We start from the raw sequence: 57,671 nt of genomic DNA, 5'->3' as shown, positions 1-57,671 counted from the left end.
GATTGCCGCCATGGCGCGCGAACTGATTCCGCACAACGTGGTGATCAACAGCGTGTGCCCCGGGCTCTTCGAAACCGACGCGCTGATCACGAACCTGCACGGCCATGCGGCACGCGGCAATACAACCTATGAAGCTATCGTCGCGGACCGTTTGAGCCACTGCCCGGCAGGACGTTTCGCGGACCCGTCCGAATGCGGCGACCTGATCGCGTTCCTGTGCAGCGCCCAGAACGGCTTCATGACAGCGCAGAACATCGTCAATGACGGCGGTGTCTATCAAGGGCTTTTCTGATGATTTACGCTAACGGGGAAGAGCGTGGTGTGGTGATGTTGTCGGGTGCTTCCAGGGGCATCGGTGCTGCGATCGCGAAGCGTCTCTACGACGACGGCTACACGCTGTCGCTCGGCGTGCGCGATCCCGCGAGGATCGATCCGGTGCTCGCGGCAGATACGGCGCGCGTGCTGATCGGGCACTACGACGCGTTCGACGCCGCGTCGCCAGCCGCGTGGGTCGCGGCGACACTGGCGCGCTTCGGGCGCATTGACGCGTTGATCAACAACGCCGGTATCCTGCTCGAAATACTGCTTGAACAAGGCGATGAAAGCGCGCTCGACCAGATGTGGGAGGTCAACGTGAAGGGGCCGTTCCGTACGATTCGCGCCGCGATGCCCGCATTGAGAATGGGCGGCCGCGGCCGGGTGATCAACGTGGCCTCGACTGACGGCAAGCGGTATCGGCCGACGGATTCCATCGGTTACTCCATGACGAAGCATGCCGTGATGGCGCTCACGCACGCGGCGCGCTTCGACGGCTGGGAGAGTGGCGTGCGCGCGACCGCGCTGTGTCCGGGCGCGGTGGACACGGAACTGATCGCGCACTTTGCCAGCGCGAGTCCGGTCGCTGATCGGCTGCGTCCGGAAACTGTCGCTGATACGATCGCTTTCTTGCTGTCGCTACCGAACAATGCGACCGTGGCCGAACTTGTCTTGAACACCCGGCTGGAGCCGTCGCTTTGAGGCGGACCGTTTGTTTTACGCTTCCTGATGCACGCACTGATCGACCATGACCCACACCATTCCTATTCAGTTCGACGGCGAGACGCTGCACGCCAGGCCCGGTGAAACACTGGCGGCAACGCTCATTGCGCATGGTGTGCAGCAATTCCGAACTACCGTCTCGGGTCAGCCGCGCGGCGTGTTCTGCGGGATGGGTGTCTGCCAGGACTGCCTCGTCGAAATAGACGGCGTGGCGAATCGACGTGCATGCATGACGAAGATCGAGAAGCCGATCACCGTCCAACGCGGCGCGCATGCGCGTCCATTGCCGCCGGTGACGGCGTCGGGTTCAGGTTCAGGCAGTTACGTTGCCGCGCCCGAACCTGAAGTGCGCGAACCGGAGTTGCTCGTGATCGGCGCGGGGCCGGGTGGATTGTCCGCCGCGCTCTTTGCGCAGCGGGCCGGCGCGAAGGTCACCGTGCTCGACGAACGCAGTCAGGCCGGCGGCCAGTACTACAAGCAGTTGGGGGTGTCGGTCCCGGAGCAAGGGGTCGCGCCTCCTGATGCGCAGCATCGCCGAGGTGCCGCGCTGATCGAAGCCGCGCGCAAGGCGGGCGTGGAGATCATCCACGACGCGTTGGTCTGGGGCGCATTCGAGCCGAAGGAATTCATCGCGACGGTACGCGGACGGTCGATCCGCTTCCGGCCCGCGGCGTGCATAGTCGCGACAGGCGCGTATGAGCGCGGCTGGCAGGTGCCGGGCTGGACACTGCCTGGGGTGATGACGACGGGCGCCGCGCAAACGCTGTGGCGCACGTCCCGGCGCTTGCCGGCCAAGCGAGTCCTGATCGCGGGCAATGGACCACTCAACTTGCAGCTTGCGGCCGAACTGTTGAGCGGCGGCGCCAACGTCGCGGCTGTGGTCGAAGCGGCGCCGCGTCCCGGGCTGGCTGCATTAGGCTCGCTCGTCACGATGAGTCTCGCCGCTCCCGGGCTCGTTGCCGAGGGTATCGGCTATAGCCGGATGACAAAGCGCAATGGCGTGCGCATCATCAATGACACCGTGATCGAGGCCATAGAGAAAAACGGATCCGGGCTTTCGGTCACCCTTGCACATGTGTCGGGGGAGAAGCATGCGAAGCGTATTGACGTCGATGTCGTGTGCCTCGGCTACGGCTTTGAGCCGGCCAACGAACTGCTGCGTGCGCTAGGTTGCACACATGACTTCGATACCCATCGGCGGCAGCTTGCGACACGCCGCGATGACACCGGCCTGACCAGCGTCGCGGGCGTCTACGCGCTGGGCGATTGCACAGGGCTGGGCGGAGCGAAAGCGGCGCTCGCGGAAGGGTCGGTCGTGGGCGCGGCTGTTGCCGCGTCGCTGGGCCATACGCTTGGCGGATCACTGACCGGCGAGCGCGATCGCGCGGCCGCCGAACTGGCTAAACAGCGCCGCTTCCAGCAAGCGCTCTGGGCTGTCTATGCAAGTCCGCTGAATGCGCCGAAGGAACGCTGCGGCGACACCGTTATCTGCCGATGCGAGGAAGTCACGTTCGGCGAGCTGGATGCAGCGCTCGATGAGGGCCTGAGCACGGTCGGCGCGATCAAGCGGCGTACGCGGATCGGCATGGGACGCTGCCAGGGGCGCTACTGCGCGCCTGTTCTCGACGAGATCGTCTGCGAACGCTTCGGCCGTTCGCGCGACGAGATGTCCGGCTTCGCCCCGCGCGTCCCGGTCAAGCCGGTATCGATCGCGGAGCTGGCCGGCCACGGCAGCGATTCATGAGCGGTCCCACGAGGGGTACGCTACCGCGTCGGCAGACCGACGTCGCGATAATCGGGGCGGGAATTGTTGGATTGTGCCTGGCGGGTTTTCTGGCGCAGCAGGGACGGGACGTCATGCTCCTCGATGCCGGCGGCTCTGCGGCTTCGACAGCAAACGCGGGCAGTCTTCACGTGCAGATGCAGAGCCGTTTCATGCGGCTCTTTCCGGAGCGCGTGGCCAGTTTTGAACAGCAGTTGCCGCTCTATCCGAAAGCGGTCGAGTACTGGCGCGAATTCGAACGCGCCATTAACGCGGATTTCGAAATGAAGGTGTCGGGCGGATTGATGGTCGCCGAGACGCCCGAACAGTTCGATTTTCTCGTGGCTAAAAGCCGCCGTGAACGGGAACTGGGTCTTTCCGTCGAACTTCTCGAGCGCGCCGACCTGGAGCGCATTGCACCGTATCTTGGACCCGCTGCGTTCGGCGCTGAGTTGTGCGCGAATGAAGGCAAGCTGAATCCCCTCAAGTGCAACGCGCAGATCAGGGCGTGGGCCGTACGCATGGGCGTGACCATTGTCGATCAATGCAAGGTTGGTCAACTGCGTCCTGCCGATTCGGGCTTCGCGCTGACCACGTCGCTCGGCACGCTCGATGCTGGCCAAGTTGCAGTCGCGGCCGGCCCCGGCGCGCGCGCGCTGATGGACAGCGCAGGGACCTTCCTGCCGGTGGATCCCGAGCCGCTGCACATGAATATCACGGAGGCGGCGCCACCGCTGATCCTGCATCTCGTGCAGCATGCCGAGCGGTCCATCACACTCAAGCAGCTATCGACGGGGCAGGTCGTGATTGGCGGCGGATGGCCGGCGAAGCTCGCGGCAGGCGCTGATTATCCTGTTGTCGATCCCGCGAGCATGATCGGTAATGTATCGCTGGCGCAGTTCATGGTGCCGGCGCTCGCGTCGCTGCACATCATCCGGACATGGGCCGGCTTGAATTCGAAAGTCGATGGGCGCGGCGTGCTGGGAGAGATGCCTGGAATCCCCGGATTGCATGCCGCCATTCCCGGTGATGCCGGCTATACGCTCGGGCCGCTGACCGCGCGCCTGGTAGCAGACTTGATGACCGGCCGTGACCCCGGCATAGACATGCGACCGTATTCGCCCATGCGGTTTCAGGCGGAAGAACTGCGGGTGCTCACCGCGCAGTGAGCGCGGGCGATACCAGAAAATCGGCGTTGAAATCAACGCGCCACCGCACGACCCGGAGGTCGTGCGGCGCTCATTCATCAGAAGCGGTGACGCAGGCCAATCCGCACGCTGGTCTGCGTGCTGGTGGTTGACGGTGTGAACAGGAAGCCCTGGACTGCATCCACACCGGACGACGCCCGCAGGTAAGAGCTTTGCAGGTAGACGTCGGTGCGCTTCGTGAACGCGTAGTCAAACCCGAGGCTGGCTTCGTTGTAGTGATGTCCTTCGAAGGTCGAGTAGAAGTAACCCGCTGCCGCATTGAAGGACGGCGTGATCTGCCACGACGCGCCGGTATCGTAGGTGCGCAGGGCCGACGTGCGGCCAAAGCCCTTGAACCAGACATCCGAGTACGCCACCCCGTAGGTGACGTTCGACATGACGTAGCTTGCGCCAAGCGTCAGCACGCTCTGACTGTCGATCTGCAGGGGCGTGCTCGCGAACAGGTCGGTGACCTGCCCGGTTTGAGGGTTACGTGTCGCCGTGGTCTGGCCCAGGAAACTGGAGACGCCCATGGAGGCGTAGGGATCGATCGCGTTCGACCCATACGGGTTGTTCATGCGCAAATAGACCGCACCGGCCGAGAAGGCGCCGTGGTTGTACTGCCCGCCCGCGGACCATGCGCTTTGCTGGTGAAGGCTGCCAGCCACATTGCCGAACGAATACATCGCGCCACCCTGAAGCCCGTGGAAATCGGCGCTCTTGATCTTGACGACATTGTCCAGGCGCTCCCAGCCCATGCGGTCCAGATCGCCCTGATGCGTGGCATAACCGCTGGCCCACGCACTCATTGCATAGTTGGCGGTGTAGTCGTAGATCAAGTCGTACTGGCGGCCGATAGTGATGGCCGCATACTCGTTCTGCAGGCCTACCCATGACTGCCGGCCGAATTCGCGACCTCCTTGACGAAATTGGCCGTTCAACGCATCGAAGCCATTTTCAAGGGTGAAGATCGCCTTGAGCCCGCCGCCGAGATCCTCCGTTCCCTTCAGGCCCCAACGGTCCCCCGAGGCAATCGAGTCGTCCATCTTGATGTTATGCGCGCCGCCTTCATTGCTGACGTACGTGGGACCCACGTCGATCACGCCATACAACGTGACGCTGCTCTGTGCGTGAGCCAAACCCGTTGCTGCAACGCCCACAAGCGCTGCGATCCGCCTGATAGTTCTCATGCCACTCAACTCCCCTGAATTGATGCTTCTGAAAGTTTGCAGTACGAATCAGTTTCTTCGCAGCCGTTGCGAAGGTTGCGAAGATTTTCCTGAATCGTGCCGCCTGACCACGTGGTTTTCACGTCTCGCGGTCGCCACAGCGCACTACATCGGAACAACTTTTTGACGTAGACGCTTTGTGACAAAACGTGCGCCATGCTAACATTCAGACGCCATGTGAACAAAATTCAATATTGGAATTTTGTGAAATTTTCGCGAAATTGGCATAAAGCCATGAGATAGATGCGCCAATTCTTACCAATTCAAGGCGAGAATAGGGCGTGAGGCGATCAGGGACGCGGTTGGAGATAAAAAGACCCGCTTTGATCTCATGTGAAAAATATGTGCGCGTGGCGCTCAAGCGTTCAATGATTTAACGGAGAAATACGTGAGTAAAGTTTTTCGTGGCAGCTATGGTGTGACCGTGACGCCCTTTACCGCCGACGGCAAGTCGATCGATGAAGGCGCACTCAGGCATTTCCTCGACTGGCAAATAGAAGCGGGCTCTCCCGGCGTGATCATCCTGGGTACGACCGGCGAGTTCTTGACCATCAGCGACGAGGAGCGCATTCAATATGTAGAAGCTACGGTCAAGCACGTGGCCGGGCGGATGGACGTGCTGGTCGGCACCATGAACGCGTCGACGCCGAACGCGGTGCGTTATACCCGCGAAGCGGAAGCGCTGGGCGTAGACGGCTTCATGATCGCGCCGCCGTATTACTACACCCCCACCGACGACGAGATCTTCGAGTATTACCGGGCGATCTCCGAGGCGACGTCGCTGCCGATCATGCTTTACAACAACCCCGTGACGACCAACGTCGACATGTCGGCGAAACTGGTGGCGCGCCTGACGCGGGCACTTGATAACGTCCGCTACATCAAGGAAGCGAGCATGGATGTCGGCCGCGTCTACGACGTGATCGAGGCGACCGAGGGCGTGATGAACGTGTTTGCGGGCGAGCGGCCCGTGGAGAGTTTCCTGCTCGGCGCGGTCGGCTACGTGAACCCGTACGCGAACTACATCCCGGAGGCTTCCACGCGGCTCTGGAACGCCTTGGTCGAGGGCGAGCTGGAGGAAGCCAAGACTATCCAGAAGATGATTGCCAGCTTCGACCGGATCATCGCGGAAGGCCATCCAACCTACGGGCACCAGTGCTATTCGAAGGCGCTGGCGGCATCGCAAGGTTATCCGGTCGGCGACGTACGGCCACCGCTGACAAAGTTCACGGCGCTGGGCGGCGAGGGTATCGAACGGCGCGCGAAGATTGTCTCGATCATCGACGACCTCAATGCCTATGTCGCGCGATGCGCTGCGCAAAAAGCCTGAGCCGGCGATGCATGAGATCCGCTTGTTCACGCCGTTCAGTTCGCGGGGCATTACCTTCTCCAACCGCATTGTCGTTTCGCCGATGTGCCAGTACCGTGCGGTCGAAGGCGCAGTGAACGCGTGGCATCTCGCGCATCACGCGCGCTTTGCGCTCGGCGGCGTGGGCGGTGCGGTGATCGAGGCCACCGCCGTGGAGCGGGACGGCCGCATCAGCGAAGGTTGTCTCGGGCTGTGGGATGACAGCCAGATCGAAGGCTTCCGGCAACTGGCGGGGCTTTATCACGGGCAGGGCATCCCGGTCGGCGTGCAGATCGGGCATGCCGGGCGCAAGGGCAGTTCGGCCAGTCCGTGGGACGGGGCGGGACCGCTCGCGAGTGCATCGCCTGCGCGTGGTTGGCAAACGGTCGCGCCTTCGGCGATTGCCCATGCGCAGGACTGGCCGATTCCTGCCGCGCTCGACGAGGCAGGAGTCGCGCGTATCATCGGGTCGTTTGCGGCAAGTGCCCGACGCGCCGTTAGCGCGGGTCTGGATTTTGTCGAAGTGCACGGTGCGCATGGCTATCTGCTGCACGAGTTTTTATCGCCGATATCAAATAGCAGGACCGACCGGTACGGCGGCACTCTCGAGAACCGCGCGCGCTTCGCACTCGACGCCGCGCAAGCGGTCAGGCGAGCCGTGCCGGACACCATGCCGGTGTGGTATCGAGCGTCATGCGTGGACGAAAGCGCGGGCGGCGTGACGCTGGACGAGACTATCGAACTGGCGCGCCGGCTGAAGGACATTGGCATCGATCTGGTCGACTGTTCGTCGGGCGGTATCCGTGGCCCGGTTGCGAGGTCCATGCGCGCGGAAGCGCCCGGGCATCAGGTGCCCTACGCAGAGCGGATTCGTCGTGAAGCGGGCATCCCGACCATGGCGGTGGGACTAATCACGGAGCCGGGTCAGGCGGACGCGATCGTCAGCGAAGGCTCTGCTGATCTCGTCGCCATCGCGCGGGAACTGCTGGCCGATCCGAACTTCGTGTATCGCGCGGCGCGCTCGCTGGGTCACCCGGCGCCGCACGCCTTGCTGCCCGAGAACTTCGCCTTCTTCCTCGCGCGGCGTAACATGCAAGCTCCGAATGCCACCTCCACGTAACTTCGTTTTAACATCCCGCCTGGCTGACCCGATGAACGATGTGATTGTGATCGGCGGCGGTCTCGCCGGCTGCGCGACCGCCTATTATCTCGCCCGCGATGGCGTGGCCGTGACCGTGCTCGAACGCAGCGAGCTCAACACGCAGGCATCAGGCTCGAACGCCGGCAGTCTGCACGCGCAGATCCCCCATGATCCTTTCGTCAATCGTGGCCCGCAGTGGGCCCGGACGTTCGCACCGACCATCGGCTTGCTGCGTCATTCCATCGATGTATGGCGCGATTTGCCGGCAACGCTCGGCGCCGATCTCGAAGTGTCCCTGAAGGGCGGCCTGCTGGTTGCAACCGACGCCTCGCAGATGGTGTCGATTGCCGCCAAGGCGGAGGTGGAGCGCTCGCAAGGCCTGGATATCCAACTGCTCGATCGCGCAGACGTAAGATCGCTGGCGCCCTATCTCTCGGACGCAATCGTGGGCGGTGCATTCTGCCCGGACGAAGGCAAGGCTAGTCCGCTTGCCGCAACGCTAGCGTATGCACGGGCCGCGCGTGCGATAGGGGCGAGATTCGTGCGCCATGCCGAAGTGACTCGAATCGCGTCAATACGCGATGGCTTCGAGGTAACGGCCGGAACCGAGGTTTTGCGGGCCCGGCGCGTGGTGAATGCGGCCGGCGCCGATGCGGGCAAGATCGCCGCGTTGCTGGGTATCGTGATCGACGTGCAGGGGTTCGCGATCCAGGTCGCGGTAACTGAGCGCGTCGGGCCGTTGATTCCGCACCTGGTCTATTCCGCCGGCGACAAACTCACGCTCAAGCAAAACCAGGCGGGCTCGATCCTGATCGGCGGCGGCTGGCCTGCGCGCTGGCACAGCCGCGGTTATCCGACCACGGATCCCAACTCCCTCGAACGCAACATGGCCGTGGCATTGGCCGCGGTGCCGGCGCTCGGCGCGCTGCGCGTGATCCGGACCTGGGCGGCCGTGGTGAACGGCACGGACGACTGGAAGCCGATCCTGGGTGAAGTGCCGGGCATGCCGGGTTTCTTCATCAACTTTTTTCCGTGGATGGGCTTCACCGCCGGCCCCGCGGTGGCGCAGATCGTTGCAAGCCTTGTGCAGGGCAAGCCCGCCCCTTTCGATGTGGACCTCTCGCCGTTCCTGCTGGCGAGCGCCTGATCGTTTTTGCTTAGTGATGCCGCAGTATCTTCCCGACGAAGTCACGCGTGCGGGCTTCGCTGGCATTGCCGAAGATCTTGGCCGGCGTACCGATCTCCACTACCTGCCCCTTATCCATCATCACCACGCGCGTGGAGACTTCCCGCACGAACGACATTTCGTGTGACACGAGCAACATCGTGATGCCTTCGCCTGCCAGCGTGCGCACCGTGTCGAGCACTTCGTTCACGAGTTCAGGATCGAGCGCGGCGGTGATTTCATCGAGCAGCAGAAGCTCCGGCTTGAGCGCGAGCGCTCGTGCAATGGCAACACGCTGTTGCTGTCCGCCAGATAATTCATCGGGATAGCTCGCGTGTTTTTCAGCAAGGCCCACACGCCGAAGCAACTCCTTCGCTTCAGCTTCAACCTGCTCGCGCGGCCGCTTCTTGATCTTGAGCGGCGAGATGGTGACGTTGCGCAGCACGTCCATGTTTTGGAACAGGTTGTACTGCTGGAACACGATCGCCATCTTGTCGCGCGCGGCCCGCACGCTTTTACGCGATGAATAGTCGAGCGGTTCGTCGTCGAGCACGACTCGGCCGCCGGTCGGCGGCATCAGCCCGACCAACGTGCGCAGCAGGGTGCTTTTGCCCGAGCCCGACGGCCCGATCAGGCTGATGACTTCGCCCCGTTCAACCGAGAGTGTGATGTCGCGGAGAACCTGTTGCTGAGCGTACGCGCTTGAGAGTTTTTCGACTGCGAGGTGAGGCAAGGCGATTCTCCAGATAGGCACCCAGACGGCTTAGCGGGTAGGACAAAATGAAATAGGCGGTGAGGACGGCGCCATACACGAGAAAGGGTGAGAAGCCCCGGTTCATCAGGACCTTGCCTGTGAACGTCAGCTCTACCACACCCATTTGCGACGCCAGCGACGTGTCCTTGATGAACATCACCATGAACGCGAAGGCGGGCGGCAGGATCACTTTCCATGACTGCGGCAGCAACACCAGGAACAACGTGCGCATGAAGCCGAAGTTCATGACCTCGGCCGCTTCTACCTGCTGGCGCGGCACGGATTCAAGCCCGGCGCGAATGACCTCCGAGAGAAACGCAGTCGCCACGATGCAAATGGATACCGTCGCAATCGTGAAGAGCGAGATGTCCGAGCCGAAGCCCTGCAGCGCGAACATGACGATGAACAGGTTCACGAGAAAGGGAATGCGCCGGAACACTTCGACCAGCACCGTGAGCACGAAACGCAACGGTGCAAGCGCGCGTGCCTTGGTCCCGCGGATCACCGCAATGATGGCCCCGAGCACAATGCCGACGCCGCAGCCGAGCGCGGTCATCGCCAGTGTGCGGCCCATGGCTTCCAGCAGGAACTCGAATGTGAAGCGCGTGAAGAAGGTGGGAATTTGCGCAATGATCTGGCCGAGCATCAGAAGATCCTCGCTTTAACGCGAAAGGCATAGCGGCCGGTCAGCGCAAGGGCGATCGACGCAACGAAGGTCAGCGCCACGTACATGGCAGCCACGACCGAGAAGGTTTCGATAGTGCGCATGTTCGCGCTGGAGATGTTGATCGCACGTCCCGTGAGTTCCTCGACGCCGAAGATCGAACCGATCGAACTGCCGAGGACGAGCCAGACGAAGAAGTTGCAGAGCGGCGCATAGATGGTCTTGGCGACGTGCGGCAGGATCACGTAACGCACCATCTGCAGGCGCGACATGCCGAGCGTTTCGGCGGTTTCCAGTTCGGATATCCGCACGGAATTGATGCCGGATCGCAGGATATCCGTGAGATACGCGCCCGAGTTCAAGGTGAGGCCGATCAGCACGGCGGTCATCGGAGAGAGGGTGATGCCGGCGTCGGGCAGCGCGTAGAACAGGAAGAAGATCTGCACGAGCGCGGGCGTATTGGTCAGCACAACCACATACAGGCCCACCAGGCGGCGTACCAGCGCGCCGCCGTGCAGCTTGCCGAGTGCCCCGGCGAGTCCGATCGCGCTGCCGAGCCAGAACGAGACGAAGGCGATCTCGAGCGTCAGCACGGCGCCGGTTGCGAGATACGGCAACTGGCGCAGTACGTCGGCGTATTGAAGGGTGTAAGTCATGGCAATCCGGATCAAACGACGACGTGCCCGGCGGGGCACGCGCTGTCATGCACGATATGGCCGTGCGCGCACGGCCACGGCTCAGAAATACGGGTTGGGCACGATCGGTTTTTGCATCGGCGTGCCGTAGGCCTTTTGCCATGAATCGTTGACGAAACCGGTGGAGTGCAGGTCGTACAACACCACGTTCAGATAGTCTTTCAGCGTCGAATTACCCTTCGATACCCCAATGCTGTCGTAATTCACGAAGATCGGGTCGTTCAGCGTCCGCCACTTGATGTTCGGGTAATTCTTGGTGAAATTCTGGAAGAAGTCGATGTTCTCGACAATCGCATCGCCGCGTCCTTGCGCGACTGCGCGCACCGTGTCAGCAATGGACTCGACCAGCAGCATCTTGGCCTTCGGCAGCTTGTCCTTCACGTAATCGACCGACCAGTTGCCGCGCATGTCCACCAGCGTGACCGACGGCGAATTCAGGTCCGTCCATTTCGTAGCCTTGATCTTGTCGGTGGTCAGCACGGACATCGACTCGGTATGCAGAGGCACCGTGAAGTCGATCAGTTGCGCGCGCTCGGCGGACCGGGTCAGCGCTCCGAGCGAGATATCGATGCGGTCGGACACGAGGAACGGCACGCGCTGCGCGGCTTCGGTCGGCACGAACTCGGCCTTGATGTTGAGCGTGCTGGCAATCTTGTTGCCAATGTCGATATCGAAACCCGCAAGCTGATTCGTCGCGTTGTACGAACTCATGGGCGGAAAGTTCGGATTCACGCCGATGCGAATCGTCCCGCTCTTGATGACCTGATCGAGTGTACGGGCTTCGGATACCTGGGCTGTCATTGTCGAGACAACCGCCGCCAGCACGAGAAATACTGCTCTAAACATTGCGAACTCTCCAGAAAGGGCAAGGGAAACTCTGCGCGGCGGATGCCGGGTTGCCGGGTTAGCTGAATCGGTGATAGAGGACAGGCTCAGGTAACACCTAGGCAACGCATGAAAAAATTGTCGCTGCATCAAAATACGCTGTCAAAGAAAATGTGCGCAAGGCGCACTTATGTTCTCAAATTTGACGTTTTATTCAGCGCACATAGCTTGCGCCGTTGACGTCGAGCGTGGCGCCGCTCAGGTGGCGTGCCTTGCCGCTGGCCAGGAACGCGACCAGGTTGCCAATGTCCTCGGGCGGAACCCATTCGCCCATTGCGAGGGTGGCGGTGATCTTGTCCTCGCCGCCTTGAGTGGCCGCGAACGCTTCTGACATCTGCGTGCGGACCACGCCCGGCGCGACGACGTAAGCGAGCAGGCCATCGCGTGCATGTGCCCGCGCGACGGTTTGGGTCATCGAGCGCACGGCCGCCTTCGACGCCGCGTACGCGATGGTGTCGGGGTTGGTCACGCCGCGCTGCGCAGCCCAACTGGAGATGGTCACGAGCACGCCGCCCTGGCAGGCGAGGAAATGCCTGACCGCCCGGCGGATCAGGCGCGCGGGCGCCAGCACATTGACCGCCAGGGTCTCTTCCCAGACGGCGTCCCAGGTGGCGTCATCCGCTTCGAAACCGCCGTGCCACAGCATGATCGCGGCATTGTTGACATACACGTCAATCTGCCCTCGCCATGCTTGCGCGTCATCCCACAGGGCTTCAGTCGCGGCGAGATCACGCAGGTCGGCTTGCACGAAATGCTTGCGCGATGCCGGCACGTCGCCGAGGGCCTGTTCAGCACCCGCGCGATCATGGCCGTAGTGCGCTATGACGTGTGCGCCGGCAGCGCCGAGCGCGGTTGCGATTGCCGCGCCGATTCCTTTCGACGCTCCCGTGACGAGCACGGTCTTGTTTTCCAGACTGAACATCGGCGATGACCTTTAGCAAGAGAAGGGCCGGCGTGCCTGCATGCCGGGATTTCGTGCGGGGAATACTTGCGGGGGATTACTTGCGGGATTACTGCAAGCCGGCGTCGACGGGGAGCAGCACGCCCGTGATGCCGCTCGCCATATCCGATGCCAGGAACATCGCGGCCTTCGCAACCTCGGCCGCGGTGGCGAGGCGTCCCAATGAATTGCCGTGCGCGAGTTCCTGCAGCGCGGTATCGGCTTCTGTGCCGCCTGTGCCGGCGCGATGGCGGATGCGATCAAGCAGCGCGTCCGTCGCGATCGGGCCGGGAGCAAGCGCATTGACGCGCACGCCCTGCGGACCCAGATCGCGTGCCGCAGCGCGCACGATGCCCAGTACCGCGTGTTTCGACGCGGTGTAGAGCATCTGGCGGCCGTGCGCCGCGAACGAATTGATCGATGCCATCACGACAATCGATCCTTGCGTGACGCTCAGGACCTTGGCGGTCCTGGAAATCGTGATCGCCACGCCGCGGGCGTTAACGGCCATGACGCGGTCCCATTCATCGAAGTCGATGCTGTCCGTCGTACGCCAGCCGGGCACAAGTCCCGCATTGGCGACCACGACGTCGAGACGGCCGAATTGCTCGATCGTCGCCGTCACGCATGCGGCGACGCTGGCCTCGGAACTCACATCGCAATCGAGCGCCGTCATGCCGGGCGGCGGGGCCATCCGCGTGGACGACGGCAAATCCGCCACCACCCCTACCGCGCCGTGTTCGGCAAACATCGACGCGATGGCGTGACCGAGGCCGCGACCGCCTCCCGTAACCAATACGACCTTACCTTTCACTGACGACTGCATGAACGATGACTCCGATAGTGATGTATTCCGATGGCGAATCGATATTAGCGCACAAAAGTTCGCCATGTAAACATCGTGTCATTATAAATCGGCAGCGAAGGATGACTAATGGATGAAAAAAGGACGAAAAAAAACGGCCCGCGAGGCGGGCCGTTTTCATAAGACGGGGATAGATCAATAAGAATCAGGCCTGGAGTGCCCGGGTAATGTCCTTCGATGCTTCCAGCATGGCGGAAAGAATCCGTGTGCTGATGTCTTGTGGCGTGACGCGGTCAGCCGGGCAACATACGTTGAGGGCGGCCACGACCTTGCCGTCGCGGTCGCGAATGGGTACGGAAATGGAGCGCAGGCTGATCTCCAGTTCCTGGTCGACAATCGACCAGCCGCGCAAGCGGGTTTCCTCCACCAGTTCCCGCAACTTGACCTTCGACGTCACCGTGTTCGGCGTGAATTTCTGCAGCTTGGTGGTTTCCAGGTACTGTTGAAACTCGGCATCCGGTAAGGCGGCGAGCAACACCCGTCCCGTCGATACGCAGTGCGCCGGGGTCCGGCTGCCAATGGAAATCCCCACATTCACAATGCGATTCGACGCAGCTCGCGCGACATGGATGACCGAATCGCCGTCCAGCACCGCGGCAAAGCACGACTCCTGAACGTTGGCCGAGAGCGCATTCATGATCGGCTGGGCGATATCCCAGATGTTCATGGACGACAGCGCCGAAAAGCCGATTTCAAGGATCTTCGGCTTCAGGTTGAAGTACTTGCCATCGGTCTCGGCGTAGCCTTCGCGCACGAGTGTGAGCAGAAAACGCCGGACCGTCGCGCGTGTCATGCCGCTCGCTTCGGCCACTTCGCTCAGCGTGCGACGCGGCATATGCCGGTTGAATACCTTGATGACTTCCAGTCCGCGAGCGAACGAACCGACGTAGTCGCGGTCGCGAACTTCGTCGTCGTCATCCAGAGTCGTCTCGTATGCGGCCATATGCTTCCTCTTTAAATAAGCGCAGTGGGCGCATGGCGCACAAATTGTGCATTGAGTAAATCTTATCAGCAGACTTCGGCAATGCACACATATTTGAGTTCGGTAAATTCCTCGATGCCGTGCATGGACCCTTCGCGCCCGACGCCGGATGCCTTCACCCCGCCAAACGGCGCGCCCTCAAAGGATGTCGCACCTGTATTCACGCCCACGATGCCGCATTCCAGCGCCTCGCTGACTCGCCAGACGCGCGCGTTGTCGCGGGTGAAAAAGTAGGCGGCGAGGCCAAATTCCGTGTTGTTCGCTGCGGCTACGACTTCTTCTTCAGTGTGGAAGCGGAAAACGGGCGCAACGGGGCCGAACGTTTCCTCGATCGCGACTTTCATCGACTGGGTGACGCCTGTCAGCACGGTCGGCTCGAAAAATGACCGGCCCAGCGCGTGGCGCTTGCCGCCTGTCGCGACTTTTGCCCCCAGCGCGAGTGCGTCCGCAACATGTTCCTCGACCTTCGCCACTGCCTGTTCGTCGATCAGCGGGCCTTGCGTCACGCCTTGCTCGAAGCCATCGCCCACTGTCAGCGCGTTCACTGCGCGGGTGAGCGCCTCGACGTAGCGGTCATGAATGCCCGCCTGGACGTAGATTCGATTCGCGCACACGCAGGTCTGGCCCATGTTGCGGAACTTGGACGCGATCGTCCCGGCGACGGCGACATCGATATCGGCGTCATCGAATACGATCAGCGGCGCGTTACCGCCCAGTTCCATTGCGACTTTCTTGATCGTTCCGGATGCCTTCTGCATGAGCGACCGGCCGACTTCCGTTGAGCCGGTAAAAGTGAGCTTGCGCACGAGGGGGTGGATGGCGAGTTCATCGCCGACCTCCGATGCCGCTCCTGTCAGCACGCTGAATACGCCGGCGGGCAAGCCGGCGCGCTGCGCGAGTTCGGCCAGTGCGAGTGCGGAGAAGGGCGTCGCGCTGGCCGGCTTGAGCACCATCGTGCAGCCGGCGGCGAGCGCGGGCGCGGCTTTGCGCGGGATCATGGCCATCGGAAAATTCCATGGCGTGATTGCTGCGCATACGCCGATTGGCTGGCGAAGCACAAGCATGCGCCGGCCGGCTGAAGGCGCCTGAAGCACCTCGCCGTGCAGGCGCTTGGCGTCTTCCGCATACCACTCGAAGAACGCTGCGCCGTACAAAATTTCGCCGCGGGCCTCGGCCAGCGGTTTGCCTTGCTCCGCGGTCAGGATTCGGGCGAGATCGTCGGCGTTGGCGACGATCAGATCGAACCAGCGTTTGATTATTTGCGAACGTTCAACCGCAGGGCGTGCGCTCCACGATGGCAAAACGCTATGCGCTTTTTCAATGGCGGTAGCGGTCATCGCACGGGTGGCCTTGGGCACCTTACCTACCAGTGCGCCGGTTGCCGGGTTCGCTACCTCGATAAAACCCGCACCCGTATCGACTATCCACTCGCCGTTGAGAAACAGCGCTTGTTTGAGCAGGGTCGGATCTTTGAGTGTCAGCATCGTTGAAATTTCCTCGGTTGGGCGTTTGATCAATTTCGACTCGTTGATTTATGTTCTCATATCGCCCAAAATGACGCAATGCGCACAAATATGCGGTGGATAATTGTCGCCGACATAACGCGTTGCGCTTTTAGTCTGCTTTTTATCTGTTCCAACTTGGAGAATGTTCATGAGTTTTCCCGTGGCGGGCCCCGTGCCCGATCTCAACGATCTGGACCGGCAGTTCTTTTTTCATCCGTTCACGGCGCTGAGCGATCACGAACGCAACGGACCGCTCGTGATGGTGGGAGGCGAGGGCGTGTGGCTGGAAGACAACCGCGGGAAGCGCTACATCGACTCGATGGCGGGGCTGTGGTGCGTGAACGTGGGATATGGGCGCCGTGAGATTGCGGACGCGATGCACGCGCAGGCCATGAAGCTGGCCTACTACCACACGTTCGCATCGATGTCGACGGATGCGCCGATCCTGCTCGCGCAGAAGCTGATCGAGATGTCGCCGGTGCCGATGTCGAAGGTGTTCTTCGGCAACTCCGGGTCGGACGCGAACGATACGCAGGTGAAGCTCGTCTGGTATTACAACAACGCGCGCGGCCTGCCGCTCAAGAAGAAGATCATTGCGCGCAGGCGGGGGTATCACGGCGTGACCGTAGTCACCGCCGGCATGACCGGTTTGCCGGGCCTGCATAACGGCTTCGACCTGCCGTTGTCGTTCATCAAACACACCACGGCGCCGCACCGTTTGTGGGAAGCCGAACAGGGGCAGAGTGACGCGGAGTTCGTGGCGAAGCTCGCGAACGATCTGGAACAACTGATCCTGGCCGAGGGTCCGGAGACGGTCGGGGCCATGATCATGGAGCCGGTGATGGGCGCGGGCGGCGTGATCGTGCCGCCCGAGGGCTATTACCCGGCCATCCAGAGGATCCTCGATAAATACGACATCCTGTTGATCGCCGACGAGGTGATTTGCGGCTTCGGCCGGCTTGGCACGATGTTCGGCACCGAGGCCATGGGGATGAAACCGGACCTGATCACGGTTGCCAAGGGCGTGACCTCGGCGTATGTGCCGTTATCGGCGAGTCTGGTGTCGGAGAAGGTGTGGCGCACGATTGTGTCGGGCAGCGACAAGCTCGGTGTGTTCGGCCATGGCTTCACCTACAGCGGCCACCCGATCGCAGCCGCCGCGGCGCTCGCCAACCTGAAGATCATTGAAGACGACAAGCTGGTGGCGCAAGCCGGCGCGCGCGGCGAAGTCATGCACAAACACCTGCGTGCGGCCTTCGCCGATCATCCGGCAGTGGGCGACGTGCGCGGCTTTGGGTTGATTGGCGCAGTCGAGTTCGTGGCCGCACGCAATCCGGCAAAACGCTTCGATCCGGCGCTGAAAGTCGGCTTGCGTGTCGCGAAGGCGGCGCTGGCGAATGGCCTGATCACGCGCGGCCTGCCGGACGGCGACTCCATCGCGTTTTCGCCACCGTTCGTCATATCGGAAGACGAGATTGTCGAGATGGTGAAGCGTGCGCGGTTCGCAGTCGATCAGGTCTTCGGGGAACTGAAGGCGGAAGGGCACTGGAACGGCTGAAGCACGAACGGTCCGCCACGCAAGGCGGCGGACCGTTCGCTTCCTGGATTCGTCTTTATGCTTGTGCGCGTTTCTTCACGTGTGCGCGCCATGTCATGGCCCAGCGTGACGGATCTTCGAGCGCTGCTCCATCAATCCGCCCGGCCGGATGGTTATGCGGCGCGGTCCTGACGATCTCCGGGGTGGTGTATGCCTCGTGGCAGATCTGCGCCAGCACGGCAATCCAGGTATCGATGTCCTCCTTCGACCACATCTCACCCGCCTCCGGCGTAAAGGGCTGCGGCACGATCCACGGTTCGTGTGCGAGCCAGAATGCATCGACGCCGAAATCCACCATCCGGTTCTGCACATCGAACACCGTCACGCCGGTGTCTTTTTCGAGCGTCTCCAGGCTGAAGCGCGTCATCTCCATGCGCCACGCGCCAATGTGCGGATGCGAGCACGTCACGCCGCGGATCTTCATGAGTTCCTGTGTCATGTAGTTGTTCGCGAGCACGGACAGGTCGGCCGCCGCCGCGATGCCTTCCGCGCCCATCGCCCGCACCCAGGCATAGGCCTTGATGACCGTTTGCACATTGCCGAAAAACTCGCGTACCCGTCCGATGCTGCCATCCGCGCCCGGTTCGAGCTGATAGGCGCCGTTATGTTCAACGACAAGCGGTCCCGGCAGATAAGGCGCCAGCGCGGCGCTGCACCCGTACGCGCCGACGGCAGGGCCGCCACCGCCCTTCGGGCCTCCGAAGGTTTTGTGCAGCATGAACATGCAGGCATCGAAACCGAGTTCGCGCGCGCGGATCCGGCTCATCACGCCGTTGAAGTTGGCGTGATCGTAGAAACACAGTCCGCCTGCTTCGTGCACGATCCGGACCCACTCCTTGATGTGCGGGTTATAGATGCCCATGTCATCGGGATTGTTGACCATCAACGCGGCGGTGCGCTTCGACACGACCGACTTCAGCGCCTCCACCGACGGGTAGCCGTTTTCCTCCAGCGCCAGCGTGATCACCTTGAAGCCGGCGGTGGCTGCGGTCGCGGGATTGCACGGATGCGACTGGATGGTCGTGATGATTTCATCGCGCGTCTCAAGCTCGCCGCGTGCCGCGTGGTAGGCGCGTGTAATGCACGCGTGGGTGTAGGCCGCGTCCGCGCCGCCGGCTGCCTGGAAGACGAAGCGGTCCATGCCGGACAGTTCGCGCAGCGCGAGATCCAGCGCGTGAATGATTTGCAGCGCACCTTGCAGCGTCTCGGGATGCTGGCGCGGATGCAGTTCGGCGACTTCGTCGCGCGATGTGATGGCTTCGTTCAGGCGCGCGTTGTATTTCATCGTGCACGTGCCGAAGAGCGAAATGCCCATCATGCCCAGCGTCTGTTGCGACAGATGCAGATAGTGGCGCAGCACGTCGGGTTCCGACATCTCCGGGAGCGCCGGGCGCGTCGCGCGGCGCATCGATGCGGGGATCAGCTGTTGCGGATCGCCGACCCGCTCGGCAACTGCCGCATCGATGTCGGGAAAAACCACGCCGCGGCGTCCCTCGCGCGACATCTCCATGACGATCGGCTCGTCCCAGACAGCGGCGTGATAACGGCGCAATGGTGGCTTAGTCGTCATGGTTCAGTATCTCGCTGAGGGTGTCGATGAGGCGGTCGATATCACGCCGTTCGTGAAGCTCGGTGACGCAGTAAAGCGCGCTCTGGCCGAGCGCCGGAAGGTCCGCGGAGAGGTCGTGGCCGCCGAAGATGCCGCGCTCGCGTAGTGCGTGGTTGATCGACGCGACACTGCGTCCGGTCGCGGAAAAGTCGACCACGAACTCCTTGAAGAAGCTGCCGGACAGCGGCACGGCGACCCCTGGCAGGCTTTCCAGCCGTTGCGCCGCGTAGTGGGCTTGTGCAGTGATGAGCTTGCCGACATCGTCGAACCCACGCGGTCCCATCAGCGATAAATACACCGCGTTGGCGATCGCCCACAGGTAGACGGAGTTGCCGGTCCAGTCCTTGCCGTTTTCACGCGATCCATACGACGACTGTTCCGCCAGCGACAGCCCGAAGCCGATCTCGCCGGGACGGCTCGTTCCCGTCAGGCTCACGAGCAAGGTTGGATATTCACGCGCGTAGCGCTCTTCGTCGCGCGTCGCGATAAATCCGCCCAGCCCGCCGCCGCCATACAGGTGGACACCGAGCGGTTGCGTCGTGCCGACCACGATGTCGGCGCCATAAGACGGCGGCGGTGCGAGCACGCCGAGCGAGATCGGGTCCACCCCGACGATCATTTCCGCGCCCGCCGCATGCGCCAGTTCAGCCAGGCGCCGCGCATCCTCTTCGAGGACCCCGAGGTAGTTCGGCATTTCGATATAAACAGCGGCGAGATCGTCGCCGATGTCGCTGATTTTCGCGGCAGCGTCGGCCAGGTCGATGCGTCCGGTCGCGGGATCGAAACGCATCGGCACGATTGAAAGGTGCTGCGCCATTTCGGGCGGTTCGCAGTAGTTGCGGATCACCAGCAGCCGTTCGGGGTCAATCGCTTCCGGCACGAGTACCGTACGCCGTCCGTTCAGGCGCGAGGCCATGCGCAGCGCGTGCCCGGCTGCGCAGCCCCAGGTGTAGACGGGCAGGCCCACCAGATCGCAATCGACAAGCTCACCCAACTGGCTGCAGAACTCGAACCACGCCTGATAGCGTCCCTGGTCCGACGACGGCGTGCCCCAGACCGATGTCAGGAACTCGCTGCGGCGGACGATCTCGTCGCAAATTGCTGGCACGTGATGGCGCCAGCATCCGCCCCCCAGGAAGCTGAGATCGCTTTCGCAGTGACGGTTCCGGCTGAGCGTATCGATAAGATGGCGCCGCAGCGCCGGTTCCGAGGCGAGGGCAGGCGGCAAGTCGAGCGGGGTTTGAGTCCGGTGATCGGCGGGGATCTGCTCGAACAATTCCGCGATCGTTTTCGCGCCGATGGCGTCCAGCATTTCCTGCTGGATCGCGCTCACGGAATTCGCCATGAAGGGATGCGGCTGGTTTCGCATTCATTGCTCCGGTAACTGGCGCCTAGATTCTCTATTGCGCACAATTGTTTGTATGGCGCACAATATAGCCACATAAATTTTTTGCCGCAAGGCCCGACGCGCACGTGGCAATCTGTATTGGAATAGTGATCAATCCGCTCGCCGGCGTTGGGGGCGCGGTCGGACTCAAAGGCAGCGATGGTGCCGATACGGTCGAGGCGGCGCGCGCGCTGCATGCGTCGTTCGATGCCGGCACTCGGGCGTTGCCTGCGCTGTTGAAGCTCCGGGCGCTCGATGCATCGCGCGTGCGGGTTGTCACTGCAGCCGCGGATATGGGCGAGAACGCGTGCCGCCTGGCTGGGTTGAATGCGCAAGTCGTCGCGTGGCCAAAGGGCGAGCCGAGTTCATCGGTGGATACGCGCGCGGCATGCCGGGCGTTTATCGATGCGGGGGCGGACCTGATCCTGTTCGCGGGCGGCGACGGCACGGCGCGCGACGTGGCGGCGACTGCCGGCACGGACATCCCGCTGATCGGTGTGCCGTGCGGCGTGAAGATGTACTCGGGAGTGTTCGCGCTGAGTGCTGCGCGCGCCGGGGAACTGGCGGCGCACTGCGCACAGGGAGCGTTCGATACGCAGCGGGTCGAGTTGCTCGATATCGACGAAGCGATGCTGCGCGCCGACCACAGTTCGTCGCGGTTGCATGGCTATGCGCTGGCGCCGGTTGACCGCGTGCGCATGCAGGGCAGCAAGGCGCATATGCCCGTCAACGATCGCGCTGACATCGATGCCGCGTGCCGGCAACTGGCCTCTGAATTCGAGCGTGACACGCTTTATATCGTCGGTCCCGGCACCACGATGGCAACGCTCTGTGAGCACGCGGGCGTGCAGGGCACCTTGCTTGGCGTCGATGCGATCGTGAACGGCGGCATCGCTGCCGCGGATGCGTCCGAAGCAACGTTGTTGAGTCTGCTGGACAGATGGTCGTCGGCGGCCATCGTGGTCGGTGTGATCGGACGCCAGGGATGCCTGTTCGGACGTGGTAACCAGCCGATCAGCGCGCGCGTGCTGGCCCGCGTACCGCGGCAGCGTATCGAAGCAGTTGCGAGCGTTCACAAGTTGTTGTCGTTAGTCGATGGCCGCCTGTTCGTGGATACCGGCGACGCACACATGGATCGCGCGCTTGCAGGGCCGTTGCGGGTTCGCACCGGCGCGAACCGGAGCATGGTCATGCGCGTGGCGTATTGAAAGTTCTGACACGGAGGAAGGATGAGGACGGTAGCAATAGTCGGCGGGGGAAGTATTGGCGTGGCGTTTTGCATTGTGTTCGCGCGCTCGGGTTTCAATGTGCGTCTGTACGACCCGGCCGATGAACGGCGGCGCGCAGTGGAACCGGAAGTGCGGGCGCGCCTGGAAGACCTTGCTGAATTCGGCCTGCTGAATGATTCGGCGGAGTCGGTACTGGCCCGCATTGTCGTGCTCGACAACCTCGCCGATGCCGTCCGTGACGCCGTGCTCGTGCAGGAATGCGCGCCTGAACGGGTGGACCTCAAGCGCGAGCTGTTCATGCAGATCGATGAATATGCGCCTGCCGACGCGGTGCTGGCGAGTTCATCGTCTGCTTTGACGGTTTCCTCTTTTGCGGATGCGCTGCCCGGCCGCGCACGATGCCTCGTTGCGCACCCCGGTAATCCGCCGTATCTGATTTCCGTGATCGAGATTGTGGCCGCGCCGTTCACCTCCGACGCGGCCATAGCTCGCGCGAACATGCTTTACGAAGAGGCCGGAATGAGCGCGGTGCAAGTGTCGCGCGAGATAGAGGGCTTTATTTTTAACCGGCTGCAAGGCGCCATTTTGCGGGAGGCGTATTGCCTTGTGCGTGACGGCGTTGCGTCCGTGGCTGATATCGACCGTGTGGTGCGCGATGGGGTGGGCCTGCGCTGGTCCGTGACCGGGCCGTTCGAGACAGTCGATCTCAACACGCGTGGCGGGATTGAATCCCATGCGCGAAAGATGGGCCCTGCTTACGAACGAATGGGCGCCTCACGGGGTCAGCACGATCCGTGGACACCCGAACTGATAGCGCGTGTAGCCGGTGAGCGGCGCGCCGAATTGCCGCTTGATGACTGGGACGCACGCGTGCAATGGCGTGATCGACGACTAATGGCTTTGATCCGCGATCGCAGGCGAATGGACATTTGAGCACCGCCAGGGCCAAACGAATACGCTCGAGAACGGCCATGGCGGAACGAGGCGAAAGCCGCGGAATTCAGGCTGTCGGACGTTGCCCTGGATGCTTCGGTAGCTCGTCTGCCAAATGAATCCACGGCAACCTTCGCGCGGTGCGCACATGGTCCGTAGGGGGAACGGATTCCGGAACGTCGAGGCTGCAAGTGGTCACGTCGATCTCGTCTGGCAATTCGGAGTGGACGAATGTTAGGTGCGTGCCGCAATCAGAGCAGAAACTTCGGATACCCCAAGCGCTCGACGCAAAGCTTTTGGGCGAGCCTCGCGTGAGCTGAAATTCCCGCCTCTTCACGGAGAAGGACGCCACGAGCGGTGCTGCAGCCGCTTTTCGACAGTCGGCGCAGTGACAGATAGTCGAGTTGAATGGTCGACCAGTAACTTCATAGCGAATATTTCCGCAGAAACAACCGCCCGTGAGCACCTGCGCTTGCATCACCTTCTCCTTGCGTGTGTCGAGGCCAGATTCAGATGTCGGGGTCTGGGCTTGTTAGAAGTGTCTGGTTTTTAGCCTTGTTAATCTCTCTTAAAAGGGTCATTCCCCACCGCGGCTACCCGCCTTTCGGCAGTTCTCAAGACCGCCGCATTCAAGTCATCGAGTGTCAGTTCGCGTTGCTTCTTGGTCCCCGCTTTACGCTCCTTAGAACGCGGCGCTTCACCCTGGTTGGTGCGCGAAGGCGAGCCCGATGCGCGCCGGTCGTCGCGTTGCGCTTGAATCACCTGCGCTACCTGCAACGCATGACTCAGACGCTTGTTATCGATCTCAGCACCTTGATCGATCTCCGATAGACGGTCGTACTCGACATAGGGGAGAGCGGCTCCATTGACGCGTATCTCGATGCGCCCGTCGGGGTATTCAAACACGTCCAGATACTTGTGGATCAAGCGTCGATTCTCGGCCGTATCGGCCAGCATGTAAATCACCCGGTCGTACTGCACAGTCAACGAATTTGACACACGCCGAGGCACACGCGAGCTCAGAATCAAGTCGAGATCTTCGTCCTCGCGCAGCGGTCTATGTGCGTTGAACGCGCTCCTCGGTTCCTTGCCAAAGCGGCCATTGAAGTCGGCAATGAAGTGGGGCGCATAAGCATTCGCCGCCTCGCGTGTGTCGATGTGGCGCAGTCTCAACTCCTTCACGAGCCGATCCTGCAAGGTCAGGTTGGCGCGCTCCACGCGACTGTTGTTTTCTGCTCTCCGAGGGCGTGGTGGCAGCACTCCGTTAAGTCGCAGGCAACGTAGCGGAGAGCGTGAGAGAAGCGGACAACTGGATGTGCGTTGGCGTGGTCGGCTTTGTAAAAACCTAACAGGCACCAGGTCGCGATTGCTGACAGCGTATTCACTCGAGCACTTTGTCCCGCTGAACCCGCTGGCTAATTGCGTTGATAAAGAACCCATAGCGGCTTTGTGCACCTTCACTCACCATAGCCGTTAGGAACAGATGCCTTCTTAGGTACGTTTTGATCACCCACTCTTGCCCTTCGCAGTTCAACATGTGAGTTATGACGACGTCCTTCCTGAGAAGCTCGATTACCTGTTCCGAGTCTCTCGACTGAAGGTGTTCATGCAGGAATAGATAAGCGTATACCGGGAGCCAAGCGAAACTCTAGACCATTATTGTGGCTGAAGTGCTGTCCCCATTCGAGATTCAGTTGCACGGTCGTGGGTACCGGCACCTCTCCGATTAACTTTTCGACTGAAAACAATGGCTACGCCATGTCTGCCCTCCGGGCGAAATGTTTACTAGATGCAGAACGCCTGGTAACACCTTTACGAGTACCGGGTTCCTGCTCTTATTTGTCGCTTGTGTTTCCTGAAAACCACTCCGCCTCAGGCTGCTATCAAGGCTTGCATACCCTTCGCGCGTAGCGGTAGACGCGCATCCGCCGCAGTCGGAGAGATAAGAACTCGTTGCTGCCAACCTACGGTCATGTAGTGCAGAGCCGCTAGCTCGGCGAGTTGGCACGATCGTTTTCCATTTCCAGCTGCATTGATATCTGAGGCGCTGGCACTACGGAAACATCCCTCCAGGTTACCTTACCTCTTCGTTCATTTCGTATTCGTTCTGGTCTAGCCCAACTGTTATGGCTACCCACATACGTAGGCGACAGTGCTGCTACATTTATAGGTGACCGTTAGATTAGCGACCTGTTATTCTGCTTTTATTGAAGTCATTTTGAAAAGGTAGATCTACTGGCAGGCCGAAGTGATCTGTCGTTCAATGAGCCGGCAGAATAAAATTGATGTAACTGCGAACATAATTCTGGATTGCGTAATAAAAAAATGTATCGACTGTTGCTTTATCCCTTGCGGTTGCCTACCGTTCATTTACCCGGCAGAACTGTTGTCGAGAATTGAGAAAACATATCTAAAGGACACAAACATGGCCGTCGAAAATCTCAATCTTGAAAAGATTGATTTCAGGGAAATAGGCGAAGCAGAGTCACTGTCGGCAATGGGCGAGGAGGTGCGTTTTACGATTGCCGAGAGCAGGCGCGTTCTTCACGCTTTCGCATTGCACTTAATATCAAAGGGGAAAGACCAGAGCGAGACTGGTGTGCCTGACCTAGCCGAGCCAGAAGTGCTTCAAGGCACGCCAGCTCCGCCAATAATACCTGTCCCTATATTTCCAAGCGCCACCGATCCCGCAGCCGTTTATATTAAACCGCCACCACCGCGGTGCATACTCCGCGCGTGCTACGTTGAAAATGGGGTGCTCGTGTGCCCCTATCATTGTTCTCTGATTCCTTAATTGCCGATGCCTCGCGCTCAATCGCCGACGGCGTGGCCAAGAGGATATTGATCTGAGCGCGATGTGCCCGTTGTGGTGTGAACCGACTGCTAAAACATCGCGCCAGCACCTTACATATCGTCGGAGAGTTGCATGCTCATTCACTGAGCTCCACTGCTGCAGTTGTTGATCTGGTGCACGGCTAACTTGGGTTTTGTGGCGTCAAAAGCGTATACCGAGGAATTCGACCAAATCAACCGATCCACACCGCAAGCAGGCGTCACGGTCGTCCGGATCGACAGTCCTGATGTACGCGTCGCTAGCAAAGGCTATTCGACTATCACCTTCAGGCCTGGGCAGATCGCACAAATCAACGCGGGGGGATATTCCAAAATAATCGCGAAACCAACTCAAATAAATCTGACCTCTCCCACAGGAGGATCTATGATCCCGTCGACGACTTGCAGCGATTGGTCCAATTTTAAAATCAAGCTACGCGCAATTGCATCAATCGTTTCTGGTGCAATTTTTTTGCTGTTTTCGCTTCAGGCCGACGCGTCACCCTGGATAATAAGTGGGGTCGGAAATGCGGCGACTAACACCCCCTCTGCATATGTCACTATATCGGTAACTGACGGAAACGGTCTTCCAATCACTACTCTAGCAAAACAAAATTTCGAATTTCAGGCAACTATGTGCAACAACGGCTGTAGCGACACATTTGTGGGTACTGTGACCGTCAAAGAGTGGGATACGGAAAATAACAATATTGGAGTGTACGCCGCGATCTTAGGAGCCACTAATGTGATGGAAAACATTTTTGTTGTTGTTTCAACTCCAAACGCTACAGTTCCCGGAAAAATTTCGTTCGTTCGTCAAGGGCAGATATTTCTTACTATGCGACAACATTAACGTAAAAAATTGGGCTTTATAACAGCGCCAATTCAAAATGCATAAATCCCGACGGATGGCGAGATTATCGTTGTGGGTGAGTGCCCCTACCGCGACCCAAAAATTGACTGTCTCCTGCGGGTCGGGTACGGAAGCTCAGCCTGGGCCGAGGCCAGTGATGTCCCGGCGGACGTTGCGCCGGTTGTGTCGCGATAAGTACGGCGAGGCGAGAAAATTCCGAGATGAATAGGAATCCTTATACCACTAACGAATAGAACTGAGCAGCAACGGTTCGGGTAACGCCGCTGTCCATCATCTGGCCTTTCTTGATCATATGCATTGTCTCAATGCCTGACAGGATGATGCGGGCACAGCGGAAATCCTTGAAGCCCATCATCGACCTGATTCGGCGTTTGATCGCCCGATGATCCTGTTCGACGATGTTGTTCAAATACTTGACCTGCCGGACCTTGATGGGCGTTTCCCGTTCAGCGTTGATGGCCTGAAGGGCGGCCAGATTGGCGCCGCTTTTATCCATGGTCACGGTCTCAGACGCGCCGTTCCGATCGATGGCTTTCTCGAAGTAGCGGCGCGCTGCGGCCTGGTCGCGATGCCCCCGCAGCAGGAAATCAACCGTATGATCGGCCTTGTCCACGGCGCGATACAAGTACTTCCACTGGCCGCGTACCTTGACGTAAGTTTCGTCCATCCTCCAGCTCTTGCCGACCGGGCGTTTGTGCCTGCGAAAGGCTTTCTCGAACACCGGCACCAGTTTGATCACCCAGCGATGCACGCTCGAATGGTCAACCTCCAAACCCCGTTCGGCCATCATCTCCTCCAGCTGGCGCAGGCTTGGCGGGTAGGCCCGTACCATCGGACACACAGCAATATCATGTCCAGCGGATAGTGCAGGCGCTTGAGTACCTTCGCTACGCCTGCAGGCATGGTTCTTCTTACCGTCGCCTTCTTCATATCACGCTTCACTTCGGGAAAATGTCCGCCTGGATTTTACTCCTGCACCCTTAGCGCGACACAACCGGTCGGCTTCGCTGCAGAACAAGTGGCGCAGATGCTGCTACGCAGCAGCGGACGCGCTCTATGGAATCGCGCGGTCTCGCTGCCGACGAAGCACCACAGCAACCGGAAAAGCATCAGTGCCGGCAGCGTCTCACCAATCCGAGCATGGTAGTGGCCTCGGAAAATATCGATGGATAGTCGAACGTACTCATGCTTGGTTCCATAATTTCCATCGTCTTCGAATGCGCTACGAACGACTTGCCAAGATCCATGAAGCCTTTCTGACGTTCGCCGCTTGCCTCATCTGCTGGAGCGCACTCAAGCGATCTGTTCAGCCTTTTTGAAACCGCCTCTTAGTGTCGCCGTGAGCGTCTTGGACGCGGCGGCAATCGTCGCTTCACATATTTTAGCGTTCGCGCGACCTTCGAATGGCACCGGAGAAATCGATGAGACTCATCGCCAAAGTTGTGACGGCTGACGCGCTGGCCGGCCGTGAATCTTGCTAACGCATTTGCGGCCGACAGCGCGTCGGCTTGCGGCGCGATCTTCTTTCTCGCCGGGTCACGATGTCCGGCGGCAGCGGCGGCTACCGATGCGTCGGGTTCGTCAAAGTTTACTTCTCAATCGTTAAGTTCCACAACGAACAAACTGACCTGACCTGACCTGACCTGACCTGGCCGGGACGTTTAACGCCATGGCGCAGTGCGGATGTCATCTGCGCTTTTACTGCCTTGCGCCGGTGACTGGCGAAACTAATGAACGACCGCGTTGCAGGCAAGCACACTCACGCGCCCGCAGCGCCGTAGGCCCGTTTTGAAGATTGCAAAAAACATCCTGCGCAAAGCCCACGTTGGCGGGAGCGCCCCTCATCGCGTGCTCAGAAAATGAGATTTCTGGAACATTCATTTCATGTGATATGATTTGAATACGTTGAAAGAGGAGACAGACAGTGAAGCTGAAACTGGAAGACCATGACGATTTCCCGATCATGGAAATGTGCGTTGGGGACGCAGTAGACGACGCGGCCCGGAAATGGGGCGATCAGATCGGCTGGGTATTCGAGCACGAGCGAACATCGTATAAGCAGATGAAGAGACAGGTCGATCGCGTGGCGCGCGCCTTGCTAGCGAGCGGGATTCAGCATGGCGACGTGGTCGCGGCGTGGATGCCGAATCTCCCGCAGTTCGCTTTTCTCGAACTGGCGTGCGCGAAGATCGGCGCGATCATCGGCGCGATCAATACCCGCTCCAAGGTCTTCGAGGTCGAACACTTCCTGAATCATAGCGAGGCGAAGCTTCTCGTGATGGTGGACCGATTCCTGAAGCACGACTTTGTTGCGACGCTCGACGAGGCCTGTCCCGTGGGCACGAGGAACGCGGGCGGCGACATTGGAGAAGGAGGCTTCGCGCATCTGCGAAAGGTGGTGAGCGTGTCGGTCGAGCCGGATTCCCGGGCGCAGCCGTGGGACGCATTCATCGCGCTTGGGGAATCGGTGTCGCCGGACACGCTCAAAGCGGTTCAGCAACAGCAACATATCGACGATCCCATTCTTATTCAGTACACATCCGGCACGACATCGCTACCCAAAGGAGCGCTGTGCAACCATCGCTATGTACTGAACTTCGGCGGTGTCCTGATGCAGCGCCTTGGCATGGAAGCGGGCGACGCCTTCCTTAACACGCAGCCGTTCTATCACGTCGGCGGTTCGTGTGGCGCAATACCCGCGCCGCTTACGATCGGCTGCAAGGTGGTCAACGCGGAATACTACGAGGTCGAGCGCATCCTCTCGCTGATCGAGCGCGAACGGTGCGTGGCGCGCTCCGGCTACGGCGCCATGTACATCATGGAGATGAACCATGTCCGCTTTCGCGAATTCGATTTGTCGAGTCTGCAGGCGGGCTGGTGCGTCGGCACGGCCGAGCTGATGACACGCGTGCGCGACGAAATGAATATCCCTGGCCTGCTGCAGATCTACGGCGCGACTGAAGTCGGCGGCACGAGCGCGTGGGTCGACGACCCGTGGGACGCCCGCTCGCGCAGTTGCGGCTCGCCGATTCACGGCAGTGAATTGAAGATCGTCGATCCGAACACCGGTGCATCGCTTGCGGCAGGCGAGATCGGCGAGATTTGCATGCGCGGCTGGTGGAAGATGAACGGATATCTGAAGCAGCCCGCTGAAACAGCGAAGGCGATCGACGCGGACGGCTGGATGCATACCGGCGATCTGGGCCATCTCGACACCAACGGTTACCTGTACTTCTCGAGCCGGTTAAAGGACATGCTGAAGATCGGCGGCGAAAACGTCTCCGCCCAGGAAGTGGAAGCGGTTCTGCTCGGACACCCGCGTATTGCGCAGGCGGCGGTCATCGGCGCGCCCGACGAACGCCTCTCCGAGGTCGTCATGGCGATCATCGAGCCGCGACACAACGAACAAGTGACACAAGAAGAGGTCATTGCGTATTGCGCGCAACGAATGGCCAACTTCCGCGTGCCGCGCTACGTGCATTTCACGCAGACGTGGCCGCTCACTGACAGCGGGAAGATCCAGAAGCACAAGCTGCGCGAGCAGTATCTAGCCTGATCCTGCCGTTGATTGTCACACGCAGGCCACGGGCCCGCGCCGCGCGCGGCGCTTTACAGGAGACAGCCGGTGAAACACATTACCTATCCCCGATCCTCGCTTGACAGCGAACCCTATTGGGACGGATGCCGTCGCGGCGAACTGCGTTATCAGCATTGCGGCGCTTGCGGTGAAGTGGTGTTCCATCCGCGTGCGCTGTGCCCGTATTGTCTTGCGGATGCGCTTGCATGGCGGCTATCGACTGGACGCGCGCGCATCTATTCCTTCTCTATCCAGTACCTGCCGTTGCGGCCAGATGACGGCGACGCTGCTCCGCGCGGACTCGGAATTGCTGAAGTAGATGAGGGGTTTCATATGTTCGCGGAATTCCTGACGGACGACCTCGACTCGTTGGCAATCGACGATCGGCTGGAAGTCGTGTTCGAGCAGATCGACGAACAACTCGTCCTCCCCAAATTCAAGGTGCTGCCACGATGAACGCGAATAACTTGCGCGGGAAGGCCGCGATCGTCGGTTTTGGCGACAGCTACTGCAAACGGGGCGAGGCAAAAAGCGCCATGCGCCTCGCCCAGGAAGCCACTCGCCGCGCGCTGGACGACGCGGGTCTCGCCAAGGAGGAGATCGACGGGTTGCTGACGGGTCGGGCGCCCATGTCGGACCAGCGTCATCAATGGAATAACATCTTCGCGGCGTACAACAAGATCACGCCGCGCTATTCATCGGAGATAACGATTCACGCCGCCGGCATGAACTCGATGCTAAAACACGCCGCGCTGGCGGTCACGAGCGGCGTCGCGCGCTTCGTGCTGTGCGTGGGCGCCGATGCGGTCGCGAGCCTGCCCACCGCGCGGGCCCAGATTGGCGGCATGGATGCGGACCCCGAATTCGAGCAGCCGTACGAGCCGATCATCCCAACGATATACGCCCAAATGGCGCGGCGCCTGATGCATGAGTACGACCTTACGGAAGCCGATTTTTCGGCGGTCTCCGTGCAATGCCAGGAATGGGCCGTGCATCACCCCTATGCGGCAAAGGCACACAAAGGTCTTGTCACGATCGACGATGTCATGCGTTCGCCGATGATCGCGTCGCCGTTGCGGCTCTGGCATTGCGCGCCGTGGGGACCGCCAGGCACCGCGGGCGCGGTGATCGTAACGGACGCGCAGACAGCGCGTTCCATGAGCGAGCGGCCGCTTTATCTGCTGGGTGCGGGCGAATGCCAGACGCACGAATATCTGACTGACCGCATGGCGCTCAGGCACAGCCGCCTGCCGCTTGGCAACCTGCCTAACATCACATCGACGGGTTGCCGCGCCGCGGCCGAGACAGCCTATGAAATGGCGGGGCTGCATCCCAACAACATCGACATTGTGCAGACCGCCTCGCAGTTTGCCCACGTCGAGTTACAGGTCCTCGCGGAATTGGGTTTTACCGACTTGCGCGAAGCGGGCGAATTCGTGCGTTCCGGCGCAACGGGTCCAAGCGGGACACTGCCGACAAACACGAACGGTGGATGGTTGTCGTTCGGTCAGCCGGGTGTGTCCTGCGTGATGGACAGCATCAGCGAAACGATCCGCCAACTGCGCGGCGAGGCGCTCGGGCTGCAAGTGGAAGGCGCGGATATCGGGCTTGTGCACGGGAACGGCGGCATGCAGGCATGTCACAGCATTGCAATCCTGGGACGCGAACCATGACTTTGTTGAATCTGGCCGCGATGGGAAGCTATACGGTAGGCGGCCGGCCCGTGACGGTGGAAGGCGAAACCGCCCGCCGGGTGGCGCTGTCCGCAGGCCTGGAATTCGAGTATGACCCGAACGGGCGTTACTGGATCGAGCAAGCCTACGTGCAATTTTTCGTGCCCCAGCAACGGCTCACCGACTTGCCTCTTGTGCTGATTCATGGCGGCGGATTGACCGGCAGCACATGGGAAACGACGCCCGACGGACGGCCCGGCTGGCTTCACGAATTCCTTGCCGCGGGCGTTGCGGTTCACGTCGTGGACAATGTGGAGCGCGGGCGTGCCGGCTTTTGCGCACTTGAAGGCGAATGGGAAGGAATGCCCATCGTGCGCAGTGAACGGGAATCGTGGGCGCTTTATCGGATCGGAGACGCTTCGGATTACGAACTACGCATTCCGTACCCCGGACAATGTTTCCCGGTCACATGCCTCGACGATCTCACGCGCCGTACCGTACCGCGATGGCCCGGCACGGTCCACGCGCAACGGCGCGCGTTGCTGGCGCTGGTCGAGCGGATAGGTCCATGCATGCTGCTTGGACACAGCCAGGGCGGCGGTTTCGCGATGGAACTCGCATCGGCGCGGCCCGATCTCGTGCGCGCAACCATTGCGCTTGAGCCGCACGGTGATTTTTCTTCGATCGGTTCCGTGCCGCTCGATGGGCGGCCATTGCTTGGCGTCTCGGGGGATTTCCTGGAGCGCGACGCATTGTGGCGCGATCTCGACGCGAAGGCGCAGCACGCGCTCGACGCATGGCAACGGGCCGGCGGCAGCGCCCGGGAGTTGCGGCTTGGCGAGCGGGGCTTGGCTGGCCATTCGCACATGATGATGATGGACTCGGGTTCCGAGCGCATTGCCGCGCTGATCCTGGAATGGCTCGCCAACGTGGGTTGCATGCGCAAAGGAGGATGAGAACGTGGCGTTGACACCAGATGGGGCGGATGGATTCATCGAAGTGACTGATCGTGACCGCGCGCGGCATGTCATCCTCCAGCGCGAGACGCGCGCCAATGCGTTGTCGATCACGATGCTGAACGCGTTGACGCACGCTATAACGTCCGCGAGCGGTTCCAGCGAGATCGATGCGATCGTGCTGAGCGCGGCCGGCGCGGCGAACTTCTGCTCGGGCGCAGACATGGCGGAACTCAAAATGCGCGCCAGCGAGCAATACGCCGCCCTGCGCGATCTGATCGCCGCGCTCGACGAGCGTCGCCTGCCGCTCATATGCGTGTTGCACGGCAAGACGCTCGGTGCAGGGTGCCTCCTGCCTGCGCTCAGTGACGTGGTCATCGCCTCGTCCGGCGCCGTTCTCGGCTTTCCCGAGATGCGCTTCGGCATGTATCCAGCGCTGATTCATGCGGTACTCGCGCAGAAACTGCCACCGTCTCTGGTGTATGCAATATGTGTGGGGGCGCGAGTGCTGAGCGCGCGCGATGCGTGGTCGCTCGGGCTCGTTACCGAGTTGCTCGATGCGGATGTGTTCGAAGAAACGGCGCGCGAGCGAGCAGGCTTCTACGTGACGCGCAGCGCCGCGATCCTCCATGGCCGCGAGATGACCCAGGCTTCAGCCGGTGAGGCGCTGCCGGTGCGCGTGGCGCGCGCTGAAGGCATTATCGGGCGGAACCTGGCTGAACCTGAAGTCGCCGCCATGCTTGCGGGCTATCGGAAATGATCCGATGACACCGAATGGCGACGCAGGGCTCGCAGTATCGTCGCGGTTGATTGACGATGCCTGGATCGATTATCACGGCCACGTGCATCTGCCGTTCTATACGGTCCTTTTCATCGACGCCATTTCCGCGGCGATGAATCGTCTCGGCATCGGCGAAACCTATGCGGCGCTTGGAAAAGGAACGTTTTTTGGCGCGGAAAACCACATCCGCTATCTGCATGAACTGAAAGCGGGCCAGTGCGTGACTATCGAACCCTGCCTGCTCGATCACGATACGAAACGACTTCACTGGTGGGCGCGCATGTCAAACGCCGATCGGACAATCGCTGCGACGTTCGAGCTGTTGTCGCTACATGTGGACCAGCGCACGAGACGTGTAACGCCAATGCCCGACGCAGTGCACGAGATCGTGCGTGGGCTACATGGTCGCTCAAGGGGACCGCAGCCACCCGCGCTTGCATGGCGACTCGGCGCGCAGCGGAATCCGGAGCGATAACGCCGTTTAGTCGTCCTCGCTGGCGGCAATGTCGGCGGGAAATGTATCGAAGAAATGGTCGAGCTTGCCGATGAGCGCGAGCAACTGCGCGCTGCCTTCAGCATCGATTGCACCGGAGATCTCGCCTTCGAACTGATCGAGTATTTCGCGAATGCCTTGATACAGCGTCCAGCCGCCGTCCGTAAGCGTCAGCAAAATGAGACGCTTGTCCTGTTCGTTCACGGCGCGCGTGAGCCTTCCGCTCGCTGTCAAACGTTGCGTCGCCCGGCTTACCTTGGCGCGGTCCATGCCCGTGTGATCGGCGATCTGATACGTCGACATGGGGCCTTTCGACGCCAGGACGTTGATCACGCGTGTTTCCGCGATGCTCACGCCGAGCTTTTCGGCATATCGCCGTGAGGCGATCGCGGTAATACGCGTGGTGAGTCTCAACAGCCGATACGGCACGAACCGGTCAATATTGAATGGCTGCGCGGCCGTACGCGGTGATGAGGAGGACTTGCTGGAACGCGAGCGTGAGGTCATTGCGGCTCTGGAACGGGGTCGAGGGAAGGGCGGCGCACCGCGCGTGCCGTTTCTCATCGAAGAAACAGCACTTCGCGTCATTTTAAATGAAAGGACCACCCGACGAAACCGCTCGTCGCCTGCTCGATCAAAACACGGTTCGCATGCCAAACTGGAAGACGCGGGCGGTCGTGTCGGGCGCCGCCGGTCCGCCGTAGTACACCGCGCCGCCAAGCGAGTAGGTCGAACCGTTCTTGTTATTCACCTGGCTGTATCCACCATAGACGTTCGTGCGCTTGGAAAGCTGATAGCTCAATTCCGCCGCCTCGACATAGGCGTTCTGCGATGCGCGCAGGCCGTCGGACGTATTGATGATTTTCGATGCCTGCGCAACCAGCGTCAGCGACGGCGTCAACAGATACTTCAGGCCGAGATTGGCTATTGCATAGCGCAACGTATTGGCAATGGTCGCCGCTGTGGTTGTATCGGAGTAGATATCCTTTGTGTAGCCGAGGTAGACCTTCGCGGGACCGATCACGTAACTGCCGCCAACGCCCCATTCTTCGTAGAAGCCGGGGTCGGTGGCGTCCTTCATATGCAAGTAGCCCGTGTGGAGCGCCACGGGTCCATAGACATAGTTCAGCGCGCCGCTCAAGGTCGAGCCGCTGCTGATCGAGCCGGGTACGCCGCCCACGCCCGCCATCAACCCCACGGAAGCGCCACGAAAGGACGGCGACGCATAGACGACGGAATTGTTCGTTCGACTCGTGATGATATCGGTCATCAACGTACTTTGCACCGTGCCGTTCGGCAATGTCCGGTCGATGTTCCAGAAGCTGCCGCCAAGCGCGGCGTAAAACGCATCGTACTCGCTCACGGCGAGAAACTCCGGTGCATATTGCCGGCCAAGGGTGAGCGCACCTTGTGGACCCTGCAGGCCGACCCACGACTGCCGCCCGAACAGCGCGCCGCCCTGTTCGATCACACCAGTGTTCGGTGCAAAGCCGTCCTCAAGCTTGAAAATTGCCTTGTAGCCGTTGCCGAGATCTTCCACGCCGGAGAATCCAAAGCGTGAGCCCGCCATACCGCCATTCGTCATGCGCGTAAGCGTGCCCTTTCCCTGGTTGGATATATCCATCAGAATATCGACCATTCCGTACAAGGTAACGCTGCTTTGTGCGTGGGCATTGCAGGCGATGCCAAACAGCACGGCAGCCGCCGTCGTGGCGTGTCGTTTCATGTCGTTCTCCAGGCTTGGAGCGTCTCCCCTGATGGGGGAGACGATCGAATGGGTTTGTGGTGCGTTCCGTTTCCGGATCAGTGACCTGCGACAGCGCTGCTTCGTGCGCCCACGCCTATCTCGGTATGCAGGCGCAATTCCGAGTAGCGAGCCGCGGCGTCCCTGTCGGGACGCAACACCGTACCGAGCCAGCAGAGGACAAATCCAATAGGAATACTGATGATTGCCGGATACTTCAAGGGAATCCACGCCGCTTGGCCCATGACGGTAGGCGACAGGACAATGACGATAATCGACACTACGAGGCCTCCCGCCAACCCGGCCATCGCGCCTGCCCGCGAAAAGCGGCGCCAGAAGAGTGTGCAGACCAGCGCGGGCAGATTCGCGCTCGCCGCCACGAGAAACGCCAGTCCGAGCAGGAACGTGATGTTGAAGCCGGTGCCTATCGCAATGCTGAACAGCGTCGCAATGACGCCAACGACCACAGACGACACACGTGTCATGCGACGCTCGCGGCGCTCGATATCCGGCCGCCCGCGCCAGATGATGCCGGCGAAAAGATCGTGGGCTACCGTACCCGCCGCGGAGATCAGGAGTCCTGATACGACTGCAAGGATTGTCAGGAAACAGACGCCAGAGATGAACGCCATTGCCAGCGCGCCGCCGGTCGATCCGTCGCCGCCGGCGAGGACCTTGGCCAGAATGGGCGCGACGAGATTGCCGCCAACGGCAGCGGCGTCGACCGCGTCAGGTCCATGCAGCAGGGCGCGCGCGCCCAGGCCCAGCACGACAATCATGAGAAAGAAAACGCCCATGACCGCGACGGCCCAGCCGAGCGAGCGGCGCGCGGCATTGCCGTCCTTCACCGTGAAGAAGCGGATCAACACATGCGGGAGACCGCTGGTGCCGAGCATGTAGACGAGACCGAACGACAAGATATCGAATGGATGCGACGACGGCAGCAGCAACCCCGGTTGCAGGTAGGCAAGCCCTTTGGCGTGTCCTGCGGCTGCGCTCTGCATCAGTAGATCGAGGTGCCAGCCGGTCAGGCCAAGAATCGTGACCGACATTGCCGCGCCGACGACCAGCAGGATGATCGCCTTGACGATCATGACCCACGATGCACCCAGCATGCCGCCGAACCCGACATAGATGGTCATCAGCACCCCCGTGATCACCACGGCGAGCGCATAAGGAAAGCCGGTCAACGCTTGCAGCAAGATGCCCGCGCCAACCAACTGGGCGACGAGATAGAGCAGGCTGACGGCGAGGGACGTAAGCGCTGTGACGCCGCGCAACGTTGAGTCCTGGAATCGCTTCGACAGCACTTCGCTGAGCGTGAAGGCGCCTGCATTGCGCAATCGCTCGGCAATCAGCAGCAACGGCAAGAAGCCGAAAATGGCGGCCACCAGAATCAGCGTGCCATCAAAGCCATAGAGATAGATCAAGCCGGTCGTGCCGAGGAAGGTGCCCGCTGACATAAAGTCGCCTGCGATGGCAAGACCGTTCTGTGCTGCTGAAATGCTTCGTCCAGCCGCGAGAAAGTCGGCGGAACTGCTGGTGCGACGTGCCGCGCGCGCAATGATGAAAAACATGCCGACGACGAGGCAGGCAAAAACGGCGATGGTCAGGGTTCGATTGCCGTTCATCGGGAAAGCTCCGAACCGTCTGCCGTGTCGAGATGAGCAAGAAGCGCCGTGCGCACTTGTGCGTCGAGCGGCGCGAGCTTGCGGGTCGTATAGCTTAAATACAGCCACGTGATGGCCCACGCGACAATGAACATGAGGAACATGAGCAAGAAAGCCAGCGAACCACACCCTGTGATCGGCGTCTTTAGCCAGGCGGGCGCGAACGCGATGAGCGCGAAGAAGCCGACATAGACGGTCATGACAGTAATGATCGTGGCGGACCCTAGACGCCGGCGGGTGCTCGAGAGTTCGTTGAATCCAGGCAGCGACGCGGCGAATTCGTCCAGTGTCGTGGCCTTGATGGATGGTACGGATAGCGATGGGGCTGGCATTGTCTCCTCCGGTCGGCGCGACGAGGCACCGGTGTCTGCGGATAACCCGCGTTTTGTCTTTTCAACTGGGAATAATCATATCATGTGAAATGAAAAGATAAATAGGACTTACCCGAATAGAAGGGCGGAGCCAACTGACATAAAGCGGAGAGGGTCAAGTTTCGTTAGGCACTGATGCGACCGCTGTCGCGATGCATGTATGGAGCCTCATCTATTTAGAGACCTTAAGGGATCAAGTGCCCGAAAGTTGAGTCGCCGTTGAGGTGTCGGAGCCTACCGCGTTCGAGCACTTTGCAGGAACGCGGACTAATAGTTGGACTGCCTCGCAATGAGGGCAAACTTTATATGTAGCAATACGAAATTATCAATAAACATTCGCCAATCAGAGCCATTACGGATATTTGAGAGATGCTCACATGCCGTCAGGCTCGCACAATACGATGCGACCCCAGATCGTCGTGTCCCTTAATCCGGTACGCAGTCGCATAAGCGAATGAAGACCTTAGCTAAAAATATGGTCCCAGCGGACGAGCGCCTTGTGCGGCGCTGCATGCCAATGCAAAGCGCATAAGAAACGGGCGCCTAACCATGCTGGCCGTTGATGAACGGCCTTCACGAAAAGCCCGTACACGTCGCGTCGTTCCGCCGTACTGGACATTGTCAGGTTGTGTCGCGCTAAGGGTGCAGGAGTAAAATCCAGGCGGACATTTTCCCGAAGTGAAGCGTGATATGAAGAAGGCGACGGTAAGAAGAACCATGCCTGCGGGCGTAGCGAAGGTACTCAAGCGCCTGCACTATCCGCTGGACATGATATTGCTGTGTGTCCGATGGTACGTGGCCTACCCGCCAAGCCTGCGCCAGCTGGAGGAGATGATGGCCGAACGGGGTTTGGAGGTTGACCATTCGAGCGTGCATCGCTGGGTGATCAAACTGGTGCCGGTGTTCGAGAAAGCCTTTCGCAGGCACAAACGCCCGGTCGGCAAGAGCTGGAGGATGGACGAAACTTACGTCAAGGTACGCGGCCAGTGGAAGTACTTGTATCGCGCCGTGGACAAGGCCGGTCATACGGTTGATTTCCTGCTGCGGGCGCATCGCGACCAGGCTGCAGCGCGCCGCTACTTCGAGAAAGCCATCGATCGGAACGGCGCGTCTGAGACCGTGACCATGGATAAAAGCGGGGCCAATCTGGCCGCCCTTCAGGCCATCAACGCTGAACGGGAAACGCCCATCAAGGTCCGGCAGGTCAAGTATTTGAACAACATCGTCGGACAGGATCATCGGGCGATCAAACGCCGAATCAGGCCAATGATGGGCTTCAAGGATTTCCGGTGTGCCCGCATCATCCTGTCAGGCATTGAGACAATGCATACGATCAAGAAAGGCCAGATGATGGACAGCGGCATTACCCGAACCGTTGCTGCTCAGTTCTATTCGTTAGTGGTATAAGGACTCCTTTTCATCTCGGAATTTTCTCGCCTCGCCGTACTTATCGCGACACAACCCAGGTGCATGCCTTCGCCGTAATGTCGCTCGCGAAGTCGAGTGCCCAGCCGTTCTTCGTATCCCGCGCCTGCGACGGATGCAGTCCGGTTGCGCAGCGATCCGATCGGTCGACTTCATCCTGCACGAGCCGGATGAAGGCGGCGCGCTGCGCGGTGTCGTTTTCCTTGGCATTGAACGCGAGCAATACCTCGCTCGTGGCATGCGACTGGCTCTTCAGCTCGCGCCATGCCACGCCGCTGACAGCAATCGCGCTGAGCGACGCCGGCAAGATGGTCACTCCAAGCCCCGCGGCCACCAGACCAAGTATGGTCGCCGCTTCCTTGGCCTCCTGTGCGATCTGCGGAAAGAAGCCCGCCTGCGTGCAGCATTGATAGATCTGTTCGTAGTAGCCCGAATGAGCGCCGCTCGCGCGCAGCACGAACGGTTCCTTGGCCAGCATCTCGATGGGTATCGGCTGTTTTGATGCGGCGAGCGGATGGTCGGCATGCAGCACGGCCATCAGCTTGTCCGTCATGACGAGGATGGTCGCGATGTCGTCGGGAAGGGAGTCGGTCATGGGCCGCACGAAGCCGACATCGAGTTCGCTGGTGCGCAGCGCCTCGATTACCGGTTCGGTCATCGAGTATTCGAGATTCAGCCGCACTCCGGGCGACTCACGGCGAAACGCACGGATCGCGGCGGAAAACACATGGGTAAAGGGCGCCGTGGCAGTAAAGCCGATTCGCAGCACGCCGACTTCGCCCCGCCCCGCGCGCTTGGCCATGTCGACCGCGTGCGATGCCTGCTGAACCACCGAACGCGCCTCGTCGAGAAAGAGCCGGCCCGTGTCGGTCAAGGCCACGTGACTGCGATTGCGCCTGAACAAAAGCGCGCCGAGCTCGCGTTCGATTTCCTGAACGTGCTGGCTTAGCGGCGGCTGGCTGATATGCAGCCGTCTCGCCGCCTTGGTGAAGCTGAGCTCCTCAGCGACGGCGATGAAATAGCGGAAATGCCGGAGTTCCATGGCTTGCCTTTGTGCAGTAAGCCCCCGTTCCACCTCGTACAGCCCTCGGCCGCGTGGGCCGGCCAGGGGACAGGCGTCGTACGCTCGCGGCTAAAAGAATCCGGCCACCCTTGGGAGCAGGTGGTCCGAATCCCAATACGCTAACGATAACGCACTGCTTCGTTCATGGCCTCTGGAAATTAATTCCCGCCGCTAGAAAGCCGGGAATCGGGTGTTGCACATTCGCCGCGTCGTCATTTGTCGATCGTTGCCAGTTCACGCATTGCCTGCAGGCTCTCGGCCAATAACGGGTCCACGTGGTAGTAGAGCAATTGCGTGCCGAGCGCGGCGTAGTAAGCGATATCGCGCTTCGTGACCAGCGTGCCGGTCGCCTTGCCCGCCGCGTGGATGCGGGCAATAATGTACTCCACCATGTCCAGCACCGGCTGGGGACGCCTGCCACCCGGCGGCACGCGGGGCGAATAGCCCATCGTGATGGAGAGGTCGCCCGGACCGATGAAAAATATGTCGATGCCGTCCACGGCCAGGATCTCGTCGAGATTGCGTACGGCTTCGGTAGTCTCGATCATGACGATGATCAGCTTCTCGTCGATCTCCTGGTCCGGGCAGTTGTAGCGAACCGTCGCGACCACCTCTTTTGCCTGGTCGGCCGTATTCACGAGTGGCACCATCAAGCCGTCCGCGCCGCAGTGCAGGCAGCGCGCGAGCATTGAGTGCTCCTGATTCTGCGGCCGCGCAATCGTGTGGCCGCCGCCGAGCCGCGCGCCCTTGGTCATTTGCTGCAGTTGGTCATAACTCGCGGTGCCGCTTTCACAGTCCACGAAGATCAGGTCCGCTCCGGCGATGGCCAGTTTCTCGGTGAGCGTCATCGAGATATGGCTGGGGTTCAGCATCACGATGCTGCCGCCTTGCGCGAGGCGCTTCTTCAATGTCGAAATCATTTTTCCGTCCCCGAATGTGACGCTGGTTTCCTTCGTTGCCCGATAGAACGGCACGAGGATATGCGTCCGTATTTGAAACGACAAGGACGAAAATCGCTAAGAGCGAATTCGGGGCCTCGGTGTTCCTCTTATAGTTTTTTCCTCTAAGAGCAGCGGCAATTCGATATTGGAAGCTTGTTTATGACGCGCGTACTGTCTCCTCACGGTTTGCCAGGACGCCAATGCCAGCACGCCGTGGAGCCCGATCCATCGGGACAAAAACACAGGAGGGCAGTGCGATGACGACGGCGATCGAGTTGAGGAAAAAATGGGCTCAAGGAGAAACGGTATTCGGCGGCTGGGCGGCTTTGCCGTGCGCATTCGCGGCCGAACTGATGTGCGTGCCGGGCGTGGGATATGTGTGCATCGACCAGCAACATGGGCTGGTCGATTATGCCGACATGGTCGGCATGCTGCGCGCCATTGAAGGGCGCGGTGTGGTGCCGCTCACCCGCGTGCCCGCGAACGAGAACTGGATGATCGGCAAGGCGCTCGATGCGGGCGCGCAAGGCGTGGTAGTGCCGATGGTCAACAACCGGGCCGAGGCCGCGGCAGCAGTAGCCGCCTGCCGCTATGCGCCGGCCGGCGCCCGTTCGTTCGGCCCGGTGCGAGCGTCGATGGTACTTGATTCACGAGATGTCGCGATTGTCGGCGACAGCATGCTGTGCTTCGTGATGGTGGAAACGCGCGATGCGATCGAGCGGATCGACGAGATTGCAAGCACGCCGGGTCTGGACGGCATCTATGTCGGTCCCGCCGATCTCGCGCTCGGTCTTGGCCTGCCGCCCAATCTCGACAAGGAGGAGCCCGAACACGTGGCGGCGGTCGAGCGCGTGCTGCAGGCCTGCCGGAATCATGGAATCGTCGCGGGCATTCAATGCGGCTCCGGCCGCGCGGCGCGCAAGTTCGCCGACAAGGGATTTCGATTCGTCACCTTCGCCAAGGATTCGTCGCTGATTCCCTCGGCGATGGATAAGGAAATCGCTGCCGCATTCGGCGATTCAGCCGTTCAAGGCACCAAGCAAAGAGGTTATGCATAAATGAGCTCGACCACGAATCAGGCATTCCCCGACGAAATCGCTGAATTGATCGCGTCGTATGTCGTCGGCGTATCGAAGGAACTCGATGCCCGCACCGGGCGCGCCGCGAAGTGCGTGCTGATTGATGCGATGGCGGTGTCGGTTGGTGCGCTACGCCATCCTGCCGCCCAGAAGGCCAGGCAGCACGCCTATCGCTTTGCCAGCACGGCCGGCGGAGCCTTGATCTGGGGTACGAAGCAACGCACCCATCCTGAACTGGCCGCCCTGACCAACGGCGTGCTGCTGCGCTGCTACGACTATAACGATTTCATGGTCGGCAACCGCAACAGCGGACATCCGAGCGACATGGTCGGTGGCGTGATCGCGGCGGCCGAGTGGTCCGGCGCGTCAGGCGCGGAGTTGTTATCGGCGCTCGCGGTCGGATATGAGCTGGTTGGCGCGGCGTTCGATGCGTTTTCCACCGCGCCCGGCGGCTGGGACTATACGAACCTGACCGCCATCGGCGCGACGGCCGCCATCGCGACCGTACTCAAGCTGGATGAATCGCAGACGCGTGAAGCACTGGCGATGACCGTGGTCCCGCACTTTGCCAGCGATGAAATCGAATCGGGCGAGTTGAATGCACGCGGCGACCTGACGATGTGGAAGCGCTTCAACGGCAGTGATGCGGTACGCAATGCGCTGCAGGCGTGCCTGCTGGCGTCGGTCGGCGTGGAAGGCGCGATCCGTCCTTTCGTCGGCAAGTGCGGGTTCGTGCAGAAGATGCAGAACAGCTGGGATCCGCTTGCCGTGCTGCGTGAGGTGCTCGTCACCGAACGGCCGCTTGCCCGCATCGGCCAGGCCATGATGAAGCGCTGGCCGGTTGGATCGGTGGGACAGAGCGCGATCCAGGCCACGCTCGACGCACGCGCACAGATCGGCGACATCGACCGTATCAAGGAGATTCGCGTCTTTGCCGAGGAAGGCGCCTATGAACACCTGGTGCAGATCCGCACGGCGCCGTGGGAGCCGATCTCGCGCGAGACGGCGGATCACTCGCTGCCCTATATCGTCGCCACGGCCGCGATGGACGGCTACGTGCACATCGACAGCTTCAACCTGGGCAAGGTACTCGACCCGGCACGGCGCGAGTTCCTCAAGGACAAGGTCAAGGTCAGTCCTGCGCCGGAACTCGGCACGCTGGCGGGCGGCAAGCATGCGCGGGCGGCGGCGGGTTACTTGTCGCGCGTGGAATTCGAAACGCTCGACGGCCAGGTCATCCACGGCGCGGCGCGGCCGTTTCCCGGCCATCCCGACAACCCGTTCTCGGATAGCGATTTGCTTGCCAAGCTCAGCGAGAACGCGTCCCCGTTGATCGGCAAGAGCCATGCGCAACGGCTGGGTGAAGCGTTGCTGTCGCTCGAGCGGATGCCCAACCTCGCGGGCCTGATGGCGCTGCTTGAATTCGACGCACCCGCACAGGTGGACGTGCCGCTCGCCGCTGAATGAGATGCGCACGCGCTCACAGCTTGAATATCGCCTGAAAAACCGAATTGCAGAGGAATCGACCGATGATCACCGCAGAACAAAATCGCCTGCTGACCCGCACCGGCCCGGGCACACCGATGGGCGATACCTTCCGTCGCTACTGGATTCCGGCGTTGCTTGCCGAAGAACTGCCGGAGCCTGACTGCGCGCCGGTGCGCGTGCCGTTGCTGTCGGAGAAGCTGCTGGCGTTTCGCGATACCAACGGCAAGATCGGCCTGATCAGCGAGTTCTGCGCTCATCGCGGCGTGTCCTTGTGGTTCGGCCGTAATGAAGAAGCCGGCATCCGCTGCCCCTATCACGGCTGGAAATACGATGCCGACGGCCAGTGCACGGAAGTGCCTTCGGAGTCCGCCCAGAGCGGCTATTGCAAGAAGATCAAGCTGACCTCGTACCCATGCATCGAGATGGGCGGCGTCATCTGGACCTACATGGGGCCGCCCGAATTGCAGCCTGAGCCGCCGTCGTTCGAATGGGTCGGCTTGCCGGCGTCGCATCGCTTCCTGTCCAAGCGGATTCAGGAGACGAACTACCTGCAGGCGATGGAAGGCGGCATCGATTCGAGCCACGTGTCGTTCCTGCATCGCGGCGAACTCGATACGGACCCGTTGCACCGCAATACCGCGGGCGCCAAGTATTCCCGCTCCACCAACACCACGTTCGACGTGGTCGAGTCCGGCGGCGGCCTCATCATCGGCGCGCGGCGCGACGCGGAGCCTGGCTTCAATTATTGGCGCATCACGCAATGGATAATGCCGTGGTACACACTGATTCCACCCTATGGAGGCGGCCACGCGCTGAACGGCCACGCATGGGTGCCGATCGACGATGAAAACTGCATGGCCTGGAGCATGACCTTCCATCCCGTGCGGCCGCTCTCGGAGGCAGAAGTCGCCGCGATGAGCAGCGGACGCGGCGTGCACGTGGACCTGATCCCGGGCACGTTCCGTCCGGTAGCCAATCGCGACAACGACTACCTGATGAACCGCGAGGCCCAGAAGTCCGGGCGCTATTACAGCGGCATTGGCGGCATCGCTATCCAGGATGCTTCATTGCAGGAAAGCATGGGCCCCATCGCCGATCGGACGGTCGAAAATCTGGTGTCCACCGACAACGCCATTATCCTGGCCCGGCAGCGTCTTGCCGAGGCCGCGAAGGCGGCGCAGCAACAAAGCCCGGTTCCCGGCATCACGCCCGAAGACCAACGGCTACGCTCGGCATCTTTCGTGTTACCCGTCGAGGGCAATTTCCGCGCAACGATCGAGGATGCGGTCAGGGTCCGGGAAGGCGAAGCGCACGTTGCCGTGTGAGAGCAGGCGGTCGGGAGCGACGTCGGGATCGAAGCAGCCCGTTTCCAGGAGAACGATATGACCGCTTTTCAGGACAGCATTTCCGCCCCGCCGCAGGCGGCAGCGAAGGCCGCCCGCTCGCACCGGAACACCTTGTCGGCACGTGACCGGATGCTGGGCGTACTCGTGCCGCTGGCATTGCTCGCGATCTGGGAATTCGCCGCGCAACTCGGCTGGATCGACGTGCGGTTCTTTCCCGCCCCGAGCAGTGTCGCGAAAGCGATGCTCACGTCGTTGCGCTCCGGTGAACTGCTCACCAACACGGAGGCGACCTTGCAGCGCCTGCTGCTGGGCTTCGTGCTCGGCGGCGTGCCGGGGCTGGCGGTGGGCATCCTGATGGGGGTCTACCGGCCGCTGCGGCTGATCTTCGACCCGCTGATCGCCGCGACCTACCCGATCCCGAAGAGCGCGATCCTGCCGCTGATCCTGCTGATCTTTGGGCTGGGAGAGTCGTCCAAGGTGGTGATGGTGGCGATCGGCGCCTTCTATCCCATCGCCATCAATACCACGAGCGGCGTGCGCGAGATCAGCCCGATCTATTTCGATGTGGGGCGCAATTTTAATGCAAGCCGCTGGGATATCTTCCGCACCGTGGCACTGCCCGGTGCGCTGCCTTTCATCATGACGGGCGCTAAGCTTGGCGCGGGGCTCGGCCTGATCCTGATTTCGATTGCCGAGATGATGGGGGCGAAGACCGGCCTCGGCTACATGATCTGGAGCGCATGGGAGACCTTCGACGTGGAACAGATGTATGTCGGCCTGTTCGTGGTCTCGCTGATCGGCTATCTGCTCACCGTGCTTTTCAATGAACTCGAGCGGCGCGTCGTACCTTGGAAAGGGGCGTCGAAATGAAGCATGCTACGTCTCTCAACATCGTGAGAAACGGGGCCGAGGTCCCGCCCGGCGTGGCCAGTGCGCCGGTGAAGATCCGGGTGGATGGGCTCACGCGGCGCTATGATGGCATGACCGTGCTGGACGATGTGAGCGTCGACATCGCCGATGGCAAGTTCTGCTGCGTAGTCGGCCCGAGCGGCTGCGGCAAGACCACGTTGCTGCGGATTCTCGCGGGGCTGGACACGGCCACGTCGGGCAGCGTCTCAGTGCGCAATCCCGCGCCGGGGGTGCCTGGCAACTCTGTCGTGTTCCAGGGCGATTCAATCTTCCCATGGATGACCGTGTGGGACAACGCCGCTTACGGACTGAAGATGCGGCGGGTGCCTCAAGCGCAGATACGTTCCACAGTCGGCCACTTCCTCGACCAGACCGGCCTCACGAAATTCGCTCACCTGTACCCGCATCAACTCTCCGGCGGCATGCGCCAGCGCGTCTCGATCGCGCGCGCGTTCGCCAACGACGCCGAGATCCTGCTGATGGATGAACCCTTCTCGGCACTCGACGAGCAAAACAAGACCATCTTGCAGGAAGAGCTCCTGCGCATCTGGGAGGAACACCGCAAGACCGTGGTGTTCATCACGCACAGCGTGGATGAAGCCGTCACGCTCGGCGACCAGATCATCGTGATGACGGCGCAGCCGGGGCGCATCAAGAAGATCATCGAAGTGCCGCTGCAGCGTCCCCGCAATGTGGTCGAACTGCGCCACGACCGGCTTTACGGCGAGATCGTCTACGAGATATGGGGACATCTGCGCGACGAAGTGGAGAAAGCACGTCAACGATAAGGCTTCGCAGCGCCGCGTCGGAAACGATTCATTTGTCAGTTGCTGCCTTCGAGACACATTCATGCAATACGCCATACCCGCGCCTGCCGTCACTACCGTTGCAGTGACCAACGGCGAGTCGTTCCCGGTGCGCCGGATCTACTGCGTCGGCCGCAATTACGCAGCCCATGCGCGCGAGATGGGTCACGATCCGAACCGTGAACCGCCGTTCTTTTTCATGAAGCCGGCCGATGCGATCGTCGCGAGTGGCAGCACGATTGCCTATCCAAGCCAGACCGCGGACTATCACTACGAGATCGAAATGGTGGTCGCGCTCAAGGGCGGTGGCCGCGACGTGCCGGTCGAGAAGGCACTGGACCTGGTGTACGGCTATGCGGTGGGGCTCGACATGACGCGCCGTGACATGCAGAGCGTGGCCAAGAAGATGCAACGGCCGTGGGACATGTCGAAGGGCTTCGACCAGTCGGCACCGTGCTCGGCGATCTCGCCAGTCTCCGAGGTCGGGCATCCGTCGAATGGCGTGATCTGGCTGAAGGTGAACGACGAGCCGCGTCAGCAAGGCGATCTTTCCGACCTGATCTGGAATATCGCCGAGACTATCTCGGCTCTGTCGGGCCTGGTCGAACTGGCGCCGGGCGATCTGATCTATAGCGGCACGCCGGAAGGGGTCGGGGCGGTGAAGAAGGGCGAGACGATGCACGGGCACGTCGACGGCCTCACCGATCTCATGATCACGATCGAGTAGGGCGCGGTCATCCTGGGACACGCACATGGACAAGCTACGGGGGAAGCGCACGATTGTTCCGCTGATAGTCGCGTCCGCGTATTTCATGGAGAACTTCGACGGTACCGTCATCACCACGGCGCTGCCGTCGATCGCGCGTTCGTTTGGGTCGAGCGCGCCGGCGGCAAGTGCGGGCATCACGGCCTACATGTTCGCGGTGGCGATCTTCATTCCGGTGAGTGGCTGGCTTGTCGACCGCTACGGCAGCAAGACCGTGTTTCGTGCGGCGATCGGCCTGTTCACGCTGGCCTCCATGCTGTGCGGCGTGTCCTCGGGGCTGATCGAATTTACCGCGACGCGGGCGCTGCAAGGCATCAGCGGCGCCATGATGCTGCCGGTCGGACGCCTGATCGTGCTGCGCTCCACGAGCCGCGCCGAGTACGTCCGGGCGATGTCGCTCGTCACCATGCCCGGCGTGGTGGGACAGATCATGGGGCCGTTGCTGGGCGGCTTCTTCGCCAGTTACCTGACCTGGCGCTGGATCTTCTTTGTCAACCTGCCGATCGGGCTGCTTGGCATCGGCCTCGTCACGCTGTTGATGGATGAACAAGCCGGGGAACTGCGCGCGCAGTTCGACTGGCGCGGCGCGGGCCTCGTGGGCGTGGCGGTGGGGTGCGTGATCGCGGGGCTGAGCATGATGGCGTCGTCGCCGGAGATGTCGATTGCGGTGCCCTTGCTGGTGGTCGGCGTGGTGAGCGGGGTGCTGGCGGTGCGTCACCTGAGGGCGTGCCCGCATCCACTGCTGGAGTTGAAGCTGCTTGCGACATCGACGTTTTCCCGTGGCGCGAGCGGCACGTTTCTGTTTCGCCTGGCGGCGGCCGCCTTTGGTTTCGTGTTGCCGCTTCTGCTGCAGATCGTACTCGGCATGAAGCCCTTCCTGGCTGGCGTACTGGTGTTCAGTTCGGCGTTTGGGGCCTTCGTGATGAAGGGCTCGGCGCCACCCATCCTGCGCCGTTTTGGATTTCGGTCGGTACTGCTTTGTAATGGCGCCTTGAGTGCGCTGTCCATTCTGATCTGCATGTGGTTCGGTCTCACGACACCGCTCCTGATGATCGCCATGGCGCTGCTGGTTGGAGGCTTCGCCCGCTCGCTGCAGTTCGCGGCGCTCAATGCTGTGGTCTACGCGGACGTTGAGCCGCCGCTGATGAGTGCGGCCACCAGTTTCGCCAGCATGCTGCAACCGCTGGCATCGGCCGCCGGCATTGCCGCGAGCGCTTTGCTGCTGCGCGTGTCGGCAGGGCACGGAGTGCTGACGGCCTTCGACATGCGCATCACGTTGCTGGCTATCGGCTTGATCGCGCTGGGTGCAGTCTGGCCGTTTCTCGCGATGGCGGATATGGCGGGCGCGGAGTTGAGTGGCCGGCAGCCATTGCAACGCGGTACCGAATCGCGCTGAGCGTCATTCCGAACAGAGGGTTCGCGAAATAGGCAGCGCGCTTCATTATTACGAGGAAGCTTTTCATGGCAGATGATTCGACGCGTCTGGCGCTTTGCGACAGCAGCGATGTCTGGGAAGACGTGCCGTTACGCTGCGAGCGCGACGGCGTCACTTATGCGGTGTTCGTTCTGGAAGGCGACTATTTCGTCCTCAACGACATGTGTTCACACGGCCCGGGATCGTTGTCGGACGGCTACGTCGAAGGATGCGAGGTGGAATGTCCGTTTCACCAGGGACGCTTCGACATACGGACCGGCAAGCCTACCGCGCCCCCTTGTTCCGAACCGGTTCGGAGCTGGACCGCGCATGTGGTGGACGGACGCGTCGAGATCGATCCGAACGAGATTGCGCGCACGATCGACTCGCCCGAAGCGCAGGGTTGAGATCCGAGGTCCGGCGTTCATTTTTTGCCTAACTGCATGGTCCGCGGTCGACGTGCATCGGTCGATGCCTGTCGAACAGTCCTAAACATCTGGGAGTACTGAGGTGAAACAAATGTCCATTTTCAAACTTCTATCGGCCCTTTGCCTGGCATGTTCGCTGATCACCGCCGCGCATGCCCAGGAGCAGAAGACAGTCACGGTCGGCATCGTCAATACCAGCGCGGATGCCGGCTTTCTGATCGCACAGGCGAACGGCTATTTCAAGGATGTTGGACTGGACGTCAAGCTGGTGCCGTTTGCGTCGGCGGCGTTGATGATTGCGCCGCTCGCTACAGGCGAGCTCGATGTCGGCAGCGGCACCGCGTCGGCCGGTCTCTACAACGCGGTGTTGCGCGGCGTGAAGATCAAGGTGGTTGCCGACAAGGGCTCGGTGCAGGAAGGCTACGACTACTCCACCTTGCTGATCCGCAAGGACCTGGTCGACAGCGGCCGTTATAAGACCTTCGCCGACCTGAAGGGCATGACGGTGGCGGTCGCGGCCAAGGGGGCGGGCTCGGAGTCGGCGCTCAACGAAGCGTTGAAGAAAGGCGGCTTGACGATACATGACGTCAACGTGGTCTATCTCGGCTTTCCCGATCATCTGGTCGCGCTGGAGAACAAGAAGATCGACGCCAGCATCACGGACGAGCCGACCAATACTCGCGCGATCGAGGGCGGCATCGCGGTGAAGGCGAGTCCGAAGGCGATCTATCCGGGCCAGCAAAACGCCGTGATGGTGTATTCGGACAAGTTCATGCAGGACCGTGATCTCGCGACGCGTTTCATGGTGGCGTATATCCGCGCCATCCGTTTCTACAACGACGCGCTTTCCGGAGGGCATCTTGCCGGGCCGACCTCCGGCGAGGTAATCGATATTCTGGTCAAGAACACCAAGGTCAAGGACGTCGGGCTGTATCGCAGGATCACCCCGAATGCGGCCAATCCAGACGGCAGTGTCAATACTGTGGCGCTTGCGAACGACCTGACGTATTTCAAGGCTCAGGGCTATGTGACCGGAAAAATCGAAGTGGGTGACGTGGTCGACGACTCATTCGCCAAGGCCGCTGTCTCGAAGCTCGGGCCGTACAAGCGGATCGTGGCGTCGAAATAACGGGCGAGGAGCCGGCCCGCTGTATGGATGCGCTGGTATTGCCGGCGCAGGGATGAGGCCGTCAAGCACTTAGTGAACTACTGTGGGCTTATAGGCTTCGCCACTAAGAGCGACAGCCAATTAATATTAGACGCTTGTTTTTTGCACGGTCAATCTTGTTTCACGGAGACAAGGCACTGAGAAGATGATGCCTCAGCCTACCCCTGATAAGACGCGAATCTCGAACGCGGCCTTCAGGAAGAGATACTGAAAAACAGTGGGCGATCGGCGGCAATAGCGCCGCGCCAAAGCTGTCCTTGAGCGAAAGCAGGCAAGTGATGTTAAAGCGCCGCGCGGCGAATAGCGAACTCCGATATTCGCCGCCGCGGATAAGGAAAAAGGATCGACTTCTTGGGGTATCCGTGAAATTACCTGCTCAGACCACCGCAATAAAATTTGTATTCCTAACGATATTGTCGGGTGTGTTGCTGTACGACCTGCCTGCGAAGGCACAGAGCAGCGTCACGCTGTATGGTTTGCTCGACGCGGGGATCACCTATACGGGCAATGCTGGTGGCAAGAAGCAGTATCAATTTGCCGATGGCGTGTACACCGGCAATCGCTGGGGCATGACGGGCGTTGAGGATCTGGGCGGCGGCACGCGCGCCGTATTCAAGTTGGAGAGCGGCTTTACGCTGGGTACGGGCAAGGCGCTTGGCGGCGGCGCGGCATTCAGCCGGCAGGCGTATGTGGGGTTGAGCGACACCACCTTCGGCACCATGACGTTCGGTTTGCAGTACGACTTCATCAACGACTATGCGGCCAACGACAACGTCAGCGGTGACGTGACCGGTTACGGCTCGCACCAGGGCGACTATGACCGCATGGGTACGGACCGGTTGCCGAACGCGGTGAAGTACGTGAGTCCTTCGATGCATGGCTTCTCGTTCGGCGGCATGTATTCGTTCAGCAACGCGGCGGGCGACTTCTACGACGGCAGCGGCTGGAGCGCGGGCGGCAATTATTCGGGCGGACCGTTGCAGGTAGGATTGGCCTATACCCGACTCAACGGCACGACCACGGATCCTTTTGCGAAGATTGGTTTCACGTCGTTCCTGGGACAGCCGGTGGCCAGGGTCAACCCGACGACGGGTGCGGTGACGGACCTGTTTTCGTCGGGCAATTTCCGGCTCGATTATTCTGGCGCGCTGGTGCTTGCCGGTTCCTACCAGCTTGGCCCGGCGCGGCTTATGGGTAACGTTACGCGTACGACTTTCAAGGCGGACGGGGTGACGTCGAACATGTGGGTGGGGGAGGCGGGCACCATTTACAACCTCACGCCGGCGCTGCAGGCGGTGGGGGGTTACCAGTACACGAATTTCGAAGGTGCGCATTGGCATCAGTTTGCGGCGGGTCTGACTTACCATTTGTCGAAGACTACGTTCGTATATGGCGGGTTTGATTATCTTCGTGCTTCGAGTGGCGTGTATCCGGTGATTGGTGGGCATTTTGCACCATCGACGAGTGATAATCAGAGTGATGTGCGGGTGGCCATTCTGCATAAGTTCTAGGCGCTGGGGCTTGATGTCATTCTGCTTTCGCTACCGCGGGGGCCGGGCGGACCTTGCGTCATCGGACATGGTGTCGCTGGAAACGACCAGAACGGCCTGGCAGGCGCGCGCCGATCCGCGACGGCGCACTGCGTCGATGGCGTGTACACGCATGTGCGTGATCGCCGGGGCATCTTCCACGACCAGCCGATCGTACTCAACGAGCGACAGGCCGGCGTCGCGATCGAGGGCGTGATCCCGCAAAGCAATACCGACGACGTGATCTTGCTCGCGGTCGATACCCATGGCTTTGTCGTTACGCGGACCTGCCAGTCAGCTGACGTCTTCGACAGATTCCCCGTGTTCACGGAGGTCAACGTATCAGGTGCCGACACGTCGTCAATGGTCGGGATGCGACCGGTTGCCTGGAAGGAGACAGCCATGGGCGTTCACAACGCACTTCTGCCGGGCGGGCAGAGAAGTGTCGAGCTATTGAATGGCGCTGGCGAGCGTGTCGCCGCCGTCAACACCGACCTGCGACATCTGGCGGCACGACGTCGCTCGCCGAACATAGGACATTCATCAACGGATACGATAATGGGGCCCTGATTCGCCAGTTCCAGGGGCGCCTCGCCATTACAGATAGAAAGCATGCATATTCTCATCCCTATCGCGTTTGTTCTGATCATCAGCAGCATGGTTTCGGCGCTGTATTTCATGATGCGTGATCGAGGTACGACGCAGACGATGGTCTGGTCGCTCGGCGTGCACTCGGTGCACGAGAAGAAGTAAGGCATCAGGCGGGTCCGTCGCGGTAAGCCGATCTGCTACGGTAAGCGGTCCCGAGACGATCGATGTAAGGAGGTTCTGTTGCAATAAGGGGGTTCCGCTATGATTTGCGGAACAACCTGAACGACTGAAAGCTTGATGACGACGTTGAATTCGGCGGTTGCCCGAGTGCTCAAGCGCCTGCATTACCCGCTCGACGTGATCCTGATGTGCGTACGCTGGTACGCGGCCTATCCGCTGAGCCTGCGTCAATTGGAAAAATGGTCGCTGAGCATGGCATTTGCGTTGATCATCCCCGCCGGGCATTGTCACGTTGCCGGGGCGGTCGCGTAAGATGACGCGATGAAGAATTCTAAATCGATAGCTCGACTAGCCGAACGCGAGGGAGCGAAAAATTCGAACAATGGCGTGTTGTTGCAGCAAAGCCGTACCTTGATGTGCTCTTGCCGCATCTATTGTCCTGACACAAATCAAATATACGATTTGTCAATATAAGCACTGGCTCGCAATAGCGAGGCCCCTTTACGCCTTTTATCACGACGGAGCCAGGTATTCGATAATATTTTTTTGCAACGATTTTAGTCTACAGGAAGTGGTTTGTATTGCTTTCGCAGACAAGCCCTATACATCTGGGACGACAGCGCAGTCCCACCGGCATCGGCAAAATCGTTGTCAAAATACACCTGATTAATAATACGTTTGATCGTTTTATCATCAACCCCGTTTTGCAGTCCTGAACCGTCTGGGCTTTTGTCTTCATCGAACGCCTGCTGTGGATTCATTCCACTGTCCCGTTGTTCAGCAGCGGCCTTGTAAGTAGAGCCGATCCACAGACACGTCAGCTCCGGATCTGCATGTGCAATAGCCCATGAGAAGATTGAAAAAGCAATGCAGGCTCTTTTTATCATGACCCTTAACCGAGGAGAGGAACTCAGGTTTATGAAATCTCAGAAACGCCGATCATAAAGAATTCCCGCATTCCAGTCATATCGGTGTGGCGCCAATGAATATTACCGGCCTCCATTCCGGATACACCACTTGGTGACCGCCACACCGAACTGCTCAGGGGTCCTTTGATCGTCAGGGCCGTTGTAAAGCATGCCAAGAACAAGGTCATAAGTAATACCTCTCATTGTCTCAACGACTTTGTCATATTGTTCGTCTGTCAGACGCTCTTTCATATTTCGATCCGCGGCGTCATACGAATATCCCTGTTTTTTCAGTTTCGCTAACCGTACTCCCTCCCGTCCCGTTCGTGCACATTCCGATCCACCTTCCGGCGTCGGTCTGTCGGGATTTGCCTCGTAAGCTTGATAGACCTGAGGACTCGGCGTCGTCTGCAAAATATTGGTTGCATTACTGGCTATGTGAGTGATCGTGCCATCGCGGTCGGATGGTGCAGAGTGAAGTCCGACAGGATCAACGTCGGGATGTTCGCGCTTGATCTGCTCAAGGGCTCTTTCAGCCCATGCGCGGGCCTTCTGAATATCAGAATAATGCTTTGGATCAATTTTCCACATTTCATAACTGGTCCCTTTTGGGCCTGTCGTACCGCGGCGGTCGAATCCTTGAGCGACAATTAACTTGGTAGCAATACTGGCAGCATAGGGATCAGCCTGGATTTTCTCAGCGTTTACACTGTTCACCGCCATATCACCAATGTAAGGGGGACTTCGATTGTATTGAAGCATATCGGCGATCTCGCGCAATGCCTCCGGGTCGGTCACCGTATCTGCGGCGCTTTGCGGCGCAAGGGCAGTTGCTTTAGCGGCTTCTTCTTTAATCAAACCAGCGTCGCCAGGGCATCCCAAACTGGTGTCGCGATCTCCCCGAAAGTTGAAAGGAAAAGCATAGATCGTTTGACCGGACGTCGTTGTCATCACCCACGCATGCTTTTGCCCAGCTGTGTTGAATGGATCTACGCAAACGCCATCACCAGCTTTAAGTACTCCAGCAGGACGATTACGATCTGCATCATTGGCGGAGGCAAAATACGGTAGAGGTGCAGTGAGTCTGCGTCCTAAGGCTCCGCCGGTTATCACTGGCTGCGCCAGGCAACTCTCTGCCTGCAGGCAAAGCAATGCTGTGAGGACTAGCAATGCGCGGCGATCCATTCTTTCTATCGACATTACTTTCTCATCTTGAAAATAGGATGATTACAACGCACTCGCAGGGAATGCGTTGTAAGGTAATGAAACGTGAGTCACAGGCGTATGCCTATGAAGGCCCTGCTCGCTCTTGGCGAAAGAATTATCGTTTCAAAGATCGCTGTGCGCTTCTAACCGCACTTTTTCGTTTGCTTTGACATTGCATGACTCTCCTAAGGAAGAAGTTGCAGAGTCTCATTTGAGATCGGGCTTGAATCTGTAACATTTTCCTCTGCTGCTTTATTATCGGTAATTTCCAAACAGAATATGTGCGCAAGCGCACAGAGGGCGTTGAGACTAGGTTGACGAGACGTCAATGCGAACTCTTGCTTTCATATGCGTTACCATTGCCGTTTCTTTTTTCTTCTATCGAGATTACTTGTGATGCTTGCGGAAGTAATTGGCCCACATGACGTTATTTTCTGAGATGAGTTATCTCGTTGTTGGTAGTCAGAGCACGACGCTTATTGAAATCTTCGATGACTGAAACGATTGAGGTCATGACTCAAACGGTGATCTCACAAAGAGGACGAACGGTAGCCTAAGGCCGATCTTGAAAACCTCGCCGGTCTGGCGGGTAGCGGGCGCGGACTTGTTTTTTGCTTGCGCTCAAGGGGGGCGATTGTCAGCAATCCGAATATAAGCCGCGAACGGCCGCTAGTGGCCGATCCCAGTCCGACGCTGAACCGGCAGAGTCGGCTGCCATTGATTGGTCGCGTCGGGCAGAAGTCGACCCCTCAGACCTTCGGGTCTTCATGCCCCCAACGTCCGTTCTAAAAGTCCAGCCGCCATTCGTTGACGCCTAACGTCTTCCGCTCAAAGTCAGCCGCTTTGCCGCGGGCGTCCGTGATTATCGGCTTAGGGCGGCCTGGGCCCGTTGTAGCCACTCGCTGTTATGTTCGCGGGCATGGCGTGGCCAATGCCTGGCATCGTGCACGATCTCTGCGTAAAGTTCGCGCGCACGCTGGCGGTCGGCATCGTCGGGCTGCGCCGTTAGCCAATCGGCGTACAGGCAACGGGGTGCAGCGTCGCTTGCGCTGGTGAGCGACGTCTCGAACGCGGCGCGTGTGCCTGGTGCGCCAGTCCTAGCCAAGGCCCGTGCATACAGCAAGGCAGGCTCGGGTTGCTGGCGGGCAGGGGGATGGACGGCGAACAGTTTTTCCAGCGTGTCCTGCGTGGCCGAAGCATTGCCGTTGGCAAACTGCGCGCGCGCCAGCCCTTGGAGCAGGGCCGGATCGGATGAGAACGGTCCGCTGACTGCCGATCGGTAATGCTCCAGGGCTTCGGTGGCATTTCCTGCATCGAGCAGCGCTGCTCCCAGCCGCATGCGATGCGCGACGGTCGGAGCGCGATCGAAATCCGTGCGCGCCTCGCGCACCGCTCGGTTGGGATCGACAAGCTGCGAAATGGCCCTCGTTGCCGCCCTCGCACCACGCGACTGGCGCAGGGCCGGCAAGTAGATGACAAAGAAGTAGACCAAACTGCCAAGGCCAGGGAAAAGAAAGAGGATCAGCAGCCAGTACATGTTCTGCTGGGTGCGCACGGCATGCACCGCAAAGAACAGGGCGATGACGACGTAAAGGCTTATTCCGAAAATGCGCATTTACGAAAAGGTCGGTTGTGGTGCGTTGCCAGCGGCACGTCAGCGAAACGGCAGAACGCTATTGTGACAGAAGCCCACTGCCATGCCTGGTAACTCGGCGGGCTCCTGGTGCCCGCGCTTATTCCGGCGACTTGGCAGTTAGCCCGACCCGCCAGACAGCGGACGCCCATTATCCGGTCGACACTATCAGACGGGTCATCGGTCTTTCCTGCCGTTCGACAGTCAACCGTCATCCGTTTACTGACGGCCCCTTACCGGTCGCTTACGACACCGTCGCAGCAGATGGCAGGTTGCGACTAAGGCAAACGCCACCGATCGTGCCAACGTGGCACGCTTTCTGAAAGCACAACGCCCCGGCGTCTGCTTTATAGGAGGCCCGGAGCGTTTTTAATTGGCTCAAGTTATTGTGCAATGCGTTTGAAACTGGCGTAGTAATCGTCGGTGTAGTAGCAGTCGCCGGTCTGCCTGCGCGGTCCACCACATACGATGCGGCGTTGCCCGCGATCCGCCGAGCCAGGCGTGCGAACTGTGTATGCGTGGTAATAGCCGCGCGGATGCTGCGGCAACAATACCGCGCTGTTGCGGAACAAGACACCGTCCTCGCCAAAAGGGAAAGGGCCGCCCGCTTTGATCAGACGCAGTGTTTCGGCTGCTTCCCCCGGCAACTGCGCCTTAGTGACGGCGGCCGGCGCGCTCCGCTCCTGCGCGCCCGATGCGCTCGTGGCCTGCCCAAGCTGAGCCGGTGCCTGACTCGCGGATGCGCCCGGTTCCCGAGTAGCGTTTCGCGATCCATCCTTGCCGCATCCGCCGAGCATCGCGCTCAAGGCGAGGATGCAGGAGAAAGCCCACGCTCGCTTCACGATACGGTTGTCTCCGGGTTGACTAGCATTTGACGATCACGAACGATTTAAGGGTATGTTGTT

Annotated in this window: 51 protein-coding genes and 5 pseudogenes (1 of these 56 running past the window's edge); 32 read left to right on the top strand and 24 right to left on the bottom strand. The window is 60.5% G+C overall.

The annotated features are described in order from the left end of the window. The 4 genes in view from HB376_RS27505 to HB376_RS27490 are tightly spaced (at most 46 nt apart) and all read left to right on the top strand, a layout consistent with a single transcriptional unit that may run on beyond the window. On the top strand, window positions 1–292 hold the 3' portion of the coding sequence (locus tag HB376_RS27505; protein ID WP_213766880.1) for an SDR family oxidoreductase. Its footprint begins 491 nt before the window's first position; the window shows 292 of its 783 coding nt (coding positions 492–783); the start codon falls outside the window, past its left edge; the stop codon is at window positions 290–292. Further along, entirely contained in the window at window positions 292–1,017 is a 726-nt protein-coding gene (locus tag HB376_RS27500) for an SDR family NAD(P)-dependent oxidoreductase (protein WP_213766879.1), read from the top strand. The genes HB376_RS27505 and HB376_RS27500 overlap by 1 nt, the downstream gene beginning before the upstream one ends. 46 nt (window positions 1,018–1,063) lie before the next feature. Beyond that, window positions 1,064–2,782 carry an FAD-dependent oxidoreductase gene (locus HB376_RS27495; protein WP_213766878.1) on the top strand — a complete coding sequence of 573 codons (1,719 nt, stop codon included), beginning with the start codon at window positions 1,064–1,066 and terminating at the stop codon, window positions 2,780–2,782. Continuing rightward, window positions 2,779–3,969 carry an FAD-binding oxidoreductase gene (locus HB376_RS27490; protein WP_213766877.1) on the top strand — a complete coding sequence of 397 codons (1,191 nt, stop codon included), beginning with the start codon at window positions 2,779–2,781 and terminating at the stop codon, window positions 3,967–3,969. Before HB376_RS27495 ends, HB376_RS27490 begins: the two co-directional genes overlap by 4 nt. Before the next feature lie 77 nt (window positions 3,970–4,046). Here the strand turns inward: HB376_RS27490 and HB376_RS27485 are convergent, their stop codons facing one another. Next, on the bottom strand, window positions 4,047–5,177 hold the full coding sequence (locus tag HB376_RS27485) for a porin (protein ID WP_213766876.1): 1,131 nt from the start codon (window positions 5,175–5,177) through the stop codon (window positions 4,047–4,049). Between the two features lie 427 nt (window positions 5,178–5,604). Here HB376_RS27485 and HB376_RS27480 point away from each other — a divergent pair, with 427 nt between their 5' ends. The 3 genes from HB376_RS27480 to HB376_RS27470 are packed head-to-tail and all read left to right on the top strand — an operon-like array spanning window position 5,605 to window position 8,852. Further along, the gene (locus HB376_RS27480; protein WP_213766875.1) at window positions 5,605–6,546 is read left to right on the top strand and encodes a dihydrodipicolinate synthase family protein; all 942 of its coding nucleotides are present in this window, start codon (window positions 5,605–5,607) and stop codon (window positions 6,544–6,546) included. Next, complete coding sequence (locus HB376_RS27475) at window positions 6,509–7,684, top strand: NADH:flavin oxidoreductase/NADH oxidase (RefSeq protein ID WP_255631596.1); 1,176 nt, start codon at window positions 6,509–6,511, stop codon at window positions 7,682–7,684. Before HB376_RS27480 ends, HB376_RS27475 begins: the two co-directional genes overlap by 38 nt. Window positions 7,685–7,715: 31 nt before the next feature. Continuing rightward, the gene (locus tag HB376_RS27470) at window positions 7,716–8,852 is read left to right on the top strand and encodes an FAD-dependent oxidoreductase (RefSeq protein ID WP_213766874.1); all 1,137 of its coding nucleotides are present in this window, start codon (window positions 7,716–7,718) and stop codon (window positions 8,850–8,852) included. 10 nt (window positions 8,853–8,862) lie between these two features. On the opposite strand, the gene HB376_RS27465 is transcribed toward HB376_RS27470, so the two are convergent. The 8 genes from HB376_RS27465 to HB376_RS27430 form a co-directional block, all read right to left on the bottom strand. Continuing rightward, entirely contained in the window at window positions 8,863–9,603 is a 741-nt protein-coding gene (locus HB376_RS27465; RefSeq protein ID WP_213766873.1) for an amino acid ABC transporter ATP-binding protein, read from the bottom strand. After that, window positions 9,524–10,270 (bottom strand): amino acid ABC transporter permease, encoded by a 747-nt coding sequence (locus tag HB376_RS27460; RefSeq protein ID WP_213766872.1) that lies wholly within the window; start codon window positions 10,268–10,270, stop codon window positions 9,524–9,526. The genes HB376_RS27465 and HB376_RS27460 overlap by 80 nt, the downstream gene beginning before the upstream one ends. Then, a complete protein-coding gene (locus HB376_RS27455) occupies window positions 10,270–10,944 on the bottom strand; it encodes an amino acid ABC transporter permease (protein ID WP_213766871.1) in 675 nt (224 codons plus the stop codon). The genes HB376_RS27460 and HB376_RS27455 overlap by 1 nt, the downstream gene beginning before the upstream one ends. 81 nt (window positions 10,945–11,025) lie before the next feature. Further along, window positions 11,026–11,829, bottom strand: a complete 804-nt coding sequence (locus HB376_RS27450; RefSeq protein ID WP_031357929.1) for a transporter substrate-binding domain-containing protein — start codon at window positions 11,827–11,829, stop codon at window positions 11,026–11,028. Between the two features lie 193 nt (window positions 11,830–12,022). Then, window positions 12,023–12,790, bottom strand: a complete 768-nt coding sequence (locus HB376_RS27445; RefSeq protein WP_213766870.1) for an SDR family oxidoreductase — start codon at window positions 12,788–12,790, stop codon at window positions 12,023–12,025. A gap of 88 nt (window positions 12,791–12,878) precedes the next feature. Beyond that, window positions 12,879–13,634, bottom strand: coding sequence for an SDR family oxidoreductase (locus HB376_RS27440; protein ID WP_213766869.1), 756 nt, complete (start codon window positions 13,632–13,634; stop codon window positions 12,879–12,881). Window positions 13,635–13,818: 184 nt separating this feature from the next. After that, the gene (locus HB376_RS27435; RefSeq protein ID WP_213766868.1) at window positions 13,819–14,616 is read right to left on the bottom strand and encodes an IclR family transcriptional regulator C-terminal domain-containing protein; all 798 of its coding nucleotides are present in this window, start codon (window positions 14,614–14,616) and stop codon (window positions 13,819–13,821) included. Window positions 14,617–14,681: 65 nt separating this feature from the next. Then, a complete protein-coding gene (locus HB376_RS27430) occupies window positions 14,682–16,139 on the bottom strand; it encodes an NAD-dependent succinate-semialdehyde dehydrogenase (protein ID WP_213766867.1) in 1,458 nt (485 codons plus the stop codon). Between the two features lie 169 nt (window positions 16,140–16,308). Between HB376_RS27430 and HB376_RS27425 the strand changes: the two genes are divergently transcribed. Continuing rightward, window positions 16,309–17,718: an aminotransferase gene (locus HB376_RS27425; RefSeq protein ID WP_213766866.1), complete on the top strand. Its 1,410-nt coding sequence runs from the start codon at window positions 16,309–16,311 to the stop codon at window positions 17,716–17,718. Window positions 17,719–17,773: 55 nt separating this feature from the next. On the opposite strand, the gene gcvPB is transcribed toward HB376_RS27425, so the two are convergent. Both gcvPB and gcvPA read right to left on the bottom strand, forming a co-directional pair. Next, window positions 17,774–19,327, bottom strand: coding sequence for an aminomethyl-transferring glycine dehydrogenase subunit GcvPB (gcvPB, locus tag HB376_RS27420; protein ID WP_213766865.1), 1,554 nt, complete (start codon window positions 19,325–19,327; stop codon window positions 17,774–17,776). Continuing rightward, entirely contained in the window at window positions 19,317–20,735 is a 1,419-nt protein-coding gene (gcvPA, locus tag HB376_RS27415; protein ID WP_213766864.1) for an aminomethyl-transferring glycine dehydrogenase subunit GcvPA, read from the bottom strand. The genes gcvPB and gcvPA overlap by 11 nt, the downstream gene beginning before the upstream one ends. Before the next feature lie 104 nt (window positions 20,736–20,839). Between gcvPA and HB376_RS27410 the strand changes: the two genes are divergently transcribed. Both HB376_RS27410 and HB376_RS27405 read left to right on the top strand, forming a co-directional pair. Beyond that, on the top strand, window positions 20,840–21,961 hold the full coding sequence (locus HB376_RS27410; RefSeq protein WP_213766863.1) for an NAD(+)/NADH kinase: 1,122 nt from the start codon (window positions 20,840–20,842) through the stop codon (window positions 21,959–21,961). Window positions 21,962–21,982: 21 nt separating this feature from the next. Then, entirely contained in the window at window positions 21,983–22,915 is a 933-nt protein-coding gene (locus HB376_RS27405; protein ID WP_213766862.1) for a 3-hydroxyacyl-CoA dehydrogenase, read from the top strand. Window positions 22,916–22,982: 67 nt separating this feature from the next. Here the strand turns inward: HB376_RS27405 and HB376_RS27400 are convergent, their stop codons facing one another. Together HB376_RS27400 and HB376_RS27395 are read right to left on the bottom strand one after the other, a co-directional pair. Then, window positions 22,983–23,393, bottom strand: a complete 411-nt coding sequence (locus HB376_RS27400; protein ID WP_213766861.1) for a GFA family protein — start codon at window positions 23,391–23,393, stop codon at window positions 22,983–22,985. 80 nt (window positions 23,394–23,473) lie between these two features. Next, window positions 23,474–24,136, bottom strand: a pseudogene (locus HB376_RS27395) (transposase); the annotation flags it as partial. Window positions 24,137–26,132: 1,996 nt separating this feature from the next. On the opposite strand from HB376_RS27395, the gene HB376_RS27390 reads away from it, so the two are divergent. After that, window positions 26,133–26,600, top strand: coding sequence for a hypothetical protein (locus HB376_RS27390; protein ID WP_213766860.1), 468 nt, complete (start codon window positions 26,133–26,135; stop codon window positions 26,598–26,600). A gap of 235 nt (window positions 26,601–26,835) precedes the next feature. Here the strand turns inward: HB376_RS27390 and HB376_RS27385 are convergent. After that, window positions 26,836–27,551, bottom strand: a protein-coding gene (locus HB376_RS27385; RefSeq protein ID WP_213766859.1) for an IS6 family transposase whose coding sequence is annotated in 2 segments (ribosomal slippage) — window positions 26,836–27,446 and window positions 27,446–27,551 — 717 coding nt in all. Because the reading frame shifts where the segments join, the coding sequence is not laid out codon by codon here. 200 nt (window positions 27,552–27,751) lie between these two features. On the opposite strand from HB376_RS27385, the pseudogene HB376_RS41250 reads away from it, so the two are divergent. The 7 genes and pseudogenes from HB376_RS41250 to HB376_RS27350 form a co-directional block, all read left to right on the top strand. Then, window positions 27,752–27,940: pseudogene (locus tag HB376_RS41250) on the top strand (transposase); the annotation flags it as partial. Between the two features lie 605 nt (window positions 27,941–28,545). Further along, window positions 28,546–30,177 (top strand): AMP-binding protein, encoded by a 1,632-nt coding sequence (locus HB376_RS27375; RefSeq protein ID WP_213766858.1) that lies wholly within the window; start codon window positions 28,546–28,548, stop codon window positions 30,175–30,177. A 69-nt stretch (window positions 30,178–30,246) separates the two neighbouring features. After that, window positions 30,247–30,654 (top strand): zinc ribbon domain-containing protein, encoded by a 408-nt coding sequence (locus HB376_RS27370; RefSeq protein ID WP_213766857.1) that lies wholly within the window; start codon window positions 30,247–30,249, stop codon window positions 30,652–30,654. Continuing rightward, window positions 30,651–31,871, top strand: a complete 1,221-nt coding sequence (locus HB376_RS27365; protein ID WP_213766856.1) for a thiolase family protein — start codon at window positions 30,651–30,653, stop codon at window positions 31,869–31,871. Before HB376_RS27370 ends, HB376_RS27365 begins: the two co-directional genes overlap by 4 nt. After that, entirely contained in the window at window positions 31,868–32,827 is a 960-nt protein-coding gene (locus tag HB376_RS27360) for an alpha/beta fold hydrolase (protein WP_213766855.1), read from the top strand. Before HB376_RS27365 ends, HB376_RS27360 begins: the two co-directional genes overlap by 4 nt. Before the next feature lie 4 nt (window positions 32,828–32,831). Then, window positions 32,832–33,587, top strand: a complete 756-nt coding sequence (locus HB376_RS27355) for an enoyl-CoA hydratase-related protein (protein WP_213766854.1) — start codon at window positions 32,832–32,834, stop codon at window positions 33,585–33,587. A 4-nt stretch (window positions 33,588–33,591) separates the two neighbouring features. Next, entirely contained in the window at window positions 33,592–34,083 is a 492-nt protein-coding gene (locus HB376_RS27350) for a thioesterase family protein (protein WP_213766853.1), read from the top strand. A gap of 6 nt (window positions 34,084–34,089) precedes the next feature. Here HB376_RS27350 and HB376_RS27345 read toward each other — a convergent pair whose 3' ends face one another. From HB376_RS27345 to HB376_RS27330, 4 genes are all read right to left on the bottom strand, one after another. After that, entirely contained in the window at window positions 34,090–34,608 is a 519-nt protein-coding gene (locus HB376_RS27345; RefSeq protein WP_213766852.1) for a MarR family winged helix-turn-helix transcriptional regulator, read from the bottom strand. 127 nt (window positions 34,609–34,735) lie between these two features. Then, window positions 34,736–35,827 (bottom strand): porin, encoded by a 1,092-nt coding sequence (locus HB376_RS27340; RefSeq protein ID WP_213766851.1) that lies wholly within the window; start codon window positions 35,825–35,827, stop codon window positions 34,736–34,738. Between the two features lie 77 nt (window positions 35,828–35,904). Further along, the gene (locus HB376_RS27335) at window positions 35,905–37,476 is read right to left on the bottom strand and encodes a cation acetate symporter (RefSeq protein WP_213766850.1); all 1,572 of its coding nucleotides are present in this window, start codon (window positions 37,474–37,476) and stop codon (window positions 35,905–35,907) included. Then, window positions 37,473–37,847, bottom strand: a complete 375-nt coding sequence (locus tag HB376_RS27330) for a DUF485 domain-containing protein (protein WP_213766849.1) — start codon at window positions 37,845–37,847, stop codon at window positions 37,473–37,475. The genes HB376_RS27335 and HB376_RS27330 overlap by 4 nt, the downstream gene beginning before the upstream one ends. A gap of 729 nt (window positions 37,848–38,576) precedes the next feature. Between HB376_RS27330 and HB376_RS27325 the strand changes: the two genes are divergently transcribed. After that, the gene (locus HB376_RS27325) at window positions 38,577–39,293 is read left to right on the top strand and encodes an IS6 family transposase (RefSeq protein WP_213766848.1); all 717 of its coding nucleotides are present in this window, start codon (window positions 38,577–38,579) and stop codon (window positions 39,291–39,293) included. Window positions 39,294–39,333: 40 nt separating this feature from the next. Here HB376_RS27325 and HB376_RS27320 read toward each other — a convergent pair whose 3' ends face one another. Both HB376_RS27320 and HB376_RS27315 read right to left on the bottom strand, forming a co-directional pair. Continuing rightward, window positions 39,334–40,353: a LysR substrate-binding domain-containing protein gene (locus tag HB376_RS27320; RefSeq protein WP_213766847.1), complete on the bottom strand. Its 1,020-nt coding sequence runs from the start codon at window positions 40,351–40,353 to the stop codon at window positions 39,334–39,336. A 233-nt stretch (window positions 40,354–40,586) separates the two neighbouring features. Continuing rightward, a complete protein-coding gene (locus tag HB376_RS27315) occupies window positions 40,587–41,282 on the bottom strand; it encodes an aldolase/citrate lyase family protein (RefSeq protein WP_255631595.1) in 696 nt (231 codons plus the stop codon). Window positions 41,283–41,572: 290 nt separating this feature from the next. On the opposite strand from HB376_RS27315, the gene HB376_RS27310 reads away from it, so the two are divergent. The 13 genes and pseudogenes from HB376_RS27310 to HB376_RS27250 form a co-directional block, all read left to right on the top strand. Then, window positions 41,573–42,373, top strand: coding sequence for an aldolase/citrate lyase family protein (locus HB376_RS27310; protein ID WP_213766845.1), 801 nt, complete (start codon window positions 41,573–41,575; stop codon window positions 42,371–42,373). Further along, entirely contained in the window at window positions 42,374–43,861 is a 1,488-nt protein-coding gene (locus HB376_RS27305; RefSeq protein ID WP_213766844.1) for an MmgE/PrpD family protein, read from the top strand. It abuts the gene before it with no gap. A 62-nt stretch (window positions 43,862–43,923) separates the two neighbouring features. Then, on the top strand, window positions 43,924–45,207 hold the full coding sequence (locus tag HB376_RS27300; protein WP_213766843.1) for a Rieske 2Fe-2S domain-containing protein: 1,284 nt from the start codon (window positions 43,924–43,926) through the stop codon (window positions 45,205–45,207). Window positions 45,208–45,264: 57 nt separating this feature from the next. After that, window positions 45,265–46,098, top strand: a complete 834-nt coding sequence (locus HB376_RS27295; RefSeq protein ID WP_213766842.1) for an ABC transporter permease — start codon at window positions 45,265–45,267, stop codon at window positions 46,096–46,098. Further along, window positions 46,095–46,925, top strand: coding sequence for an ABC transporter ATP-binding protein (locus HB376_RS27290; RefSeq protein WP_213766841.1), 831 nt, complete (start codon window positions 46,095–46,097; stop codon window positions 46,923–46,925). The genes HB376_RS27295 and HB376_RS27290 overlap by 4 nt, the downstream gene beginning before the upstream one ends. Before the next feature lie 61 nt (window positions 46,926–46,986). After that, a complete protein-coding gene (locus tag HB376_RS27285; protein WP_213766840.1) occupies window positions 46,987–47,670 on the top strand; it encodes a fumarylacetoacetate hydrolase family protein in 684 nt (227 codons plus the stop codon). A gap of 25 nt (window positions 47,671–47,695) precedes the next feature. Beyond that, window positions 47,696–49,105, top strand: coding sequence for an MFS transporter (locus tag HB376_RS27280; RefSeq protein WP_213766839.1), 1,410 nt, complete (start codon window positions 47,696–47,698; stop codon window positions 49,103–49,105). A gap of 65 nt (window positions 49,106–49,170) precedes the next feature. Next, complete coding sequence (locus HB376_RS27275; protein ID WP_213766838.1) at window positions 49,171–49,530, top strand: non-heme iron oxygenase ferredoxin subunit; 360 nt, start codon at window positions 49,171–49,173, stop codon at window positions 49,528–49,530. Between the two features lie 112 nt (window positions 49,531–49,642). Further along, the gene (locus tag HB376_RS27270; protein ID WP_213766837.1) at window positions 49,643–50,680 is read left to right on the top strand and encodes an ABC transporter substrate-binding protein; all 1,038 of its coding nucleotides are present in this window, start codon (window positions 49,643–49,645) and stop codon (window positions 50,678–50,680) included. A gap of 461 nt (window positions 50,681–51,141) precedes the next feature. After that, a complete protein-coding gene (locus HB376_RS27265) occupies window positions 51,142–52,230 on the top strand; it encodes a porin (protein ID WP_346730595.1) in 1,089 nt (362 codons plus the stop codon). Between the two features lie 40 nt (window positions 52,231–52,270). Further along, window positions 52,271–52,521 (top strand): annotated as a pseudogene (locus HB376_RS27260) (Tn3 family transposase); the annotation flags it as partial. A 339-nt stretch (window positions 52,522–52,860) separates the two neighbouring features. Continuing rightward, window positions 52,861–52,971: pseudogene (locus HB376_RS27255) on the top strand (DUF2909 family protein); the annotation flags it as partial. 165 nt (window positions 52,972–53,136) lie between these two features. Beyond that, window positions 53,137–53,291 (top strand): annotated as a pseudogene (locus HB376_RS27250) (IS6 family transposase); the annotation flags it as partial. 285 nt (window positions 53,292–53,576) lie between these two features. Here HB376_RS27250 and HB376_RS27245 read toward each other — a convergent pair. The 4 genes from HB376_RS27245 to HB376_RS27230 all read right to left on the bottom strand — a co-directional run bounded on the left by HB376_RS27245 (window position 53,577) and on the right by HB376_RS27230 (window position 57,608). Then, window positions 53,577–53,906 carry a hypothetical protein gene (locus HB376_RS27245; RefSeq protein ID WP_213766834.1) on the bottom strand — a complete coding sequence of 110 codons (330 nt, stop codon included), beginning with the start codon at window positions 53,904–53,906 and terminating at the stop codon, window positions 53,577–53,579. 102 nt (window positions 53,907–54,008) lie between these two features. Further along, window positions 54,009–55,127 carry a hypothetical protein gene (locus HB376_RS27240; protein WP_213766833.1) on the bottom strand — a complete coding sequence of 373 codons (1,119 nt, stop codon included), beginning with the start codon at window positions 55,125–55,127 and terminating at the stop codon, window positions 54,009–54,011. Window positions 55,128–55,995: 868 nt separating this feature from the next. Continuing rightward, window positions 55,996–56,748 (bottom strand): tetratricopeptide repeat protein, encoded by a 753-nt coding sequence (locus HB376_RS27235; RefSeq protein ID WP_213766832.1) that lies wholly within the window; start codon window positions 56,746–56,748, stop codon window positions 55,996–55,998. A gap of 401 nt (window positions 56,749–57,149) precedes the next feature. Then, window positions 57,150–57,608: a ribonuclease gene (locus HB376_RS27230; protein WP_213766831.1), complete on the bottom strand. Its 459-nt coding sequence runs from the start codon at window positions 57,606–57,608 to the stop codon at window positions 57,150–57,152. Between the last annotated feature and the right edge of the window lie 63 nt (window positions 57,609–57,671).

Source organism: Caballeronia sp. dw_19 (assembly GCF_018449515.1).
Taxonomy (GTDB): domain Bacteria; phylum Pseudomonadota; class Gammaproteobacteria; order Burkholderiales; family Burkholderiaceae; genus Caballeronia.
This window is presented reverse-complemented; position numbering and strand designations above follow the sequence as displayed.

What these genes read in the sequence shown, in the direction of transcription:
- HB376_RS27335 (WP_213766850.1), bottom strand. Translation starts at nt 37,476, where the DNA reads ATGAACGGCAATCGAACCCTGACCATCGCCGTTTTTGCCTGCCTCGTC.
- HB376_RS27470 (WP_213766874.1), top strand. Translation starts at nt 7,716, where the DNA reads ATGAACGATGTGATTGTGATCGGCGGCGGTCTCGCCGGCTGCGCGACC.
- HB376_RS27340 (WP_213766851.1), bottom strand. Translation starts at nt 35,827, where the DNA reads ATGAAACGACACGCCACGACGGCGGCTGCCGTGCTGTTTGGCATCGCC.
- HB376_RS27270 (WP_213766837.1), top strand. Translation starts at nt 49,643, where the DNA reads ATGTCCATTTTCAAACTTCTATCGGCCCTTTGCCTGGCATGTTCGCTG.
- HB376_RS27285 (WP_213766840.1), top strand. Translation starts at nt 46,987, where the DNA reads ATGCAATACGCCATACCCGCGCCTGCCGTCACTACCGTTGCAGTGACC.
- HB376_RS27445 (WP_213766870.1), bottom strand. Translation starts at nt 12,790, where the DNA reads ATGTTCAGTCTGGAAAACAAGACCGTGCTCGTCACGGGAGCGTCGAAA.
- HB376_RS27325 (WP_213766848.1), top strand. Translation starts at nt 38,577, where the DNA reads ATGAAGAAGGCGACGGTAAGAAGAACCATGCCTGCGGGCGTAGCGAAG.
- HB376_RS27430 (WP_213766867.1), bottom strand. Translation starts at nt 16,139, where the DNA reads ATGCTGACACTCAAAGATCCGACCCTGCTCAAACAAGCGCTGTTTCTC.
- HB376_RS27290 (WP_213766841.1), top strand. Translation starts at nt 46,095, where the DNA reads ATGAAGCATGCTACGTCTCTCAACATCGTGAGAAACGGGGCCGAGGTC.
- HB376_RS27275 (WP_213766838.1), top strand. Translation starts at nt 49,171, where the DNA reads ATGGCAGATGATTCGACGCGTCTGGCGCTTTGCGACAGCAGCGATGTC.
- HB376_RS27330 (WP_213766849.1), bottom strand. Translation starts at nt 37,847, where the DNA reads ATGCCAGCCCCATCGCTATCCGTACCATCCATCAAGGCCACGACACTG.
- HB376_RS27440 (WP_213766869.1), bottom strand. Translation starts at nt 13,634, where the DNA reads ATGCAGTCGTCAGTGAAAGGTAAGGTCGTATTGGTTACGGGAGGCGGT.
- HB376_RS27235 (WP_213766832.1), bottom strand. Translation starts at nt 56,748, where the DNA reads ATGCGCATTTTCGGAATAAGCCTTTACGTCGTCATCGCCCTGTTCTTT.
- HB376_RS27360 (WP_213766855.1), top strand. Translation starts at nt 31,868, where the DNA reads ATGACTTTGTTGAATCTGGCCGCGATGGGAAGCTATACGGTAGGCGGC.
- HB376_RS27300 (WP_213766843.1), top strand. Translation starts at nt 43,924, where the DNA reads ATGATCACCGCAGAACAAAATCGCCTGCTGACCCGCACCGGCCCGGGC.
- HB376_RS27280 (WP_213766839.1), top strand. Translation starts at nt 47,696, where the DNA reads ATGGACAAGCTACGGGGGAAGCGCACGATTGTTCCGCTGATAGTCGCG.
- gcvPA (WP_213766864.1), bottom strand. Translation starts at nt 20,735, where the DNA reads ATGCGAAACCAGCCGCATCCCTTCATGGCGAATTCCGTGAGCGCGATC.
- HB376_RS27455 (WP_213766871.1), bottom strand. Translation starts at nt 10,944, where the DNA reads ATGACTTACACCCTTCAATACGCCGACGTACTGCGCCAGTTGCCGTAT.
- HB376_RS27405 (WP_213766862.1), top strand. Translation starts at nt 21,983, where the DNA reads ATGAGGACGGTAGCAATAGTCGGCGGGGGAAGTATTGGCGTGGCGTTT.
- HB376_RS27390 (WP_213766860.1), top strand. Translation starts at nt 26,133, where the DNA reads ATGATCCCGTCGACGACTTGCAGCGATTGGTCCAATTTTAAAATCAAG.
- HB376_RS27320 (WP_213766847.1), bottom strand. Translation starts at nt 40,353, where the DNA reads ATGGAACTCCGGCATTTCCGCTATTTCATCGCCGTCGCTGAGGAGCTC.
- HB376_RS27400 (WP_213766861.1), bottom strand. Translation starts at nt 23,393, where the DNA reads ATGCAAGCGCAGGTGCTCACGGGCGGTTGTTTCTGCGGAAATATTCGC.
- HB376_RS27350 (WP_213766853.1), top strand. Translation starts at nt 33,592, where the DNA reads ATGACACCGAATGGCGACGCAGGGCTCGCAGTATCGTCGCGGTTGATT.
- HB376_RS27450 (WP_031357929.1), bottom strand. Translation starts at nt 11,829, where the DNA reads ATGTTTAGAGCAGTATTTCTCGTGCTGGCGGCGGTTGTCTCGACAATG.
- HB376_RS27485 (WP_213766876.1), bottom strand. Translation starts at nt 5,177, where the DNA reads ATGAGAACTATCAGGCGGATCGCAGCGCTTGTGGGCGTTGCAGCAACG.
- HB376_RS27310 (WP_213766845.1), top strand. Translation starts at nt 41,573, where the DNA reads ATGACGACGGCGATCGAGTTGAGGAAAAAATGGGCTCAAGGAGAAACG.
- HB376_RS27240 (WP_213766833.1), bottom strand. Translation starts at nt 55,127, where the DNA reads ATGTCGATAGAAAGAATGGATCGCCGCGCATTGCTAGTCCTCACAGCA.
- HB376_RS27495 (WP_213766878.1), top strand. Translation starts at nt 1,064, where the DNA reads ATGACCCACACCATTCCTATTCAGTTCGACGGCGAGACGCTGCACGCC.
- HB376_RS27425 (WP_213766866.1), top strand. Translation starts at nt 16,309, where the DNA reads ATGAGTTTTCCCGTGGCGGGCCCCGTGCCCGATCTCAACGATCTGGAC.
- HB376_RS27305 (WP_213766844.1), top strand. Translation starts at nt 42,374, where the DNA reads ATGAGCTCGACCACGAATCAGGCATTCCCCGACGAAATCGCTGAATTG.
- gcvPB (WP_213766865.1), bottom strand. Translation starts at nt 19,327, where the DNA reads ATGACGACTAAGCCACCATTGCGCCGTTATCACGCCGCTGTCTGGGAC.
- HB376_RS27500 (WP_213766879.1), top strand. Translation starts at nt 292, where the DNA reads ATGATTTACGCTAACGGGGAAGAGCGTGGTGTGGTGATGTTGTCGGGT.
- HB376_RS27365 (WP_213766856.1), top strand. Translation starts at nt 30,651, where the DNA reads ATGAACGCGAATAACTTGCGCGGGAAGGCCGCGATCGTCGGTTTTGGC.
- HB376_RS27490 (WP_213766877.1), top strand. Translation starts at nt 2,779, where the DNA reads ATGAGCGGTCCCACGAGGGGTACGCTACCGCGTCGGCAGACCGACGTC.
- HB376_RS27245 (WP_213766834.1), bottom strand. Translation starts at nt 53,906, where the DNA reads ATGATAAAAAGAGCCTGCATTGCTTTTTCAATCTTCTCATGGGCTATT.
- HB376_RS27460 (WP_213766872.1), bottom strand. Translation starts at nt 10,270, where the DNA reads ATGCTCGGCCAGATCATTGCGCAAATTCCCACCTTCTTCACGCGCTTC.
- HB376_RS27345 (WP_213766852.1), bottom strand. Translation starts at nt 34,608, where the DNA reads ATGACCTCACGCTCGCGTTCCAGCAAGTCCTCCTCATCACCGCGTACG.
- HB376_RS27435 (WP_213766868.1), bottom strand. Translation starts at nt 14,616, where the DNA reads ATGGCCGCATACGAGACGACTCTGGATGACGACGACGAAGTTCGCGAC.
- HB376_RS27295 (WP_213766842.1), top strand. Translation starts at nt 45,265, where the DNA reads ATGACCGCTTTTCAGGACAGCATTTCCGCCCCGCCGCAGGCGGCAGCG.
- HB376_RS27475 (WP_255631596.1), top strand. Translation starts at nt 6,509, where the DNA reads ATGCCTATGTCGCGCGATGCGCTGCGCAAAAAGCCTGAGCCGGCGATG.